At 65.1% G+C, this 57,671-nt stretch carries 41 protein-coding genes (1 of these 41 cut by a window edge); 16 read left to right on the top strand and 25 right to left on the bottom strand.

From position 1 onward, the window contains the following. Window positions 1–235: 235 nt before the first annotated feature. The 11 genes from mdoH to hutC all read right to left on the bottom strand — a co-directional run bounded on the left by mdoH (window position 236) and on the right by hutC (window position 14,759). Window positions 236–2,809: a glucans biosynthesis glucosyltransferase MdoH gene (gene mdoH / locus ACDI39_RS19740; protein ID WP_486536989.1), complete on the bottom strand. Its 2,574-nt coding sequence runs from the start codon at window positions 2,807–2,809 to the stop codon at window positions 236–238. Continuing rightward, window positions 2,802–4,523, bottom strand: coding sequence for a glucan biosynthesis protein (locus ACDI39_RS19735; protein WP_317246589.1), 1,722 nt, complete (start codon window positions 4,521–4,523; stop codon window positions 2,802–2,804). Before ACDI39_RS19735 ends, mdoH begins: the two co-directional genes overlap by 8 nt. Before the next feature lie 261 nt (window positions 4,524–4,784). Then, window positions 4,785–5,222: a D-aminoacyl-tRNA deacylase gene (gene dtd / locus ACDI39_RS19730; RefSeq protein WP_225790888.1), complete on the bottom strand. Its 438-nt coding sequence runs from the start codon at window positions 5,220–5,222 to the stop codon at window positions 4,785–4,787. Continuing rightward, window positions 5,219–6,190: a prolyl aminopeptidase gene (gene pip, locus ACDI39_RS19725; RefSeq protein WP_253102787.1), complete on the bottom strand. Its 972-nt coding sequence runs from the start codon at window positions 6,188–6,190 to the stop codon at window positions 5,219–5,221. Before pip ends, dtd begins: the two co-directional genes overlap by 4 nt. Before the next feature lie 145 nt (window positions 6,191–6,335). Next, window positions 6,336–7,139: an N-formylglutamate deformylase gene (gene hutG, locus ACDI39_RS19720; RefSeq protein WP_486536988.1), complete on the bottom strand. Its 804-nt coding sequence runs from the start codon at window positions 7,137–7,139 to the stop codon at window positions 6,336–6,338. Window positions 7,140–7,149: 10 nt separating this feature from the next. After that, on the bottom strand, window positions 7,150–8,355 hold the full coding sequence (gene hutI, locus ACDI39_RS19715) for an imidazolonepropionase (RefSeq protein ID WP_253168188.1): 1,206 nt from the start codon (window positions 8,353–8,355) through the stop codon (window positions 7,150–7,152). A 15-nt stretch (window positions 8,356–8,370) separates the two neighbouring features. Beyond that, complete coding sequence (locus tag ACDI39_RS19710) at window positions 8,371–9,771, bottom strand: amino acid permease (protein WP_225790884.1); 1,401 nt, start codon at window positions 9,769–9,771, stop codon at window positions 8,371–8,373. Between the two features lie 150 nt (window positions 9,772–9,921). Next, on the bottom strand, window positions 9,922–11,454 hold the full coding sequence (hutH, locus tag ACDI39_RS19705; protein ID WP_225790883.1) for a histidine ammonia-lyase: 1,533 nt from the start codon (window positions 11,452–11,454) through the stop codon (window positions 9,922–9,924). Window positions 11,455–11,541: 87 nt separating this feature from the next. Next, on the bottom strand, window positions 11,542–13,215 hold the full coding sequence (hutU, locus tag ACDI39_RS19700; RefSeq protein WP_486536987.1) for a urocanate hydratase: 1,674 nt from the start codon (window positions 13,213–13,215) through the stop codon (window positions 11,542–11,544). A 264-nt stretch (window positions 13,216–13,479) separates the two neighbouring features. Further along, entirely contained in the window at window positions 13,480–14,052 is a 573-nt protein-coding gene (locus tag ACDI39_RS19695; protein ID WP_225787471.1) for a HutD/Ves family protein, read from the bottom strand. Further along, complete coding sequence (hutC, locus tag ACDI39_RS19690; RefSeq protein ID WP_225787714.1) at window positions 14,049–14,759, bottom strand: histidine utilization transcriptional repressor HutC; 711 nt, start codon at window positions 14,757–14,759, stop codon at window positions 14,049–14,051. The genes ACDI39_RS19695 and hutC overlap by 4 nt, the downstream gene beginning before the upstream one ends. Before the next feature lie 144 nt (window positions 14,760–14,903). Between hutC and ACDI39_RS19685 the strand changes: the two genes are divergently transcribed. Continuing rightward, window positions 14,904–16,268 carry a formimidoylglutamate deiminase gene (locus tag ACDI39_RS19685; protein ID WP_225787472.1) on the top strand — a complete coding sequence of 455 codons (1,365 nt, stop codon included), beginning with the start codon at window positions 14,904–14,906 and terminating at the stop codon, window positions 16,266–16,268. A 109-nt stretch (window positions 16,269–16,377) separates the two neighbouring features. Here the strand turns inward: ACDI39_RS19685 and ACDI39_RS19680 are convergent, their stop codons facing one another. From ACDI39_RS19680 to ACDI39_RS19660, 5 genes are all read right to left on the bottom strand, one after another. Then, on the bottom strand, window positions 16,378–16,950 hold the full coding sequence (locus ACDI39_RS19680; protein WP_225787473.1) for a lipocalin family protein: 573 nt from the start codon (window positions 16,948–16,950) through the stop codon (window positions 16,378–16,380). Next, on the bottom strand, window positions 16,947–17,201 hold the full coding sequence (gene bamE, locus ACDI39_RS19675) for an outer membrane protein assembly factor BamE domain-containing protein (protein WP_225787474.1): 255 nt from the start codon (window positions 17,199–17,201) through the stop codon (window positions 16,947–16,949). The genes ACDI39_RS19680 and bamE overlap by 4 nt, the downstream gene beginning before the upstream one ends. A 161-nt stretch (window positions 17,202–17,362) precedes the next feature. Then, window positions 17,363–17,959, bottom strand: coding sequence for a DUF924 family protein (locus ACDI39_RS19670; RefSeq protein ID WP_225787475.1), 597 nt, complete (start codon window positions 17,957–17,959; stop codon window positions 17,363–17,365). A 3-nt stretch (window positions 17,960–17,962) separates the two neighbouring features. Beyond that, window positions 17,963–18,973 (bottom strand): class 1 fructose-bisphosphatase, encoded by a 1,011-nt coding sequence (locus tag ACDI39_RS19665; RefSeq protein WP_225787476.1) that lies wholly within the window; start codon window positions 18,971–18,973, stop codon window positions 17,963–17,965. A 250-nt stretch (window positions 18,974–19,223) separates the two neighbouring features. After that, window positions 19,224–21,674 (bottom strand): glycogen/starch/alpha-glucan phosphorylase, encoded by a 2,451-nt coding sequence (locus ACDI39_RS19660; protein WP_225787477.1) that lies wholly within the window; start codon window positions 21,672–21,674, stop codon window positions 19,224–19,226. A gap of 185 nt (window positions 21,675–21,859) precedes the next feature. Here ACDI39_RS19660 and ACDI39_RS19655 point away from each other — a divergent pair, with 185 nt between their 5' ends. Next, a complete protein-coding gene (locus ACDI39_RS19655) occupies window positions 21,860–22,264 on the top strand; it encodes a YkgJ family cysteine cluster protein (protein ID WP_225787478.1) in 405 nt (134 codons plus the stop codon). A gap of 403 nt (window positions 22,265–22,667) precedes the next feature. Here ACDI39_RS19655 and typA read toward each other — a convergent pair whose 3' ends face one another. Together typA and thiI are read right to left on the bottom strand one after the other, a co-directional pair. Further along, on the bottom strand, window positions 22,668–24,476 hold the full coding sequence (typA, locus tag ACDI39_RS19650; RefSeq protein ID WP_225787479.1) for a translational GTPase TypA: 1,809 nt from the start codon (window positions 24,474–24,476) through the stop codon (window positions 22,668–22,670). A 117-nt stretch (window positions 24,477–24,593) separates the two neighbouring features. Next, a complete protein-coding gene (gene thiI, locus ACDI39_RS19645; protein WP_225787480.1) occupies window positions 24,594–26,048 on the bottom strand; it encodes a tRNA uracil 4-sulfurtransferase ThiI in 1,455 nt (484 codons plus the stop codon). 495 nt (window positions 26,049–26,543) lie between these two features. On the opposite strand from thiI, the gene glnA reads away from it, so the two are divergent. The 3 genes from glnA (at window position 26,544) to ntrC (ending at window position 30,829) form a co-directional block, all read left to right on the top strand. Beyond that, window positions 26,544–27,950 carry a glutamate--ammonia ligase gene (gene glnA / locus ACDI39_RS19640; RefSeq protein WP_225787481.1) on the top strand — a complete coding sequence of 469 codons (1,407 nt, stop codon included), beginning with the start codon at window positions 26,544–26,546 and terminating at the stop codon, window positions 27,948–27,950. 360 nt (window positions 27,951–28,310) lie between these two features. Beyond that, window positions 28,311–29,396, top strand: a complete 1,086-nt coding sequence (glnL, locus tag ACDI39_RS19635; RefSeq protein ID WP_225787482.1) for a nitrogen regulation protein NR(II) — start codon at window positions 28,311–28,313, stop codon at window positions 29,394–29,396. Beyond that, window positions 29,393–30,829 carry a nitrogen regulation protein NR(I) gene (gene ntrC, locus ACDI39_RS19630; protein WP_225787483.1) on the top strand — a complete coding sequence of 479 codons (1,437 nt, stop codon included), beginning with the start codon at window positions 29,393–29,395 and terminating at the stop codon, window positions 30,827–30,829. The genes glnL and ntrC overlap by 4 nt, the downstream gene beginning before the upstream one ends. A gap of 314 nt (window positions 30,830–31,143) precedes the next feature. Here ntrC and ACDI39_RS19625 read toward each other — a convergent pair whose 3' ends face one another. Then, complete coding sequence (locus ACDI39_RS19625) at window positions 31,144–31,581, bottom strand: hypothetical protein (RefSeq protein WP_225787484.1); 438 nt, start codon at window positions 31,579–31,581, stop codon at window positions 31,144–31,146. Between ACDI39_RS19625 and trmL the strand changes: the two genes are divergently transcribed. Next, complete coding sequence (trmL, locus tag ACDI39_RS19620; protein ID WP_225787485.1) at window positions 31,580–32,035, top strand: tRNA (uridine(34)/cytosine(34)/5-carboxymethylaminomethyluridine(34)-2'-O)-methyltransferase TrmL; 456 nt, start codon at window positions 31,580–31,582, stop codon at window positions 32,033–32,035. The genes ACDI39_RS19625 and trmL overlap by 2 nt on opposite strands. A gap of 256 nt (window positions 32,036–32,291) precedes the next feature. On the opposite strand, the gene secB is transcribed toward trmL, so the two are convergent. The 3 genes from secB to ACDI39_RS19605 are packed head-to-tail and all read right to left on the bottom strand — an operon-like array spanning window position 32,292 to window position 33,486. Beyond that, window positions 32,292–32,777 carry a protein-export chaperone SecB gene (gene secB / locus ACDI39_RS19615; protein WP_225787486.1) on the bottom strand — a complete coding sequence of 162 codons (486 nt, stop codon included), beginning with the start codon at window positions 32,775–32,777 and terminating at the stop codon, window positions 32,292–32,294. A 38-nt stretch (window positions 32,778–32,815) separates the two neighbouring features. Then, window positions 32,816–33,070, bottom strand: a complete 255-nt coding sequence (grxC, locus tag ACDI39_RS19610) for a glutaredoxin 3 (protein ID WP_225787487.1) — start codon at window positions 33,068–33,070, stop codon at window positions 32,816–32,818. Between the two features lie 2 nt (window positions 33,071–33,072). Further along, complete coding sequence (locus ACDI39_RS19605; RefSeq protein ID WP_225787488.1) at window positions 33,073–33,486, bottom strand: rhodanese-like domain-containing protein; 414 nt, start codon at window positions 33,484–33,486, stop codon at window positions 33,073–33,075. Between the two features lie 206 nt (window positions 33,487–33,692). On the opposite strand from ACDI39_RS19605, the gene gpmI reads away from it, so the two are divergent. The 4 genes from gpmI to ACDI39_RS19585 all read left to right on the top strand — a co-directional run bounded on the left by gpmI (window position 33,693) and on the right by ACDI39_RS19585 (window position 38,984). Continuing rightward, window positions 33,693–35,228, top strand: coding sequence for a 2,3-bisphosphoglycerate-independent phosphoglycerate mutase (gene gpmI, locus ACDI39_RS19600; protein ID WP_225787489.1), 1,536 nt, complete (start codon window positions 33,693–33,695; stop codon window positions 35,226–35,228). A 247-nt stretch (window positions 35,229–35,475) separates the two neighbouring features. Further along, a complete protein-coding gene (locus tag ACDI39_RS19595) occupies window positions 35,476–36,756 on the top strand; it encodes a murein hydrolase activator EnvC family protein (RefSeq protein WP_225787490.1) in 1,281 nt (426 codons plus the stop codon). 138 nt (window positions 36,757–36,894) lie between these two features. Then, complete coding sequence (locus ACDI39_RS19590) at window positions 36,895–38,211, top strand: S41 family peptidase (RefSeq protein ID WP_225787491.1); 1,317 nt, start codon at window positions 36,895–36,897, stop codon at window positions 38,209–38,211. An 8-nt stretch (window positions 38,212–38,219) separates the two neighbouring features. Continuing rightward, window positions 38,220–38,984 (top strand): divergent polysaccharide deacetylase family protein, encoded by a 765-nt coding sequence (locus ACDI39_RS19585; RefSeq protein ID WP_225787492.1) that lies wholly within the window; start codon window positions 38,220–38,222, stop codon window positions 38,982–38,984. 5 nt (window positions 38,985–38,989) lie between these two features. Here ACDI39_RS19585 and ACDI39_RS19580 read toward each other — a convergent pair whose 3' ends face one another. Both ACDI39_RS19580 and betT read right to left on the bottom strand, forming a co-directional pair. After that, a complete protein-coding gene (locus ACDI39_RS19580; protein ID WP_225787493.1) occupies window positions 38,990–43,666 on the bottom strand; it encodes a dermonecrotic toxin domain-containing protein in 4,677 nt (1,558 codons plus the stop codon). A gap of 147 nt (window positions 43,667–43,813) precedes the next feature. Beyond that, on the bottom strand, window positions 43,814–45,817 hold the full coding sequence (betT, locus tag ACDI39_RS19575; RefSeq protein ID WP_225787494.1) for a choline BCCT transporter BetT: 2,004 nt from the start codon (window positions 45,815–45,817) through the stop codon (window positions 43,814–43,816). A gap of 99 nt (window positions 45,818–45,916) precedes the next feature. On the opposite strand from betT, the gene ACDI39_RS19570 reads away from it, so the two are divergent. From ACDI39_RS19570 to betA, 4 genes are all read left to right on the top strand, one after another. Beyond that, window positions 45,917–46,156, top strand: a complete 240-nt coding sequence (locus tag ACDI39_RS19570) for a hypothetical protein (RefSeq protein ID WP_225787495.1) — start codon at window positions 45,917–45,919, stop codon at window positions 46,154–46,156. 81 nt (window positions 46,157–46,237) lie between these two features. Then, entirely contained in the window at window positions 46,238–46,903 is a 666-nt protein-coding gene (betI, locus tag ACDI39_RS19565; protein ID WP_225787496.1) for a transcriptional regulator BetI, read from the top strand. A 30-nt stretch (window positions 46,904–46,933) separates the two neighbouring features. Continuing rightward, a complete protein-coding gene (gene betB / locus ACDI39_RS19560; protein WP_253079870.1) occupies window positions 46,934–48,406 on the top strand; it encodes a betaine-aldehyde dehydrogenase in 1,473 nt (490 codons plus the stop codon). Between the two features lie 146 nt (window positions 48,407–48,552). Next, entirely contained in the window at window positions 48,553–50,244 is a 1,692-nt protein-coding gene (betA, locus tag ACDI39_RS19555; RefSeq protein WP_225787498.1) for a choline dehydrogenase, read from the top strand. A gap of 195 nt (window positions 50,245–50,439) precedes the next feature. Here the strand turns inward: betA and ACDI39_RS19550 are convergent, their stop codons facing one another. Further along, on the bottom strand, window positions 50,440–52,587 hold the full coding sequence (locus ACDI39_RS19550) for a dermonecrotic toxin domain-containing protein (protein WP_486536986.1): 2,148 nt from the start codon (window positions 52,585–52,587) through the stop codon (window positions 50,440–50,442). A 169-nt stretch (window positions 52,588–52,756) separates the two neighbouring features. Here ACDI39_RS19550 and ACDI39_RS19545 point away from each other — a divergent pair, with 169 nt between their 5' ends. Both ACDI39_RS19545 and mscK read left to right on the top strand, forming a co-directional pair. Then, on the top strand, window positions 52,757–54,499 hold the full coding sequence (locus ACDI39_RS19545; protein ID WP_225787500.1) for a potassium/proton antiporter: 1,743 nt from the start codon (window positions 52,757–52,759) through the stop codon (window positions 54,497–54,499). Window positions 54,500–54,534: 35 nt separating this feature from the next. Continuing rightward, window positions 54,535–57,671: the 5' portion of a mechanosensitive channel MscK gene (mscK, locus tag ACDI39_RS19540; protein ID WP_225787501.1), read on the top strand. Its footprint extends 172 nt past the window's final position; only the first 3,137 of its 3,309 coding nucleotides appear in the window; it begins with the start codon at window positions 54,535–54,537; its stop codon lies off the right edge, out of view.

The following is a 57,671-nucleotide window of genomic DNA, read 5'->3' as shown; positions in this document are numbered from 1 at the left end:
GCCGAGGGGGACTTTGTTGGCCAAAATCCATACAGGCACGCATATTGGGGAGCCCTAATTGCCGGCAAGCCGGCCTCCACCGGTACTCCACCAGGCCCAAGGGCAGTGGTGAACCTGTGGAGGATCACCCAGCCCGTTGGACGGCGCTGTCGCGCAGAACAGCGGCCGAAAGAGCAACGAGGACTGTGGGAGCCGGCTTGCCGGCGATTGGGCCGCAAAGCGGCCCCGGCGGCTATCAGGCCCCCACCAGCGAAGGCCTCACCTCGTTCTCAGGATGCAACGGCAGCAATGGCGAGTGCGGATCGTTGGCGATGGAGCTGCGCCAGACATCGATCCACGCCGCGTTGTGCTCGGCCCAGACCCGCTCGTGCAGGCGCGAGAGGGCCACCGGGTCGCTCAGCAATGCCAGGCGGGTGTTGCCGTCCAGCCCGTCGGGGCCGGCCTCCAGCGCCTTGGCGATGCGCTCGGCACGCAGCGCCTCGATCGGTGCGGCCTGGCCGTGGCGGGCGGTGCCCATGGCGCAGGCCAGGGCGTTCTGCCGTGGGTCGACCACGGCCCGGACGAAACCGTCGTGCAGGGCGTGCCAGCGGTTCTCGTGGGTGTACTGGTCGGTGGCCAGCAGCTCCTGCGGCGTGGCGTACTCCTCGGGGATGAGGAACAGCTTCTCGTCCTTGGCGCTAAGGCCCAAGCGCACGCGGCTGGAAATCACCGAGACCGGGATCGACAGCACCAGGGAGCCGACGATCGGCGCCAGCCACCACAGGAAGCTCGGGTTGAGCCAGGCCACCAGCGCCGCCCAGGCGATGCCCAGCAACGTCTGCGGGCCGTGGCGGCGTACCGCCTCGCTCCAAGGGGTGGAGTCGTCGTCACGCTGCGGCGAGTTCCAGGTCGCCGCCCAACCGAGGAACGCCGCCAGGACGAAACGGGTGTGGAAGATCATCCGTACCGGCGCCAGCAACATGGAGAACAGCATCTCGGCCAGCATCGACAAGGTGACCTTGATGCGCCCGCCGAACTCGGTGGCGCCCTTGGCCCAGATCAGGATGACGCTGAGCAGCTTGGGCAGGAACAGCAACACGATGGTGGTGGAGAACAGGGCGATAGCCTTCTTCGGGTGCCACTGCGGCCACAGCGGGTAGAGCTGGAACGGCTCGATGAAGTATTGCGGCTCCATCAGCGTGTTGGTCGCCAGCAGTGCGGTCGACAGCACCAGGAAGAAGAACCACAGCGGTGCCGACAGGTACGACATCACCCCGGTGAGGAACACCGCGCGGTGCACCGGGTGCATGCCCTTGACCAGGAACAGGCGGAAGTTCATCAGGTTGCCATGGCACCAGCGGCGGTCGCGCTTGAGTTCGTCGAGCAGGTTCGGCGGCAGCTCCTCGTAGCTGCCCGGCAGGTCGTAGGCGATCCATACGCCCCAGCCGGCACGGCGCATCAGCGCGGCCTCGACGAAGTCGTGGGACAGGATCGCCCCGGCGAAGGCACCCTTGCCCGGCAGGGGTGCCAGGGCACAGTGCTCGATGAACGGCTTCATGCGGATGATCGCGTTGTGGCCCCAGTAGTGCGACTCGCCCAACTGCCAGAAATGCAGGCCAGCGGTGAACAGCGGGCCGTAGACGCGGGTGGCGAACTGCTGGATGCGCGCATAGAGGGTGTCCATGCCCGAGGCCTTGGGCGCGGTCTGGATGATGCCCGCATCCGGGTTGGCCTCCATCAGGCGCACCAGGCTGGTCAGGCACTCGCCGCTCATCACGCTGTCGGCGTCGAGCACGACCATGTACTTATACTCGCCGCCCCAGCGCCGGCAGAAGTCGTCCAGGTTGCCGCTCTTGCGCTTGACCCGGCGACGGCGGCGGCGATAGAAGATGCGACCGAAGCCCTTGGCCTCGCGGCACACCTCCAGCCAGGCCTGCTGCTCGGCGACGGCGATGTCGGTGTCGTTGGTGTCGCTGAGCACGAAGAAGTCGAAGCGATCCAGGTCACCGGTGGCGGCCACCGACTCGAAGGTCGCGCGCAGGCCGGCGAAGACCCGTGGCACGTCTTCGTTGCAGATGGGCATGACGATGGCCGTACGCGCATCCGCCGCGATCGGCTCGCTGCCGGCACCGCTGCCGGAGATACGGTATTTGTCGCGGCCGGTGAGCAGCTCGAGAAAGCCCATCAGCGCGGTCCAGAAGCCCGCCGACACCCAGCAGAACAGGATGCCGAAGAGGATCAGGATGGAGGTCTGCAAGGCATAGGGCCAGACCTGCACCACGGTGTCCCACAGCGACTGGGCGAGGATCTCGTCGAGGTCGACGAACGACCAGCCCTGGTACGGCAGGATACCCTTCATGTACCAGCCGGCGACCAGGGTCTGGCCGATCATCAGCAGCAACAGGATGTAGCGGCGCAGCGAGCCGACCCGGCGCCAGCGCGCAGGCGGCAGTTCGCGCTTGGGCGGCTGCGGGGCGTTGCTGCGGCCGGTCAGGCGACGCCACAGGCGCACCAGGATATTGGTGCGCCAGGGCTCGGGAAGCACCCGGGTACGCTTGATCGGCGGTGCGATCTTCAGGCACAGCCGGCCGTTGCCATCGACGCCGAGCATCTCGGCGTCCTCCAGCTCGGCGGCGCTGCCCACGGTCAGGCGTGGGCCGATCGAGGCCTGCACGGCCTCGTCGGGGCTGGCGGCCGGATGGGCCGCCAGGCGTTGGTGCAACTCGCTGAACGAGGCGCAGCTGGCGAGTTCCGCGCGCTGCTCGTCGCTCAGGGGGAGATGGGCCAGGTATTCGCCAAGCGATTCTGGCCTTGCGCTTGAGTTACTCATCGGCAGGCAACTGATAGCTCCAGGTCTCGGTCAGCACCTTCTCGGTGGTGGCCGGGGCCCCGTTGGTGGGCGCCGCATCGGCGGCAGGTTGTTCAGCCTCGCGGGCCTTCTCGGCCTTGACGGGCTTGGCGACGGCCTTGTCCGGCTTGCTGGCCTTGGCTGGCTTGGGCGCCTCGACCGGCACGTCGCGCACCAGCGCGGCACGCATTTCGGTGGACTTGCCCGGGTCCTTGACCTTCAGCCGCAGGGTCAGGCGCCAGCCCTTGGTCTCGGGGTTGTAGCGCAGGTTGTTCTCCACCACCTCGGCGTTGTCGCCGACGCTGACCTGGCTGCGCAGCGCGGTGTCCTCCGCCAGGGCCGCCAGCGCCGGGCCCTGGAAGTCGACCAGGAAGGCCACGCTGCCATCGGGTTGGCGGATCAGGTTGGACTGCTTGACGTCGCCGGTAGAGCGCATGGTCTGCTTGACCGACCCCAGGTCCGGTGCCTGGAAGCGGGCCTCGTCGATGGTCCAGTGCAGGCGGTAGTCGTACTCGAACGGCTTGCCCGGCTCAGGCAGCTTCTCCGGGCTCCAGAAGGCGACGATGTTGTCGTTGGTCTCGTCGGCGGTGGGGATCTCGACCAGGTCGACGGTGCCCTTGCCCCAGTCGCCACGCGGCTCGATCCAGGCGCTCGGGCGCTTCTGGTAGTTGTCGTCGAGGTCTTCGTAGTGGCTGAAGTCACGCTGGCGCTGCATCAGGCCGAACCCACGCGGGTTCTCCACGGTGAAGCTGCTCACGGCCAGGTGCTTGGGGTTGTTCAGCGGGCGCCACAGCCATTCGCCGTTGCCGGCATGGATCGACAGGCCTTCGGAGTCGTGCAGGGCCGGGCGGTAGTTCATGACTTTCGACGGCTGGTTGGGGCCGAACAGGAACATGCTGGTCAGCGGGGCGACGCCCAGGCGGCTGACAGGCTCACGCAGGAACACGCGCGACTTGACGTCGACGATGGTGTCGCTGCCCGGGCGCAGGATCAGCTTGTACGCGCCGGTGGAACGCGGCGAATCGAGCAGCGCGTAGATCACCAGGTGCTTGTCGTTGGGCTTGGGCTTCTCGACCCAGAACTCGGTGAAGCGCGGGAACTCCTCGCCCGACGGCAATGCGGTGTCGATGGCCAGGCCACGGGCCGACAGGCCATAGACGTGGCCCTTGCCGACCACGCGGAAATAGCTGGCGCCGAGCAGGGTCATGATCTCGTCCTGCTTGTCCGCCTTGTTGATCGGGTAGAGCACGCGGAAACCGGCATAGCCCAGGTGCTTGGTGGTTTCCGGGTCATGCGGGACGTCGCCGAACTCGAAGCGGCTCGGGTCGTACTTGATCTCCTGGACCGTGGTGGCGGTGACTTCGTTGATCTTCACCGGCGTGTCGAAATGCATGCCCTGGTGATAGAAGGACAGCTTGAACGGCGTCTTGTCCTTGGCCCACTCGGCCTTTTCCTGGATGAAGCGGATCTTCTGGTAGTCCGCGAACTTCATGTCGCGGAAGACCTCCGGCAGGTTGCTCTTCGGTGCTTCGTACTTCTGGCCGGCCAGATCCTTTGCCTTGGCTGCAACATCGTCAAGATTGAATGCCCAGAGTTGGCCAGCGCTCATCAGGCCGACCAGCGCCACGCCAGCCGCCAGGGCCTTGCGCAGCCGATTGCCGGGAATTCTTGGTGCATTACAGGGACTTACAATCACGAGCAACCCTCGCCGAAAACAGATCATGAAACCAACGGCCAGCGACAAATGCCGGGTTGGCGAGCACTGTTCGGACCCCGTACGGGCGCAATGATTCCCCAAACGGATCCAGACAATGCTCGAGTCAAGGTGAAACGAGCCCACGAACGGGGCTCTCGCAGCGCGCGATTATCCAGCAGGCCGCGTTACAACGCATCAGGCTGAACACACTATTTATCGTATGAACCCCCTGGATTCATGTAGCCACAGGGTTCTTTAAGCTCACATTTGCAACATTAATGTTACAGGGCCATCATTGACCAGATGCACCTGCATGTCAGCGCCGAAACGACCGCTGGCGACATCGCCATGGGCCGCCTTGGCCTGCGCCAGCAGGTAGTCGAACAGCTCGGCGCCGAGGGCCGGTGGCGCGGCGGTGGAAAAGCTCGGGCGCATGCCGTTGCGGGTGTCGGCGGCCAGGGTGAACTGGGACACCAGCAGCAGGCCGCCGCCGATATCCTTGAGCGACAGGTTCATCTTGCCCTGGGCATCGCTGAATACTCGGTAGTTGAGCAGTTTGTGCAGCAGTTTGTCGGCGTGCTCGCGGGTGTCCTCGGGCTCGACCGCCACCAGCACCAGCAGGCCCTGGTCGATGGCACCGACCACCTCCCCCGCCACTTCGACCCGCGCACCGCGGACGCGTTGCAGCAGCCCTTTCATGCTTCTTCCAGGGGCAGGTCGAGCAGGCGCCGGGCCATCTGGTCGGCGGCACGTACCAGGGCGTCGGTGATGCCCGGCTCGGACGCGGCATGACCGGCATCGCGGATCACCTTCAGCTCGCTGTTCGGCCAGGCCTGGTGCAGCTCCCAGGCGTTGTCCAGCGGACAGATCACGTCGTAGCGGCCATGCACGATCACCGCCGGCAGGTGGGCGATCTTCGGCATGTCGCGGATCAGCTGGTCTGGCTCCAGGAACGCGTTGTTCATGAAGTAGTGGCACTCGATACGGGCGATCGACAGCGCCCGCTGCGGCTCGGAGAAACGATCGACCACCAGCGGGTTGGGGCGCAAGGTCGCAGTGCGCCCTTCCCAGGTCGACCAGGCCTTGGCCGCGTGCATCTGGGCGATCTGGTCGTTGCCGGTGAGGCGCTTGTGGAAGGCCTTGACCAGGTCGTCGCGCTCGTGCGCCGGGATCGGTGCGATGTAGTCCTGCCAGTAGTCGGGGAACAGGCGGCTGGCGCCTTCCTGGTAGAACCACTGGATCTCCTGGGGACGGCACAGGAAGATGCCGCGCAGGATCAGGCCATGGACCCGCTCGGGGTGGGTCTGGGCGTAGGCCAGGGCGAGGGTGGAGCCCCAGGAGCCGCCGAATAGCACCCATTTGTCGATCCCCAGGTGCTTGCGGATACGCTCCAGGTCCTCGACCAGGTGCCAGGTGGTGTTGTTCTCCAGGCTGGCGTGGGGGGTGGAGCGTCCGCAGCCGCGCTGGTCGAAGGTGATGATGCGGTACAGGTTGGGATCGAAGTAGCAGCGGCTCTGGGCATCGCAGCCGGCGCCCGGGCCACCGTGGATGAACACCACCGGCAGACCCTCCGGCGAACCGCTTTCGTCGACATACAGCACATGCGGCGCTTCCACGGCCAGATCGTGCCGGGCGTAGGGTTTGATCTGCGGGTACAAGGTCTGCATTGCGCACTCCGTGTGAGGATTTAGTCTGCCGTTGGGCATCATAAACCTGAATTGCGCTTTGAGCATGTGTCGTGGTGAATCAGCAGGGTTTTGCGCCGGTCTCACCGTCCCCTTCGCGGGCAAGCCCGCGAAAAGGACCGACAGATCAGCGCCCGTAGCGCTCCCTGCCCCAGGCCAGCACCGTCTCCAGCAACCGCCGTAGCACCACCTGGGTCGGCTGGGCCAGGTCATGGCGGTAGGTGAACGGCTCGACCTCTTCCATGTAGGTGCTCTGCGCCAGTTCCAACTGCACGGCGTGGATGTCGTTGGCCGGGTCGCCGTAGTGACGGGTGATGTGTCCGCCCTTGAAACGCCCGTTGAGCACATGGCTGTAGCCCGGCGCTTCGGCGCAGACCGCTTGCAGGCGCTCGGCCAGGGCCGGGTCGCAACTGGCGCCGTTGAAGGTGCCGAGGTTGAAGTCCGGCAGCTTGCCGTCGAACAGGTGGGGAACGTGCGAACGAATCGAGTGGGCGTCCCACAGCAGCGCATAGCCGTGGATCTCGCGCAGGCGTGCCAACTCGCGGCGGAGGGTGTCATGGTAGGGGCGCCAGACCTGTTCCAGGTAGGCCTTGCGCTCGTCGGCGGACGGCTCGAGACCTACCTTGAACAGCGGCTCGCCATCGAACAGCGTCGCCGGGTACAGGCCCGTGGTGGCACCGGCGTACAGCGGCTTGTCGTCGTCCGGGCGGTTGAGGTCGATGACGAAACGCGAATAGTGCGCCGCCACCACGCTGGCCCCCAGTTCCTGGGCGAAATCGTACAACTGCGGGATGTGCCAGTCGGTGTCGGGCAGGCTGCGCGCCTGCTCGACCAGGCCGTCGCGCACCGCAGGGGTCAGGTCGAGCCCGGCATGCGGCATGCTGACCAGCAGCGGCAGTTGGCCCTGGTGAAAACTCAGTACCTTGTCCATGTCGCCTCGCTCAATTGGATATCTCATGGCCCAGGCGCACCACGCGCTTGGGCAGGTCACCGCCGAGCCAGTAGGCCAGGTCGGCGGGGCGCTCTATCTGCCAGGCGACGAAGTCCGCCACCTTGCCCACCTCCAGCGAACCATGGCTGTCGCCCAGGCCCAGTGCCATGGCGGCATGCAGGGTGACGCCGGCCAGGGCTTGCTCCGGGGTCATGCGGAACAAGGTGCAGCCCATGTTCAGCATCAGCCGTAGCGACAAGGCCGGCGAGGTGCCGGGGTTGAGGTCGCTGGCCAGGGCGATCTTCACGCCGTGGCGACGCAGGGCATCCATCGGCGGCAACTGGGTCTCGCGCAGGAAATAGAAGGCGCCGGGCAGCAGCACGGCGACGGTGCCGGCCGCAGCCATGGCGATGGCATCCTCCTCGGTCATGAACTCCAGGTGGTCGGCCGACAGCGCCTGGTAGCGCGCCGCGAGGCTCGAGCCATGCAGCGACGACAACTGCTCGGCGTGCAGCTTGACCGGCAGGCCCAGCTCCCGCGCCTTGATGAACACTCGCTCGACCTGCTCCGGCGAGAACGCCAGGTGCTCGCAGAAGGCGTCCACCGCGTCCACCAGGCCTTCCCCGGCCAGGGCCGGGAGCATCTCGTCGCAGATATGCGCGATGTAGTCGTCGGCCCGCCCGGCATACTCCGGCGGCAGGGCATGGGCGGCCAGACAGGTGCTGCGCACCGTCAGCGGCAGCTCCTCGCCCAGGCGCCGGGCGACCTTCAGCATCTTGCGCTCGTTGGCCAGGTCCAGGCCGTAGCCGGACTTGACCTCGATCGTCGTGACGCCATCGCGCATCAACGCCTGGACCCGCTGGCGGGCACTGGCCAGCAGCTCGTCCTCGCTGGCCGCGCGGGTGGCCCGCACGGTGCTGGCGATGCCGCCGCCCTGGGCGGCGATCTCGGCGTAGCTGACACCCTGCAGGCGCTGCTCGAACTCACCGCTGCGGTTGCCGCCGAACACCGCGTGGGTGTGGCAGTCGATCAGCCCCGGGGTGACCCAGGCACCGCCCAAGTCCACCGTGCGGTCGGCCTCGACCACAGGGCGATCGTCGCGCGGGCCGATCCACTCGACCAGGCCAGCGCTGGTGATGATCGCCGCGTCCTCGATGATCGAGTAGCGGCCCTGGGCCAGGGTCGCCACATGACAATGCTGCCAGAGGGTTCTCATAAAAGGTCTCCGTGTCTAGCGGTGCAGCTCGGCCGGCTCGCGCACCGGTTCGCCCTGCCCGGCCCGCGGCTTGCACCAGAGCAGGTAGGAGGCGACCAGGAACACCACCCAGAGCACGCCGACGATCAGCGCCGCCTGGGTGTCCGGGAAGTAGCCGAGCACGCCAAAGATGAACAACATGAAAACGATGGCCATGGCCGGCCCGTACGGCCAGAACGGTACCGGGAACTTCAACTGCGCCACCTGCTCGCGGCTCATGCTGCGGCGCATGGCCACTTGGGTCACCAGGATCATGAGCCATACCCATACGGTCGCGAAGGTGGCGATCGAGGCGATCAGCAGGAACACGTTCTCCGGGATCAGGTAGTTGAGCACCACGCCCAGCAGCAGCGCCGCGCCCATGACCAACACGGTCAGCCACGGCACGCCATGCCGGGAGACCTGGGCGAAACCGCGTGGCGCATGGCCTTGCTGGGCCAGGCCGTACATCATGCGGCCAGCGCCGAAGATGTCGCTGTTGATGGCCGACACCGCCGCCGAGATCACCACGACGTTCAGCAAGGCCGCCGCCGAGCCGATCCCCAGGTGGCTGAAGATCTGCACGAACGGGCTGCCCTGGCTGCCGATCTGCGGCCAGGGGTACAGGCACATCAGCACGAACAGGGTGAGGATGTAGAACAGCAGGATACGCAGCGGCACGGCATTGATGGCCTTGGGGATGACCCGCTGCGGGTCCTTGGCCTCACCGGCGGTGATGCCGATGATCTCGATGCCGCCGAAGGCGAACATGACCACGGCGAAGGAAGCGACCAGGCCGGCGATGCCATTGGGCATGAAGCCGCCATGGGCCACCAGGTTACTCAGGCCGATGGCGTTGTCGGCACCCACTTGGCCGAGGCCGAAGGCCATGATGCCCAACCCGGCGAGGATCATCGCGACGATGGCGCCGACCTTGAGCAGCGACAGCCAGAACTCCATCTCGCCGAACACCTTGACGTTGCACAGGTTCAGCCCGCCGATCAGGAAGACGATGCCCAGCACCCAGATCCAGCGGGGCACCTCGGGAAACCAGAAGCCCATGTAGATGCCGAAGGCGGTGACGTCGGCGATGCAGACGATGATCATCTCGAAAGCGTAGGTCCAGCCCAGGACGAACCCGGCCATGGGCCCCAGGTAGGTGCTGGCGTACTGACCGAAGGAGCCGGAGACCGGGTTGTGCACGGCCATCTCACCGAGGGCGCGCATGACCATGAACACGGCCGCGCCACCGATCAGGTAGGCCAGCAGCACGGCGGGGCCGGCCATCTGGATGGCCGAGGCGGAGCCGTAGAACAGCCCGGTGCCGATGGCCGACCCCAGGGCCATGAAGCGGATGTGGCGGGCATTGAGCCCGCGCTTGAGACCTTCTTGTTGCATATCGCGTCCTTATTCTTGTTCTGGTCCTGAAGCGAAGGGGCCGCTTCGCGCCCCATCGCCGGCAAGCCGGCGCCCACAGGTATCGCGCCGACCTTGGGAGCGGCGCCAGCCCTGTGGGAGCCGGCTTGCCGGCGATGAGGCACCGCAGAGCTAGAGGCTCGGCAATACGCCCGCGGGCAGCAACCCGGTCAGGCAGCCCTTGGCCAGCAGCGCGGCGGCCGCTTCGATGTCCGGGGCGAAGAAACGGTCGCGGTCGTAGTGCGGCACTTCGCGGCGCAGGGCCTGGCGCGCCTGCTCCAGCTTGGTCGAGGTCTTCAGGCCTTCGCGCAGGTCCAGGCCCTGGCAGGCACCCAGCCATTCGATGGCAAGCACCCCACGGGTGTTCTCGGCCATCTCCCAGAGGCGCTTGCCGGCGGCTGGGGCCATGGACACGTGGTCTTCCTGGTTGGCCGAGGTCGGCAGGCTGTCGACGCTGTGCGGGTGCGACAGAGCCTTGTTCTCGCTGGCCAGGGCGGCAGCGGTGACCTGGGCGATCATGAAGCCGGAGTTGACCCCGCCGTTCTCCACCAGGAACGGCGGCAGCTGGGACATGTGCTTGTCCATCATCAGCGAAATGCGGCGCTCGCTCAGGGCACCGATCTCGGCGATGGCCAGGGCGATGTTGTCGGCAGCCATGGCCACCGGTTCGGCGTGGAAGTTGCCACCGGAGATCACGTCGCCTTCGGCGGCGAATACCAGCGGGTTGTCCGACACCGCGTTGGACTCGATCGCCAGCACTTCGGCAGCCTGGCGCAGCTGGGTCAGGCAGGCGCCCATGACCTGGGGCTGGCAGCGCAGGGAGTACGGGTCCTGCACCTTGCCGCAGTTCTCGTGGGACCGGGACACTTCGCTGCTGTCGCCCAACAGGTCGCGGAAACACGCGGCGGTGTCGATCTGGCCGCGCTGGCCGCGCACTTCATGGACGCGCGCATCGAACGGCGAGCGCGAGCCGAGCGCCGCTTCCACGGTCAGGCCACCGCAGGCAATGGCCGCGGCGAACAGGTCTTCGGCCTGGAACAGGCCGCGCAGGGCGTAGGCGGTGGACGCCTGGGTGCCATTGAGCAGGGCCAGGCCCTCCTTGGCGGCCAGGGTCAGCGGCTCCAGGCCGGCGACCGCCAGGGCCTCACTGGCCGGCAGCCACTGGCCCTTGTAGCGGGCCTTGCCTTCGCCGAGCAGGACCAGCGACATGTGCGCCAGCGGCGCCAGGTCGCCGGAGGCGCCAACCGAGCCCTTGAGCGGGATGTGCGGATAGACCTCGGCGTTGACCAGGGCGATCAGCGCATCGATGACCTTGCGACGGATGCCGGAGAAACCACGGCTGAGGCTGTTGATCTTCAGGACCATGATCAGCCGCACCAGGTCGTCGTCCAGCGGGGCACCGATGCCGGCGGCGTGGGACAGCACCAGGGAACGCTGCAGGTTCTCCAGGTCGTGGCTGGCGATGCGGGTCGAGGCCAGCAGGCCGAAACCGGTGTTGATGCCGTAGGCGGTACGGTCCTCGGCGATGATGCGCTCGACGCAGGCGACGCTGGCGTCGATGGCCTGGCCGGCGCTGGCGTCCAGTTGCAGGCGCACCGGCGCTGCATGGATGGCGCGCAGTTGCGCCAGGGTCAGGGTGCCGGGCTTGAGGGTCAGTTCGGTCACTTCGCTACTCCAATTCGCAGGGGGCCCGCAGGCCCCTTCTTGTTATTCAGTATCAACGTAATTCGGCGACAACCCAAAGAACGTCGATCAGCCCGTGATCATCGGCAGGTCCAGGCCCTGCTCCTTGGCGCAGTCGATAGCGATCTGATAGCCGGCGTCGGCGTGGCGCATCACGCCGGTGCCCGGGTCGTTGGTCAGCACGCGCGCGATACGCGCCGCCGCTTCGTCGGTACCGTCGCAGACGATGACCATGCCCGAATGCTGGGAGAAGCCCATGCCCACGCCACCGCCATGGTGCAGCGAGACCCAGGTGGCGCCGCCTGCGGTGTTGAGCAGGGCGTTGAGCAGCGGCCAGTCGGAGACCGCGTCGGAGCCGTCGCGCATGGCTTCGGTCTCGCGGTTGGGGCTGGACACCGAGCCGGAGTCCAGGTGGTCGCGGCCGATGACGACCGGTGCCGACAGCTCGCCGCTGCGCACCATCTCGTTGAACGCCAGGCCCAGCTTGGCACGCAGGCCCAGGCCGACCCAGCAGATACGCGCCGGCAGGCCCTGGAAGCTGATGCGCTCGCGGGCCATGTCCAGCCAGCGGTGCAGGTGAGCGTCGTCGGGGATCAGCTCCTTGACCTTGGCGTCGGTCTTGTAGATGTCCTGCGGGTCGCCCGACAGGGCCGCCCAACGGAACGGGCCGATGCCACGGCAGAACAGCGGGCGGATGTAGGCCGGGACGAAGCCGGGGAAGTCGAAGGCGTTGGCCACGCCTTCTTCCTTGGCCATCTGGCGGATGTTGTTGCCGTAGTCGAAGGTCGGCACGCCCTGCTTCTGGAAGTCGAGCATGGCTTGCACGTGCACGGCCATGGACTGCTTGGCCGCCTTGACCACGGCGGCTGGCTCGGTCTGCGCACGGTCGCGGTACTGCTCCCAGGTCCAGCCGGCGGGCAGGTAGCCGTTGAGCGGGTCGTGGGCGCTGGTCTGGTCGGTGACCATGTCCGGGCGCACGCCGCGCTTGACCAGCTCTGGCAGGATTTCGGCGGCGTTGCCATGCAGGGCGATGGAGATGGCCTTGCCTTCGGCGGTGTAGCGGGCGATGCGCGCCAGGGCGTCGTCCAAGTCGCTGGCCTGCTCGTCCACGTAGCGGGTCTGCAGGCGGAAGTCGATGCGGCTCTGCTGGCATTCGATGTTCAGCGAGCAGGCGCCGGCCAGGGTCGCGGCCAGCGGCTGGGCACCGCCCATGCCGCCCAGGCCTGCGGTCAGCACCCACTTGCCCTTGAGGTCACCGCCATAGTGCTGGCGGCCGGCCTCGACGAAGGTTTCGTAGGTGCCCTGGACGATGCCCTGGCTGCCGATGTAGATCCAGCTGCCGGCGGTCATCTGCCCGTACATGGCCAGGCCCTTGGCATCCAGTTCGTTGAAGTGTTCCCAGTTGGCCCAGTGCGGCACCAGGTTGGAGTTGGCGATCAGCACGCGCGGGGCGTTGGCGTGGGTCTTGAACACGCCGACCGGCTTGCCCGACTGCACCAGCAGGGTTTCGTCGTCTTCCAGGCGGGTCAGGGTCTCGACGATCTTGTCGTAGCACTCCCAGTTGCGCGCGGCGCGGCCGATGCCGCCGTACACCACCAGCTCCTTCGGGTTCTCGGCCACCTGCGGGTCGAGGTTGTTCATCAGCATGCGCAGCGGCGCTTCGGTCAGCCAGCTCTTGGCGGTCAGCTTGTTGCCACGCGGGGCGCGGATTTCTACGTCACGGTATTTGTTGTTGTCAGTCACGGGAATGTCCTCTGCGGTCAGGTCGACGGCGGTGTGTCGATGGGGATATACAAACACACCTTTACTTGTATGTACAAGCATGGACAACTAAAAATTTTCGACCGTTCCTCGCCCGGCAGAAAATAAGAAGGGGCCGCTGCGCGGCCCAATCGCGGGCAAGCCCGCTCCCACAGGATTCCGCGTAGCCCTGGCAGGCGGCGCAGTACTTGTGGGGGGCTTGCCCGCGATTGGGCTGCACAGCAGCCCCTTTTCACGGTGAAAATATCAGCGTGGCATCAGTTCGATCAGGCAGAACCGTCCCTGCACATCCAGCTCCAGCAAGCCGTCGTTGCCTTCCAGGTGCAGGCAGTCGTACAAGCCCAACTGCTGTACCCCATGCCCCGGCACGCTCGCCTCGACATGCCCGCTGGCCGCGAACAACAACACCGTCGACGCCGAACTGTACGCCCGCTGGGTGCCGTCGAACCATTGCAGCCGTGCCCGGTAGCGTTGGGGCGCATAGATCAGGTTGAAGTCGCGGATCGGCCCGCCCAGCAGCTTGCAGCTGACCTGGCTTTCGCCACCGAACGCGAAGGCATCGAACGGCAACAATGGCCGACTGGCCTGGCCATCGACCAGCAGGCGCATGCCGTCGCCCTGCAGCACGGTGATGATCCGCTGGTAGCCGGCAAAGGTGGAGAACCCACCGGACTCCTCGATATCGGCGATCGACAACCGCCAACCGAAGCCCTCCAGGCCCTCGCCGGCGTCGCGGGTGATCTCTTCGGTGAAGCCTCCACCGTTCTTCCAGGGCATGCGCGGGTAGTCTTGGGCGCGCAACAGCTGCAACGGGCTCATTTGCTGAATCGTCCTTCCAGGCGATGACGGGAACCGGGGTGGATCAGCCGCGCGGCGGTCACCGGCTGGCGGCCGGACCAGGTGCGGCGGCGGATCAGCAGGCAGGGCTCACCCTGCTCGATCTGCAACAGGCGGCATTCGTCGGGCTCGGCGAGGATGGCTTCGACCACGTGCTCGCCCTCGGTCAGCGGCGCGACCTGAGACAGGTAGGCGTAGGGCGTCTGCCGGGTGAAGTCCTGCTTGAGGTAGTCCGGGGCGACCTGCGCGTTGACGTAGCGGTCCTCGATCTGCACCGGCACGCCGTTCTCGTAGTGCACGATCAGCGAATGGAACACCCGCCCGCCTTCACGCATGTCCAGGGCCAGGGCGCGCTCGGAGCCGGCGGCCTCCTCGGCGAGGGTGATCACCTGGCAGCTATGCTGGTGGCCACGGCCGGCGATCTCGTCGGCGATGTTGTTGACTTCGAACAACGCCGAGCGGGTCTTGGGCTCGGCGACGAAGGTGCCGACGCCCTGCATGCGTACCAGCAGGCCTTCGGCGGTCAGTTCGCGCAGGGCGCGGTTGATGGTCATGCGGCTGAAACCCAGCTGGCTGACCAGTTCGCTTTCCGAGGGCACCCGGTGATGCGGCGGCCAACTGCCGTTCTCGATCTGCTGGACGATCATCTGCTTGACCCGGGCGTAGAGCGGCGCCGGCCCTTCGCCCATCTGGGCAACCAGCGCGGAGACAGGAGGTGTCGGCACGGCTTTGTTTCCTTGTGCGATTGAATGAGCGGTAGCTTGCCGGAGTTTACCTGGCAGGCAAACGTCTGTATATGTATATACAAATAATCAGAACGGGGTTATCCACCGATGTCCGCCTATTTCGCCGAACGCGCCCTGCTGCCTACGGGCTGGGCCCGCAATGTCCGCCTCGAGGTCAGCGACGACGGGCACCTGTCCAAGGTCGACGCCGAGGCCTCGGCCGAGGGCGCCGAGCGGCTGGCCGGCCCGCTGCTGCCGGGCATGCCCAACCTCCACTCCCATGCTTTCCAGCGCGCCATGGCAGGCCTTGCGGAAGTGGCCGGCAACCCCAACGACAGTTTCTGGACCTGGCGCGAACTGATGTACCGCCTGGTTGGCCGGATCACCCCGGAGCAACTGCAGGTCATCGCCCGCCAGCTGTATATCGAGATGCTCAAGGCCGGCTACACCTCGGTGGCCGAATTCCACTATGTGCACCACGACCCTCAAGGCCAGGCCTATGCCGATCCGGCCGAACTGTCCCGGCGCATCAGCACGGCGGCCGCGGCCTCGGGCATCGGCCTGACCCTGCTGCCGGTGCTGTACAGCCACTCGGGGTTCGGCGGCCAGCCTCCCAGCGAGGGGCAGCGTCGCTTCATCAACTCCACCGAGCGTTACCTGGACCTGCAGCAGCAGCTCGCGCCGCTGCTGGCGGCGCAACCGGCACAGCGGCTGGGGCTGTGCTTCCACTCGCTACGCGCAGTCACCCCGGAGCAACTGGCGACGGTACTGGCCGCCGGCGATCCAGCCAGCCCGGTGCACATCCATATCGCCGAACAGCAGAAGGAGGTCGACGACTGCCTGGCCTGGAGCGGGCGTCGTCCGCTGCAATGGTTGTACGAGCATGTGGACGTCGACCAGCGCTGGTGCCTGGTCCATACCACCCATGCCGACCCTGGCGAAATCACCGCCATGGCGCGCAGCGGCGCGGTGGCCGGCCTGTGCCTGACCACCGAGGCCAACCTGGGCGACGGTATCTTCCCGGCGGTGGACTACCTGGCCCAGGGTGGCCGCCTGGGTATCGGCTCGGACAGCCATGTGTCGCTGAGCGTGGTCGAGGAACTGCGCTGGCTGGAGTACGGCCAGCGCCTGCGTGACCAGCGGCGCAACCGCTTGTACCGGGGCGACCAGCCGATGGTCGGGCGCACGCTGTATGACGCGGCGCTGGCGGGCGGTGCCCAGGCGCTGGGCCAGGCGGTGGGCGAGCTGGCGGTCGGCAAGCGCGCCGACTGGCTGGTGCTCGATGGGCAGGACCCTTACCTGGCCACGGCCAGTGGCGATGCCATTGTCAATCGCTGGTTGTTCGCCGGCAGCGATCGCCAGGTGCGCGATGTGATGGTCAACGGGCAATGGGTGGTGCGCCAGGGACGACACGGGCAGGAAGAGGAAAGCGGGCGGGCGTTCGTCGAGGTGCTGCGCCAGTTGCTCGGCTGATGCGGGCAAGCGCCAAGCCCGTCAGTCGAAACTCAGCGTCGCCAGTTGGGGCCGCTTCGCGGCCTCAACTGGCCCATGGAACTACCTTGAAAGGCAGCGGTACAGGCTTTCAATGCCTGCTGACGATCTGCTTGTCCGCTTCCCGCCAGATCAGCCGCGTGGTGTCGTACCCCTGCTGCCGCGCCCTGGACAGCAGGCTCTCGCGCTCCCACGCCGGCAGGTTCGGGTTGCGCGACAGAATCCACAGGTACTTGCGGTCGGGGCTGCCGACGATCGCCGTGCGGTAGCGCTCATCCACGTACAGGATCCAGTACTCGCCCCTGGCCACGCCTGGCACCAGGCGGGTGAACCAGTTGTCGAACTCCACCCACAGCCGGTCAGTGCGCCCCTGCTCCTGGGGCTTGGCCTTGCCTTCGGCGCGCAGCCACTCGTCGCCCAGGGTGCGACAGCGGTTGATCACGGCGACGCTGCCATCGGGCTTGAGGCTGTAATGCGCCTCGGACTGGGCGCACTCACGCTGGTAGGCCATCGGCAGGCGCGCCAGCTCGAACCACTTGCCCTGGTAGCGCTTGAGGTCGACGGTACCGGCGGTCTTGGGCGCCAGCGGGTCGTTGGCGGAGGTGGCGCAACCGCCCAGCAGCATGGCCAGGCAAAGCCCCAGCAGCAGGTACAGGGGCCTCATTTGAGACCCTGCCCGGAATACATCAGCACCTTGTCCGCCGCGTACTGCACGCTGATGAAGCTCGTCTCGTCCCCCCAGGTGCAACTGCTCATGCCCAATGCCCCCGAACATTCAGTGGGCGTGCCAAGCAGTTGCTCGACCTCGGCCTTGCTCATGCCGGCCTTGAGCTTGGAATAGTTTTCCTGGTTGATCTTGCTGCAGGCGGTCAGGACGACGCACAAGGACAACAGGGCGAGGGAACGCAACGACATGAAGGGACACTCCTGGAGATGTAGGCACAAGCGCAACGGCCTGCAGGCAGCTTAGAAGGCAAAAAGCCGCCTCGGTTCCCTGGCCACCCCGCTTTTACCCCCTGCCGTTGGTCGGTTGATGGCAGATGGCAGTGGGGCCGCTTTGCGCGGCCCCAGCAGGATCAGAACCTGGACCCAGGTTCCAGGAGAAAGTCCATCTCTTCGCTGGTACTCGGCCTGCCGAGCACCAGGTTGCGATGCGGGAAGCGCCCGAACCGAGCGATCACCCGCTGGTGCTGCTCGGCATAGTCGAGGAACCCCTCGAACAGCCGGCGGTTGGCCTCCGGCTGCTCGTCCAGCAGCATCTGGTAGCGTTCGACGCACAGGTTCTGCCAGTCCAGCACCTCGGCATGCTCCAGCACCAGCAGCACGAACACCCGCTGGATCGGCAGCAGCTGGTAGTCCCAGCCCTTCTGCAAGCCCTGCATGGCCACCACCTGGGCACGCCGGTCGCCCTCGAAGGCGCGTGGCGTGTCGCGGTGGATCATGCGCGGCAACTGGTCGAGCAGCAACAGCAGGCCAAGCCAGCCCTGGGGACTCTGCTGCCACTCGTCCAGGCCGCCGGCCAGGGCATGCTCCACGAGTTCGCCGAAGTACTCGCGCGCCTCGTCGTCGTGGTGCTTGCCGAACCACAGCGTACTCTTCTCGTCAGCCACGGCCTGGGGGCTGGCCCCCCAACCGAACCACCATTCCAGCAACGGCTGCCAAGGTGCGAGCATGACTTACTCCTTGTGGTAGGCGGTGACGCGCTCCACCTCTTCCTTCGAGCCGAGGATCACCGACACGCGCTGGTGCAGGCTCTCTGGCTGGATGTCGAGGATACGCTCGTAACCGTTGGTGGACGCGCCACCGGCCTGCTCGATGATGAACGACATCGGGTTGGCCTCGTACATCAGGCGCAATTTGCCCGGCTTGCTCGGCTCGCGGGCATCGCGTGGATACATGAACAGGCCGCCACGGGTCAGGATGCGGTGCACGTCGGCGACCATCGAGGCGATCCAGCGCATGTTGTAGTTCTTTTTCAGCGGGCCGGTGTCGCCGGCCAGCAGTTCGCCCACGTAGCGCTGCACCGGGGCTTCCCAGTGACGCTGGTTGGACATGTTGATGGCGAATTCGGCGGTGCTTTCCGGCACGCGGATGTTCTCGTGGGTCAGGACGAAGCTGCCCAGCTCGCGGTCCAAGGTGAAGCCCTTGACGCCATTGCCCAGGGTCAGCACCAGCATGGTCTGCGGGCCATAGATGGCGTAGCCAGCGGCGACCTGCTTGGCGCCTGGCTGGAGGAAGGCCTTCTCGTTCAGCGTTTCGTTCTGGCTCAGGTACTCGTTCGGGCAACGCAGCACCGAGAAGATGGTGCCGACCGAGACGTTGACGTCGATGTTCGACGAGCCGTCCAGCGGGTCGAAGACCAGCAGGTAACCACCCTTGGGGTACTTGCCCGGGATCTGGTAGGCGTTGTCCATTTCCTCGGAAGCCATGCCGGCCAGGTGACCGCCCCACTCGTTGGCCTCGAGCAGGATCTCGTTGGAGATCACGTCGAGTTTCTTCTGCACCTCGCCTTGCACGTTCTCGGTGCCCAGGCTGCCGAGCACGCCGCCCAGGGCGCCCTTGGACACGTTATGGCTGATTTCCTTGCACGCACGCGCCACCACTTCGATCAGGAAGCGCAGATCGGCAGGGGTATCGTTGCTGCGGGTCTGCTCAATCAGATAGCGACTCAGGGTAACGCGGGACATGTATGGCTCCGAAGATGGAAAGGGGTAGAAAAACCCCCGCAGTTTACAGGGAGAGTTGCGGGCTAGCGAGCAGTGAGACTCGCCTGGGCTTTCAGACGGCACATCGGGCAGTGAGTTCAGCCAGTGCCGGGCCGGTTGTCAGGTGAGGCCTCATTGGCGGGCCTCGATGCCGGTCAGTCTAGACTTCCAGCTGTCATCTGGGGCGCGAAGCGGCTTCCAAAAGCACCGCTCGCCCCATGAGTGCCCTTCCTCAATCCAGGGCCTTCCAGATCTCGGTGGCATATTCGCGGATCGTCCGGTCCGACGAGAACCAGCCCATCCGCGCCGTGTTGAGCACCGCCATGCGCCACCAGTCCTGGGGCGCGTGCCAAAGCTCCTCGACCCGCCGCTGGGCATCCCAATAGGCGTCGAAGTCGGCGCACACCAGGAAGCGGTCATGAGCCACCAGCGAATCCAGCAGGCCCGCGTAACGCGCCGGGTCATCCGGCGAGAACACCCCGCTGCGGATCGCCTGGAGCACATCGCCCAGGCGGTTCGAGGCGGCGATCGCCGTGGCCGCGCCGAAGTCGCCCGCACGCCGGCGCGCCTCCACCTGCTGCGCGGTCAGGCCGAAGATGAACATGTTCTCGGCACCGACCCGCTCGCACATCTCGACGTTGGCGCCGTCCAGGGTGCCGATGGTCAGGGCGCCATTGAGGGCGAACTTCATGTTGCTGGTGCCCGAGGCCTCGTAGCCGGCCGTGGAGATCTGCTCGGACAGATCAGCAGCGGGGATGATGCTCTCGGCCAGGCTGACGTTGTAGTTGGGCAGGAACACCACCTTGAGCAGGCCCCGCACGGTCGGGTCGTTGTTGACCACCCGGGCGATGTCGTTGGCCAGCTTGATGATCAACTTGGCCTGGTGGTAGCTGGCGGCAGCCTTGCCGGCGAAGATCTTCACCCGTGGCACCCAGTCGGTGTCCGGCTCGGCGCGCATGGCCTGGTACAGGGCCACGGTGTGCAGCAGGTTGAGCAACTGGCGCTTGTACTCGTGGATGCGCTTGACCTGCACGTCGAACAGCGCCTCGGGGTTGACCGTCACGCCCAGGCGGTCCTGGATGATGCTGGCCAGGGCACGCTTGCTGTGCAGGCGCTGGGCGGCGAACTGGCGGCGGAAGGTGGCCTTGTCGGCGAACGGCGCCAAGGCCTCGAGCTTGCCTTGCGGGTCGTCCAGCACCTCCGCGCCCAAGGCTTCGACCAACATGGCGGTCAACTGTGGATTGGCCTGGAACAGCCAGCGACGGAAGGTGATGCCGTTGGTCTTGTTGTTGATCCGCTGTGGGTAGAGCTTGTGCAGCTCGGCGAACACCGTGCTCTTCATCAGCCGGCTGTGCAGCGCCGAGACGCCGTTGACGCTGTGCGAGCCAAGGAACGCCAGGTTGCCCATGCGCACCCGGCGGCCGTTGTCCTCCTCGATCAGCGACACCGCCCGCAGCACGTCGAAGTCGTGCAGGCCTTTGGCCCGCAGGGCGTCGATATGGTAGGCGTTGATCAGGTAGATGATCTGCATGTGCCGGGGCAGCATGCGCTCCATCAGGGCCACCGGCCAGGTTTCCAGGGCCTCGGGCAGCAGGGTGTGGTTGGTGTAGGCCAGGGTGCCGACGGTCAGGTCCCAGGCGGTGTCCCAGGGGATCTCGTGCTGGTCGACGAGCAAGCGCATCAACTCGGCCACGGCGATCGACGGGTGGGTGTCGTTGAGCTGGATGGCCGCGGCCTCCGGCAGGTTGAGCAGGTTGTCGTGCATGTTCAGGTGGCGGCGCAACAGATCCTGCAGCGAGGCCGAGACGAAGAAGTACTCCTGACGCAGGCGCAGCTCCTGGCCGGCCTCGGTGCTGTCGGCCGGGTAAAGCACCCGCGAGATGCTCTCGGCCCGCGCCACCTCGGCCACCGCCCCCAGGTGGTCACCGGCATTGAAGCGCTCCAGGTGCAGTTCCTCCAGGGCCCGTGCGCGCCACAGGCGCAGGGTGTTGACGCTGGCCCCGCGCCAGCCGACCACCGGCGTGTCGTAGGCCACCGCCCGCACCGTCTCGCCCGGCCACCAGACCTGGCGCTGCTGGCCGTGGGTGTCGTACACCGTCTCGACGCTGCCACCGAAGCTGATCGGGTAGATCACCTCGGCCCGCTCGAACTCCCAGGGGTTGCCGAAATCCAGCCAGTGCTCGGTCTGCTCCTGCTGCCAACCGTCGACCAGCGCCTGCCGGAACAGGCCATGCTCGTAGCGGATGCCATAGCCATGGGCGGCGATCCCGAGGGTGGACATGCTTTCCATGAAGCACGCCGCCAGGCGCCCCAGGCCGCCGTTGCCCAGGGCCGCATCGGGCTCGAGCAGACGGATGCGCTCGAGGTCCACGTCCAGACCTTCCAGTGCCTCGCGGGCGATGTCCAGCAGGCCCAGGTTGCTCAGGCTGTCGTACAGCAAGCGGCCGATGAGGAACTCCAGGGAGAGGTAGTAGACCCGCTTCTGGCTGCGCCGGTAGGCCTGTCGGGTGTGGTCCATCCAGTGATCGACCATGTGATCTCGGGCAGCCAGGGCGATGGCCTCGAACCAGTCGTGGTCGAAGGCGTGCTCCGGGTCCTTGCCGACCGCATAGGTCAGCTTGGCCAGTACAGCGGCGCGAAAAGCAGCCACCTCTGCGTCACGAGCTTTGGGTTCCTGGGACATGCGGCATCCTCGGGCAAGTTGACGAAAGCGGAGGGAGATTGTTCAGCCTAGACGCTTCGACACGGAGCGACAGTGCCGGTTCGCGGTTTTCATGATCCGTTGGGCAATCGGGCGAAAGGTTGTTCACAAATTGAACGGCTCCGGTATGATCGCGCGCCCCAAGACCGTGATCCGCCCCCATAACGATGAAACCGACCCTGATCGCCGCCGCCGAAGTCGACCGCCTGGATACCTGGCAACGCTATGCCAGCCACATGTGCGGGGGCTGCCATTCGACCTGTTGCACCTTACCCGTGGAGGTGAAGATCAAGGATCTGATCCGCATCGGCGTGGTGGATGAGTTCGAGAAGGACGAACCGCCGAAGAACGTGGCCAAGCGCTTGCAGAAGGAAGGCATCATCGAGCGCTTCAGCCAGAAGTCGGGGATCTTCACCCTGGCGCGCATGAGCAACGACGACTGCCTGTACCTGGATCGCAAGAGCCGGATGTGCACCATCTACGACGTACGGCCAGACACCTGCCGAAACCACCCGAAGGTCGGGCCGCGACCGGGGTATTGTGCATACAAACCGAAGCAAAGCGGGCGCTGAGCCTTTTTTTTATCGGCCGGGCAAGCCTCGATCCCTGCCGGTTGAGCGGACCTTGAAATCCTGGGGCCGCTGCGCGCCCCAAAACGACAATACCCTCCTTAACCACCCGCATTGGAACGATGCCCCGCCGTCTCGACAATGCAGGCATAAAAAAACCCGGCCAGCCAGCCTAATGTCAGTCAGTTAAGCGGCGCTTTGTCATTTTTGGGGCTACCTTGCAGCCCATCGCCGGCAAGCCGGCTCCCACAGGGACCGCGGCGACCACACATGATGCGGTTTGCACGGACAGTGTGGGAGCCGGCTTGCCGGCGATGGGGCGCGAAGCGACCCCAAATGACAACTGAACGTCTTAACTGACCGGCATTGGGCCAGCCAGCCGGGTTTTTAATGCCTCAAAGCAGCATCACTTGCTCGCGCGCTTACGCTCGTTCTCGGTCAGCAACTTCTTGCGCAGGCGGATCGACTTCGGCGTCACTTCGACCAGTTCGTCTTCGTCGATGAACTCCAGGGCCTGCTCCAGGGTGAACTTCACCGCCGGGGTCAGCTGGACGGTGTCGTCCTTGCCGGAAGCACGCATGTTGTCGAGCTTCTTGGCCTTGGTCGGGTTGATGACCAGGTCGTTGTCACGGCTGTGGATACCGGCCAGCATGCCTTCGTAGACTTCGTCGCCCGGCGACAGGAACAGCTTGCCGCGGTCCTGCAGGGTTTCCAGGGAGTAGGTCAGCGCGGTACCGCCAGCCATCGAGACCAGCACGCCATTCTGGCGGTGGGTCACGCCACCGGCCTTGATCGGGCCGTACTTCTCGAAGGTGCTGGTCAGGATGCCGGTACCCGAGGTCATGGTCAGGAAAGCGTTACGGAAGCCGATCAGGCCACGGGCCGGGATGATGTACTCCAGGCGGATACGGCCCTTGCCGTCCGGCACCATGTTGGTCAGGTCGCCCTTGCGCAGGCCCATCTGCTCCATCACCGGGCCCTGGTGCTGTTCCTCGATGTCGATGGTGACGTTCTCGTACGGCTCCTGCTTCTCACCGTCCTTCTCGATGATCACCACTTCCGGACGGCCCACGGCCAGCTCGAAGCCTTCACGGCGCATGGTTTCGATCAGGACCGACAGGTGCAGCTCGCCACGGCCGGAAACCTTGAACTTCTCCGGGCTGTCGCCCTGCTCGACACGCAGCGCCACGTTGTGCAGCAGCTCCTTGTCCAGGCGGTCCTTGATGTTACGGCTGGTGACGAACTTGCCTTCCTTGCCGGCGAACGGCGAGTCGTTGACCTGGAAGGTCATGCTCACGGTCGGCTGGTCGACGGTCAGCGGCGGCAGCGCCTCGACGTTCTGTGGGTCGCACAGGGTGTCGGAGATGAACAGCTCGTCCATGCCCGAGACGCAGACGATGTCGCCGGCTTCGGCCTCGGCGACTTCGACGCGCTGCAGGCCCGAGTGGCCCATGATCTTCAGCACGCGACCGTTGCGCTTGGTGCCGTCGTCGCTGATGGCCACGACCGGGGTGTTGGTCTTGATCTTGCCGCGGGTGATGCGACCGATGCCGATCACGCCCAGGAAGCTGTTGTAGTCCAGCTGGGAGATCTGCATCTGGAACGGGCCTTCGGTGTCGACGACCGGGGCCGGCACATGGTCGATGATCGCCTGGAACAGGGCGTCCATGTTGTCGTCCATGTTCTCGTGGTCCATGCCGGCGATGCCGTTCAGGGCGCTGGCGTAGACGATCGGGAAGTCCAGCTGCTCATCGGTGGCGCCCAGGTTGTCGAACAGGTCGAAGATCTGGTCGATGACCCAGTCGGGACGGGCGCCCGGACGGTCGATCTTGTTGACCACGACGATCGGACGCAGGCCGGCCTTGAACGCCTTCTGGGTCACGAAGCGGGTCTGCGGCATCGGGCCGTCCTGGGCGTCGACCACCAGCAGTACCGAGTCGACCATCGACATCACGCGCTCGACCTCGCCACCGAAGTCGGCGTGACCGGGGGTGTCGACGATGTTGATGTTGTAGCCGTTCCACTTGATGGCGGTGTTCTTCGCCAGGATGGTAATGCCGCGTTCCTTTTCCTGGTCGTTGGAGTCCATCACGCGCTCGCTTTCCGCCTCTTTGCGGTCGAGGGTGCCGGAGAGCTTCAGCAGCTTGTCGACGAGGGTGGTCTTGCCATGGTCGACGTGGGCAATGATGGCAATGTTGCGCAGATTCTCAATCACTGTGTGTTTCTCGATCTAGGTATTCGGTGACCGCTGCCCGCAGGCATCGGGTTCAAGGCATTCGGCGCTCAGTACCGGTCGGGAGGACGATGGCGAGAACGGTCGCCATCGTGCTTCCTAGGCGGGGCGATAAACGCGCACATTGGCGTGTCCCTCGCTGAGCAGGTGATGAGCATGCAGACGGCTCATGACACCTTTATCGCAATAGAGCAGGTACTGACGGTTGGCATCCAGGTGCTTGAAGCGGCTGTTGAGCGCATAGAACGGCAGCGCCTGGACTTCGATGCCTTCGAGCACCAGGGGTTCGTCTTCCTGGGCGTCCGGGTGACGGATGTCGAGGATGATCTGGCCCGGCAGGGCCTCGCTCACTTCCTCGACCTCGATGTCCTGGCCCAACTCGTCGATGACGTGGTCGATCGAGATGAAGCGGGCGCGCTCCAGGGCGCGCTCGAGCACCGCCATGTCGAACTGGTTCTCTTCATGGGCGACCCGGTGCGGCTTGGCACAGGTGGTCGGGTTCACCGAGATCACGCCGCAATATTCGGGCATGTGCTTGGCGAACTCGGCGGTGCCGATCTGGTAGGCGGTGTCGATGATGTCCTGCTTGTGGCTGGCCAGCAGCGGGCGCAGCACCAGCTTGTCGGTGGCCTGGTCGATCACCGCCAGGTTCGGCAGGGTCTGGCTCGATACCTGGGAAATCGCCTCGCCGGTGACCAGGGCGTCGATCTCCAGGCGCTCGGCGACCTTGGCCGCGGCGCGCAGCATCATGCGCTTTAGGGTCACGCCCATGTAGCTGTTGTCGACCTTGCCGAGGATCTCGCCGACCACTTCCTCGAACGGCACGCTGATGAACAGCACGCGCTGGCTGCTGCCGAACTTCTTCCACAGGTAGTGGGCGACTTCCATCACCCCCAGCTCGTGGGCGCGGCCACCGAGGTTGAAGAAGCAGAAATGGGTCATCAGGCCGCGGCGCATCATCTGGTAGGCGGCCACGGTGGAGTCGAAGCCGCCGGACATCAGCACCAGGGTCTGCTCCAGGGCGCCCAGCGGGTAGCCGCCGATGCCCGGGTGACGGGTGTGTACCACATAGAGGCGCTGGTCGCGGATCTCCAGGCGCACTTCCACCTCGGGGTGCTTCAGGTCGATACCCGCGGCGCCGCATTGCTGGCGCAGCTGGCTGCCGACATAGCGGTCGACGTCCATCGAGGTGAAGTCGTGGTGGCCGCCGCGCTTGCAGCGCACGGCGAAGCGCTTGCCGGCCAGCAGCGGGCCGAAGTGTTCCTTGCACTTGGCGACGATGTCGTCGAAGTCGCCCAGCGGGTATTCCTCGACCTGCAGGAAGTGGGCGATGCCCGGGGTGCAGGTGAGGCGCTCGACCATCTCGCGCTGGACCTTCTCGTCCTCGACGCGGGTGACCACCTCGAGATTGTCCCAGACACCATCGACCACCAGCTCGGGATCCAGGTCCTTGAGCACCAGGCGGATGTTCTTGCTGAGCTGGCGGATGAAACGCTTGCGCACCGGCCGGCTCTTGATGGTGATTTCAGGGAAGACTTTGACGATGAGTTTCATTGGATAACAGCGCGCGCGGGGCCTGCCGAAAATGAGGGGCGCGAATTATAGCGGAAATTGCTCAAGGTTTGAGCAGAAGGTTTTGGTATTTCGACGATAGGGAATGATTTTCGGGGTGCCTGTACCGCCCCTGTCGCCGGCAAGCCGGCTCCCACAGGGGCCCAAGCCCTGCAAACCGCATCGACTGTTTGACTCGCCCCTCTGCGGGAGCGGGCTTGCCCGCGAATAAGGCCAAGGCAGTCAGCGCAAAATCCAGCAAGCACCATATTGGTGCATCCAGCCAGAAAAACGCCTCTTATAGGTGCAGCCTAAAGCCCCCTAACCCCGCAAAACGCCCGAAACCGCCAGGTTTTATCCCCGCCTCGCCATTTTTGGGCACTGGCATGCAATTTGCTCTCTTGTGAGGCAGGTAAGCTTGGCCGACTATCCGCGCCCGGCGACACCCTTTTTCCAGGGCAGCGGCCCACCGCGCCCTAGACCCATCCGGAGGACAACATGTCGAAGTCGGTTCAACTCATCAAAGATCATGACGTCAAGTGGATTGATCTGCGTTTCACGGACACCAAAGGCAAACAGCACCACGTCACCATGCCCGCTCGCGATGCGCTGGACGAGGACTTCTTCGAAGCCGGCAAGATGTTCGACGGCTCGTCGATCGAAGGCTGGAAAGGCATCGAAGCCTCCGACATGATCCTGATGCCGGACGACTCCTCCGCCGTGCTCGACCCGTTCACCGAAGAGCCGACCCTGATCCTGGTCTGCGACGTGATCGAGCCTTCCACCATGCAAGGTTACGACCGCGACCCACGCGCCATCGCCAAGCGCGCCGAGGAATTCCTGAAGTCCACCGGCATCGGCGACACCGTGTTCGTCGGCCCGGAGCCTGAGTTCTTCATCTTCGACCAGGTCAAATTCAAGTCCGACATCTCCGGCTCCATGTTCAAGATCTACTCCGAACAAGGCTCCTGGATGACCGACCAGGACGTCGAAGGCGGCAACAAGGGCCACCGTCCGGCCGTCAAGGGTGGCTACTTCCCGGTTCCGCCATGCGACCACGACCACGAGATCCGTACCGCCATGTGCAACGCCATGGAGGAAATGGGCCTGGTCGTCGAAGTTCACCACCACGAAGTGGCCACCGCCGGCCAGAACGAGATCGGTGTGAAGTTCAACACCCTGGTCACCAAGGCTGACGAAGTCCAGACCCTGAAGTACTGCGTGCACAACGTCGCCGACGCCTATGGCAAGACCGCGACCTTCATGCCGAAACCGCTGTACGGCGACAACGGCTCGGGCATGCACGTCCACATGTCGATCTCCAAAGACGGCAAGAACACCTTCTCCGGCGAAGGCTATGCCGGCCTGTCCGACACCGCCCTGTACTTCATCGGCGGCATCATCAAGCACGGCAAGGCCCTGAACGGCTTCACCAACCCGTCCACCAACTCCTACAAGCGCCTGGTGCCAGGCTTCGAAGCGCCGGTCATGCTGGCCTACTCGGCCCGCAACCGCTCGGCCTCGATCCGCATCCCGTACGTCTCGAGCCCGAAAGCCCGCCGTATCGAAGCGCGCTTCCCGGACCCGGCCGCCAACCCGTACCTGTGCTTCGCCGCGCTGCTGATGGCCGGCCTGGACGGCATCCAGAACAAGATCCACCCAGGCGATGCCGCCGACAAGAACCTGTACGACCTGCCGCCTGAAGAGGCCAAGGAAATCCCGCAGGTCTGCGGCAGCCTGAAGGAAGCCCTGGAAGAGCTGGACAAGGGCCGTGCGTTCCTGACCAAGGGCGGCGTGTTCTCCGACGACTTCATCGATGCCTACATCGAGCTGAAGTCGGAAGAAGAGATCAAGGTCCGCACCTTCGTCCACCCGCTGGAATACGACCTGTACTACAGCGTCTGATGTAGGCGACGCCTCGCGTCGACGCCCTCATCGAAACGGCCTCCCTCGGGAGGCCGTTTTCGTTTTCGCGTCCCGCTCCGATGGAAAGCGGCAGGCAGCCCTCTCGCACCCTATGCTCTATATTGGTGCACAGAAAACCGCTACGCCCCGCCATGCATCCCAATTTGGGTCAGCAGCCACGGAAAACCAGGGCTTTCTGGCCCGAATTCGCGCAGATCCAGGGCTTTATCCGCAAATGCCGCTTCTTTTCGGAGCTTTGGTTTGTTTCTTGCATTTTCCTGGCAACGAGCGGACACCTGCGCGCCCGCCCCTGTTTACCGCCAGGGCACTCCATGTGCCAAAAGAGGTCAACGACGCCTTATGACCATCAGCGATGCACAGCACCGTCTGCTCCTGGACAACCTGACCACCGCCACGCTCCTGCTCAATGCCGAGCTGCGCCTGGAGTACATGAACCCGGCCGCGGAGATGCTCCTGGCCGTCAGCGGCCAGCGCAGCCACGGGCAGTTCATCAGCGAGCTGTTCACCGAGTCCACCGAAGCGCTCAACTCCCTGCGCCAAGCCGTGGAACAGGCGCACCCGTTCACCAAGCGCGAGGCCCAGCTGACCTCGCTGACCGGCCAGACCATCACCGTCGACTATGCCGTGACGCCGATCCTGCACCAAGGGCAGACCCTGCTGTTGCTGGAGGTCCACCCCCGCGACCGGCTGCTGCGCATCACCAAGGAAGAGGCCCAGCTGAGCAAGCAGGAAACCACCAAGATGCTGGTGCGCGGCCTCGCCCACGAGATCAAGAACCCGCTCGGCGGCATTCGCGGCGCGGCGCAGTTGCTGTCGCGCGAGCTGCCCGACGAGGGGCTGCGCGACTACACCAACGTGATCATCGAGGAGGCCGACCGCCTGCGTAACCTGGTCGACCGCATGCTCGGTTCGAACAAGCTGCCGTCGCTGGCCATGACCAACATCCACGAAGTGCTGGAGCGGGTCGGCAGCTTGGTGGAGGCGGAAAGCCAAGGCAGCATCACGTTGGTGCGCGACTACGACCCGAGCCTGCCGGACGTGCTGATCGACCGCGAGCAGATGATCCAGGCCGTGCTCAACATCGTGCGCAACGCGATGCAGGCGATCGGCGGGCAGAACGAGCTGCGCCTGGGCCGCATCACCCTGCGCAGCCGCGCGGTGCGCCAGTTCACCATCGGGCACATCCGCCACCGGCTGGTGGCGCGGGTCGAGATCACCGACAACGGCCCGGGCATCCCCGCCGAACTGCAGGACACCCTCTTCTATCCCATGGTCAGTGGCCGCCCGGACGGTACCGGGCTCGGCCTGGCCATCACCCAGAACATCATCAGCCAGCACCAGGGCCTGATCGAATGTGACAGCCACCCCGGCCACACCACATTCTCGATCTTCCTGCCTCTGGAACAAGGAGCCACCGCCTCATGAGCCGAAGTGAAACCGTCTGGATCGTCGACGATGATCGCTCCATCCGCTGGGTCCTGGAAAAAGCCCTGCAACAGGAAGGCATGACCACCCAGAGCTTCGACAGCGCCGATGGCGTCATGGGCCGCCTGGCCCGCCAGCAGCCGGACGTGATCATCTCCGACATCCGCATGCCTGGCACCAGCGGCCTTGACCTGCTGGCCCAGATCCGCGAGCAGCACCCGCGTCTGCCGGTCATCATCATGACCGCCCATTCCGACCTGGACAGCGCCGTGGCCTCCTACCAGGGCGGCGCCTTCGAGTACCTGCCCAAGCCGTTCGACGTGGACGAAGCGGTGTCGTTGGTCAAGCGCGCCAACCAGCATGCCCAGGAGCAGCAGGCCCTCGACGTGCCGCCAACCCTGGCCCGCACCCCGGAGATCATCGGCGAGGCGCCGGCGATGCAGGAAGTGTTCCGCGCCATCGGCCGGCTCAGCCATTCCAACATCACCGTGCTGATCAACGGCGAGTCGGGCACCGGCAAGGAACTGGTGGCCCACGCCCTGCACCGCCACAGCCCGCGGGCAGCATCGCCGTTCATCGCCCTGAACATGGCGGCCATCCCGAAGGACCTGATGGAGTCCGAGCTGTTCGGCCATGAGAAAGGCGCCTTCACCGGCGCGGCCAACCTGCGGCGCGGCCGCTTCGAGCAGGCCGACGGCGGCACCCTGTTCCTCGACGAGATCGGCGACATGCCCGCCGACACCCAGACCCGCCTGCTGCGGGTGCTGGCCGATGGCGAATTCTACCGGGTCGGCGGCCATGTGCCGGTCAAGGTGGACGTGCGCATCATCGCCGCCACCCACCAGAACCTCGAGTCGCTGGTGCAGGCCGGCAAGTTCCGCGAAGACCTGTTCCACCGCCTGAACGTGATCCGCATCCACATTCCACGCCTGGCCGACCGCCGCGAGGACATTCCCGCCCTTGCCCGCCACTTCCTTGGCCGCGCGGCGCAGGAGCTGGCGGTCGAGCCCAAGCTGCTCAAGCCGGAAACCGAGGAATTCATGCGCAACCTGCCCTGGCCGGGCAACGTGCGGCAATTGGAGAACACCTGCCGCTGGATCACCGTGATGGCTTCCAGCCGCGAAGTGCTGATCGGCGACCTGCCGCCGGAATTGCTCAACCTGCCCCAGGACGCCGCTCCGGTGACCAACTGGGAGCAGGCCTTGCGCCAGTGGGCCGACCTGGCCCTGGCCCGGGGCCAGTCGAACCTGCTCGACAGCGCCGTGCCCAGCTTCGAACGCATCATGATCGAGACCGCCCTCAAGCACACCGCCGGCCGCCGCCGCGATGCCGCCGTGCTGCTGGGCTGGGGACGCAACACCCTGACCCGCAAGATCAAGGAGCTGGGGATGAATGTCGATGGCGGGGATGACGACGACGGCGAGGAACACTGAGGTTTCGCGTTACCCCACAGGCGCTTTCGCGGGCAGGCCCGCTCCCACAGGGTCCGGCGCCGCACTCAAGCGCAACGGCACACCTGTGGGGCTGCTTTGCAGCCCCGCCTTCGCCAGGATCGCCATCAATCCCCCCGCGCACCGATTCTGTGCCCGCTGCACCGCCCAGATGCATGCTGGCCCGAAAATCCCCCAGAAAAACCGCTCCAACCCCACTATTTCCGGGCTTTGCAAAACTGGCACGGCATCTGCAATAAGCCAGGTATCTCCAGTTTTGGGGACCTCGGTACAGGCAGGCCGGGATATCCCCTCTTTTATTCGTGCAGCCTCACCTGCACCCGCCAGCGCCCCGCCTCCTTCGCACCGGCCCATTCGCCGTGCAGGGGGCGCGCGGCGACCACGGTCAGCAACAACCCTTCCTCGCTTTTGCGCACACGCCAACCCACCGGCTTCCCCTGCAAGCGCAACTGGCCCTGCTGGGCCTTGCCTTCGGCCTGGAACAGCAAGGCCAGGGTCCCGTCCACGTTCTCCCCATGCAACCTGGGCTCGTCGTCGAACCACAGGTCCAGGCCGTCCTGCACCACCTCCACCCGCTCCAGCACGTGCTCCTCGGGCGCGGTCAGGCGGCCGATCATCAGCCCGACCATCAGGCCGACGATGGCCAGGGAAAACAGCACGCGCGGCCAGGCCTTCGAACGCGGGTCGGGTTCGAGGGTAGAATGCTCGCCATCTTCACGCCTGGAGCCGTGCATGTTTCATGTCATCCTCTTTCAACCAGAGATTCCGCCGAATACCGGCAACATCATCCGGCTCTGCGCCAACAGCGGTTGCGACCTGCACCTGATCGAACCGCTGGGCTTCGAGCTGGACGACAAGCGCCTGCGCCGGGCAGGGCTGGACTACCACGAGTATGCCACGCTCAAACGCCACCAGAGCCTGGCTGGATGCCTGGAAAGCCTTGGCCATCCGCGCTTGTTCGCCTTCACCACCAAGGGCTCGCATCCGTTTCATGAAGTCGACTATCAGCCGGGCGACGCCTTCCTGTTCGGCCCCGAGAGCCGTGGCCTGCCGGCCGAGGTGCTGGACAGCCTGCCGGCCGAGCAGCGCCTGCGCCTGCCGATGCGGCCAGGGTGCCGCAGCCTGAACCTGTCCAATACGGTGGCGGTGACAGTGTACGAGGCGTGGCGCCAGCAAGGGTTTGCTTGAGGTGCCGCCAGCTCCGCCGACACACCCCATGAAAAAAGCGCCCCGCAGGGTAATGCTGCTCACTTAAGCAATTGGGGCCGCCTTGCGGCCCTTCGCGGGCAAGCCCGCTCCCACAAGTACGCTGCAAGCCTCAAGGAATGCACGATCCTGTGGGAGCCGGCTTGCCGGCGATGGGCTGCAAGGCAGCCCCAATCGATGTCGCATCAGACTTAAGTGAACAGCATTACCCCGCAGGGTTTTCGTCTCTCGCGGCAGATCACTGCAGCGAAGGCGCCTCGCCGGCTTCCTGCATGCGCTGCATTTCTTGAGCGTACAGGGCGTCGAAGTTGACCGGCGACAGCATCAGGGCCGGGAACGAACCACGGGTCACCAGGCTGTCCAGGGTCTCGCGGGCGTACGGGAACAGGATGTTCGGGCAGAACGCGCCGAGGGTGTGGCTCATGGAGGCCGCGTCGAGGTTCTTGATCAGGAAGATGCCCGCCTGCTGCACCTCGGCGATGAAGGCGACTTCCTCACCGTTCTTGACGGTCACCGACAGGGTCAGCACCACTTCGTGGAAGTCGCCTTCCAGGGCCTTCTGCTTGGTGTTCAGGTCCAGCGAGACGCTCGGCTCCCACTGCTGGCGGAAGATCTGCGGGCTCTTCGGTGCCTCGAAGGACAGGTCGCGCACGTAGATGCGCTGCATGGAGAATTGCGGGGCGTTGTCGTCGGCGGCTGCGCCGTTGTTCTGTTGGTCGGTCATGGCAGATCTTTTCCTAATGGTCTTGAAAAAGGTGTGAGTCAGGCCTCGAGCAGGGCATCGAGCTTGCCCGCCCGCTCCAGGGCATAGAGGTCATCGCATCCACCGACATGGGTACTGCCGATCCAGATCTGCGGCACCGAGGTGCGGCCGGCCTTCTGGCTCATCTCGGCACGCACCTGCGGCTTGCCATCGACCTTGATTTCCTCGAACGCCACGCCCTTGCTCTCGAGCAGGTACTTGGCGCGCATGCAATAGGGGCAGTAGTCGCTGGAATAGACGATGACAGGCTTCATGTTCACTTCACCAGGGGCAGGTTATCGGCTTTCCAGCTGGAAACGCCACCGCTGAGCTTGGCGGCGGTGTAGCCCGCCTTGAGCAGCTCGCGGCAGATGGAGCCGGATTGCTGGCCCATGCTGTCTACCACGATCAGGGTCTTGCCCTTGTGCTTTTCCAGCTCGGCCATACGGTTGACCAGCTTGTCCTGCGGGATGTTCAGCGCGCCGACGATGTGGCCGGACGAGTACTCCTTGCTCGGACGAATGTCGATCACCACGCCTTTCTCGGCGTTGATCAGTGCGGTCAGCTGGCCACTGCTCAGGCTCTGGCCGCCACGGCGGATTTCGTTGACCAGCAGCAGGATCAGCAGAACAAAGAAGATCGCCACCAGGATGTAGTGGTTTGTCGCAAATTGAATCAGGTTAGCAACCATCAGGGGTGTTCCACGCGATTGAAAATGCCGGCCAGTATACACAGCCCCCCAAGCCGGCCAAAGCCCGACGGACCGGCCGCGAAACAGCTTTCATGTCCGGTCTGTGGCGGCGCTGGTCGGGCGCCAGGAGGAATATTCGCCGCACATGGCGTATTTGCCCTAAAATGCGTGTCTTTATCATCTTTGAACAACCGTGAGTGGGATTGATGACGAGCACGCCTAAACCCCTGGTCCTGATCATCCTGGATGGTTTCGGTCACAGCGAAAGCCCCGAGTACAACGCCATCTTCGCAGCCAACACCCCCGTCTACGATCGCCTGCGCGCCAGCCAGCCGCACGGCCTGATCTCCGGCTCGGGCATGGATGTCGGCCTGCCCGACGGGCAGATGGGCAACTCCGAGGTCGGTCACATGAACCTCGGTGCCGGGCGCGTGGTGTACCAGGACTTCACCCGCGTGACCAAGGCCATCCGCGACGGCGAGTTCTTCCACAATCCGGTCCTCACCAATGCGGTGGACAAGGCGGCCTCCGCCGGCAAGGCCGTGCACATCCTCGGCCTGCTCTCCGATGGCGGCGTGCACAGCCACCAGGACCACATCATCGCCATGGCCGAACTCGCCGCCCAGCGGGGCGCCGAGAAGATCTACCTGCACGCCTTCCTCGATGGCCGCGACACGCCACCGCGCAGCGCGCAATCGTCCCTCGAGCTGCTCGACGCCACCTTCGCCCGCCTGGGCAAGGGCCGTATCGCCAGCATCATCGGCCGCTACTACGCCATGGACCGCGACAATCGCTGGGACCGCGTCAGCGCCGCCTACGAGCTGATCGTCGACAGCGTCGCCCAATACAGCGCCGATAATGCCGTGGCCGGCCTGCAGGCAGCCTATGCCCGCGACGAGAGCGACGAGTTCGTCAAGGCCACCCGCATCGGCGAGGCGGTCAAGGTCGAGGATGGCGACGCCGTCGTCTTCATGAACTTCCGCGCCGACCGCGCACGCGAGCTGTCCCGCGTGTTCGTCGAGGCCGATTTCAACGAGTTCCCGCGCACGCGCCTGCCCAAGCTCGCCGCCTACATCGGCCTGACCCAGTACTCGGCCAAGATCCCCGCCCCGGCGGCCTTCGCCCCGGCCAGCCTGGACAACGTGCTCGGCGAATACCTGGCCAAGCACGGCAAGACCCAGCTGCGCATCGCCGAGACCGAGAAGTACGCCCACGTCACCTTCTTCTTCTCGGGCGGGCGCGAAGAGCCGTTCGAGGGCGAGGAGCGCATCCTCATCCCGTCGCCGAAGGTCGCCACCTACGACCTGCAGCCAGAGATGAGCGCGCCGGAGGTCACCGACCGTATTGTCGAGGCCATCGAGCAGCAGCGCTATGACGTGATCGTGGTCAACTACGCCAACGGCGACATGGTCGGCCATACCGGCGTGTTCGACGCCGCGGTCAAGGCGGTCGAGGCCCTGGACAACTGCGTCGGGCGCATCGTCGAGGCCCTGGAGCAGGTAGGCGGCGAAGCACTGATCACCGCCGACCACGGCAACGTCGAGCAGATGGAGGACGAGTGCACCGGCCAGGCGCACACCGCCCACACCACCGAGCCCGTGCCGTTCATCTATGTTGGCAAGCGCAACCTCAAGGTCCGCGAAGGCGGCGTGCTGGCCGACGTGGCGCCGACCATGCTCAAGCTGCTGGGCCTGGAAAAACCGGCGCAAATGACCGGGACCTCCATTCTGGTCGACGGCTGAGCGCCCCCCACAGGTTCTGCGCCAACCTCAAGGGCGGCGCGGTCCCTGTGGGAGCCGGCTTGCCGGCGATGGGCTGCAAAGCAGCCCCAGGATCACAAGGCCCCGCCTGACTGCCAGCACAGGCCGCCAGTTGAGCTTTTTCTTGCCGCTTGCAGCTCGAAGCTTGCCGCTGATACCGCGAAACGTTTTTTTTGCAGCCCCGGGCGGGCATACTAGGCCAGTCTCCATCCCTGGTACGCCCGACTCCATGCTCCGCGCCCTGATCCTACTCGCCCTGTCCTGCCTGCTCAGCCCGGCCTTCGCCGACGAGCGCGCGCAGACCCAGCAACAACTGGACGCCACCCGCCAGGACATCGCCGAGCTGAAGAAGATGCTGGGCAAGCTGCAGGCGGAGAAGTCCGGCGTGCAGAAAGACCTCAAGGCCACCGAGACCGACATCGGCAATCTCGAAAAGCAGGTGGAGGCTCTGCAACAGGAACTAAAAAAGACCGAGGGCGAGCTGGAGCGCCTTGATACCGAGAAAAAAAAACTCCAGAGCGCCCGCGTTGAACAACAACGACTGATCGCCATCCAGGCCCGCTCCGCCTACCAGAACGGCCGCGAGGAATACCTCAAGTTGCTGCTCAACCAGCAGAACCCCGAGAAATTCGCCCGCACCCTGACCTACTACGACTACCTGAGCAAGGCGCGCCTGGAGCAATTGCGCGCCTTCAACGAAACCCTGCGCCAACTGGCCGGCGTCGAACAGGACATCAGCCGCCAGCAGGCCCAGTTGCTGGTCCAGCGCGGCAACCTCGACAGCCGTCGCCAGGCGCTCGAGGCCGTGCGCAGTGAGCGCCGGCAGGTCCTGGCCAAGCTCGACAGCGACCTGAAGGCGCGCGACAAGAAGCTCCAGGCCCGCCAGCAGGACCAGGCCGAGCTGACCAAGGTACTCAAGACCATCGAGGAAACCCTGGCGCGCCAGGCCCGCGAAGCCGAGGAGGCACGCAAGAAGGCGCTCCTGGCCCAGCAGGAAGCCGAGCGACGCCGCCAGCAGCAAGCCTCGGCCAACCGCGAGGAAGAGGCACCGAAAAAGGCCCGCACCACCCTCGGCCCGATGGTGTCCAGTACTGGCGCCAGCTACGGCGGCGCATTTTCTGCCGCGCGAGGCAAACTTCCATGGCCGGTCAATGGTCGATTGCTGGCACGCTTCGGAGATGCGCGAGGCGGCGATGCCCGGGCCAAGTGGGACGGCGTGATGATCGGTGCCGCGCCCGGCACCCAGGTACGTGCCGTGCACGGCGGGCGCGTGGTGTTCGCCGACTGGTTGCGCGGCGCCGGACTTCTGGTCATTCTCGATCATGGCAATGGTTACCTGAGCCTGTACGGCCACAACCAGAGCCTGCTCAAGAGCGCCGGCGACATCGTCAAGGCCGGCGAGGCCATCTCCACCGTCGGCGACAGCGGTGGGCAGGACAGCGCAGGCCTGTACTTCGCCATTCGCCAGCAGGGCCGACCGACCGACCCTGCGCAATGGTGCCGTGGCTAGTGGCCCGGGCGGTTGATTCGAGTGCACGAATCGAGCACGCAGGCCACTAGGCACATTCACTCTCTTACGGCGTAGCGCAGGCCCTGGCTGCGCCGATGCTCCTCGCGGAGCGCCAACAGGATCAGGAGTTCGTTCGACATGCTGCACTCGCCTCGCCTCACCCAGTTGGCCCTGACCATCGCCCTGGTGGTCGGCGCGCCCCTGGCCATCGCCGCCGAACCGGCCAGGCCTGCCGCGGTGCCCGCCACCGAGGTGACGGCCAAGGCACCCCTGCCGCTGGACGAACTGCGCACCTTCGCCGAGGTCATGGACCGCATCAAGGCCGCCTACGTCGAGCCGGTGGACGACAAGACCCTGCTGGAGAACGCCATCAAGGGCATGCTCAGCAACCTCGACCCGCACTCGGCCTACCTCGGCCCGGAAGACTTCCAGGAGCTGCAGGAAAGCACCAGCGGCGAATTCGGCGGCCTGGGCATCGAGGTCGGCATGGAGGACGGCTTCGTCAAGGTGGTGTCGCCAATCGACGACACCCCCGCCTCGCGCGCGGGCATCGAGGCAGGCGACCTGATCGTCAAGATCAACGGCGCCCCGACCCGCGGCCAGAGCATGACCGAAGCGGTCGACAAGATGCGCGGCAAGGTCGGCGAGAAGATCACCCTGACCCTGGTGCGCGATGGCGGCACGCCATTCGACGTGACCCTCGCCCGCGCGGTGATCCAGGTCAAGAGCGTCAAGAGCCAGTTGCTGGAGAACGACTACGGCTACATCCGCATCACCCAGTTCCAGGTCAAGACCGGCGACGAGGTGGGCAAGGCCCTGGCCAAGCTGCGCAAGGACAACGGCAAGAAATTGCGCGGCCTGGTCCTGGACCTGCGCAACAACCCCGGCGGCGTGCTGCAGTCGGCGGTGGAAGTGGCCGACCATTTCCTCACCAAGGGCCTGATCGTCTATACCAAGGGCCGCATCGCCAATTCCGAGCTGCGCTTCTCCGCCAACCCTGCCGACGCCAGCGAGCGCGTCCCGCTGGTGGTGCTGATCAACGGCGGCAGCGCCTCGGCCTCGGAAATCGTCGCCGGCGCCCTGCAGGACCAGAAACGCGCGGTGCTCATGGGCACCGACAGTTTCGGCAAGGGCTCGGTGCAGACCGTGCTGCCGCTGGCCAACGACCGCGCGCTCAAGCTCACCACCGCGCTGTACTTCACCCCCAACGGCCGCTCGATCCAGGCCCAGGGCATCGTCCCGGACATCGAGGTGCGCCCGGCCAAGCTCACCGCCGAGGCCGACACCGACAACTTCAAGGAAGCCGACCTGCAGGGCCACCTGGGCAATGGCAACGGCGGCGCCGACCGACCATCCGGCAGCAGCAAGCGCAAGGAGCGCCCGCAGGACGATGACTTCCAGCTCAGCCAGGCCCTGAGCCTGCTCAAGGGCCTGAACATCACCAAGGGCGACTGACCCAGCCCATGCGCTTGCTGTTGCTGGCCCTGTCCTGCCTGCTGGCCGGCGTCGTTCACGCGGCGCCGGCCAAGGCCTACATGAGCATCATCATCGACGACCTGGGGCAGAGCATCGAACGCGACAGCCGCACCCTCGCCCTGCCTGGCCCGGTCACGCTGGCCATCATGCCCGACACGCCCCATGCCACCGACTTCGCTCGCCAGGCTCACAAGGCTGGCAGGACGGTCATCCTGCACATGCCCATGGACCCGGCCACCGGCCCCTACGCCTGGCACCCCGGCGCGCCGACCGAGGAACTGGCCCGGCGCCTGGACGCCGCCTTGGCCAAGGTGCCCTTCGCTGCCGGGGTCAACAACCACATGGGTAGCCGCATGACCGCCCAGCGCGAACCCATGACCTGGCTGATGAGCGAGCTGCAGCGGCGCCACCTGTTCTTCGTCGACAGCCGCACCAGCGCGGCCACGGTGGCGGCGGCCGAGGCGCAGGCGCAGGGGCTTGCGCACGTCTCGCGGGATGTGTTCCTGGATGATGTACGCACCCCCGAAGCCATCGCCGGGCAACTGCGCCAAGGCATCGAGCTGGCGCGCAAACAGGGCTCGGCGGTGCTGATCGGTCACCCCTACCCCCAGACCCTCGAGGTGCTGGAAAAGGAAATGCCCCGGCTAAAGAGCCAGGGCATCGAATTGATCGGCCTCGAGCAGATGATCGCCGAACGCGGCAACCAGGCCATGCCTGCCCATGGCAGGCAAGGCCGTTACACGAACCGCTAGGCCGCTCACGTCAGGGGAATGATGCCCGCCACATCGGCACGCGTCAGGCGCCCCCGATGCACCCGCTCACCACTGACGGTTTCGTAGCGCCGCCCCAGGTGACGATGGGACCAGAGCTTGAGGTGCCCATGGGTGAAGTCTTCGAGCGACGCATCTTGCGAAAGCAGATGAAAATGCGCAGCCCAGATGACCCGGCCCTTGTCGACACCAGGAGCATTCAAGCGGGTGATCTTGAACTCGTCGAACGGGCTGGTCATGGCCGACGTATCGCGCCTGACATAGTCCACCTTGATCAATCGCTGGTCGTGGAGGAAACGCAAGGCATCGGCGGTCGGGTACTTGGTGCGCGTGTACAGTTCGGTCAACAGGCTGATCCTGAGCGACTCCAGGTCTTGTACCGCAGTATGCAGGCGAGCCGTCACGCCCGCGCTAGCCCCTTGCTCGGCCAGCTCCGCAGCCGTGCGTTGCAACCGCTCCACCTGGCGTTGCAGCAAGGCGTCCAGTGTCGCGCCGTTGGCGCCTTCGTCAACATACGCCCTGGCAATGGAGATAACGTCCTGGTTGTCGTTGAGCAACGCCTGCACCTGCTCATCACCGCCTCCTTCGCCCAACGGGCTCGCCTCGGGCGACTCGCCAGGGCGCTCCACCCAGGCACCGTCCTTGAGGTCGAAGACCTGCAGGATGTCCCCGCTAAATGGCGCGCGCACTTCATAGACCGTGCGCTCGTCTTCCTGCACTTCGGTGGCGATGACGATCTGGCCGGCGTTGTTATGCAGTACGCGCTGGGGCTTGCTGGAAATCCTGTAGGGCGAGTACTTCGGGGGTGGGAGCGGCGTGCCATCCTGCTCGGCGATGGCGGCTACCAATCGACGCCCAGCATCGTCCTTGAGCAGCTGCATGTGCTCCCGGTAGCGCTCGAGCATCGCGACATCGACCAGCGCCCCACCCGTGCGCTCGATGTGCAGGGTGCGGATGATCGCCGCGGCGTACTCGTCCCATGCCTCCTGCAGGATGCTGATCCTGTCGGCCACGTCCAGGTTGGCCATGAGCGACTCGCCATGGGCGTTGGCTGCACTCTGGAGGCGAGTACCGGCAAGCCCCTCCCTGACCCGCGTCACTCGTCGTCCTCCCGTGGCGAGCTCCAAGTGCACGGTCAGCTCCGCCAGCACCAGGACCTGCTGGAAGCGAAGGTCGACGGTCGAGTATTTTCGCTCATCGATGAGGTCGGCCACCGTCCTGTGGGTATCGGCCACGCTGATTTCCAGGTCGCGGGGAGCCTCGGTCAGCAACTCATCCAGTCCGCCCATGGCAACGAGCATACGCTCCTGAAATCCGGTCAAGGCTTGTAGATAACTGCGAAGCTCCAGATAGTCTTCGCGAACTTCCGTAATGAGACGCCCCTCGTGTCGCTTCATCATCTCGTTGATACGCGGATAATCCGCCAGGCTCTTGAGCTCGCTCAGAATGAAGTCACTGTTGCGGATCAGGCTGGTCATGACCTCGACCTTCTTCTCCCCTATGCTCTCCTCGAGCCCGTCCTTGAGGTAGGAGCGATACTTGGCTTCGAGCATGCTTTCCAGAATCCCGCGTTGCTCGCGGTCGAACCGCACTGCGGACTCCAGGTGCTCGACCGCCCGCAGCCGCTTGGACCTCAGCTCGGCAGCGAACTCAGCGGAACGCGTATCGTAGGACGCCATCATCCGGTCGGAAGCGGCCCAGTCAAAGGAGGCGTTGTCTTCCCCAGCCGCGTTTCGCCTGGCAGTTTCGGCTTGCCTCAACTTCTCTAGGCCATCGACCTTGCCTTGCAACTGGACGATTTCCTTGCCCAGGCGAGTGAAAACATCCGTAGCCGCATTGGCCTTGAGGGTCAGGTCGTTGGAAGACGCATACAGCTTGCCGAAGTGCTCCTTGACACGTCCTCCAGGCGCTCCCCCACTCAAGCGCAACCGCGCGTCGATGCGCCAGGCCCCTAGTTCGAACGACAGCCAAGGCCCCAGGTTGCCCGTGGCATCGACGACCCGGACGCCCTCCTCCAGCACACTCACGGCAAAGGTTTCACCCAGCATCGTCACATAGCGCTGCTCGCCGAGCTGATAGAGCCCATCCGCCGAAGACTGCAAACCATCGAGACCGACCTTCGAACGCATGGCCATCAATGCCTTGCGCTGTTCCGGCGCCAGCCAGTTGAAGCCCCGATTGCCACGCCAGGAGAAATCGAGCTGCAGGCCCGCCTCGCTCGGCGCCAACGCAAACGCCAACGGCCCGGCCATGCCGACCTTGCCCTGGGTTGGCCTGACACGCATTGCCTGGTAGCCGCCATCTTGCGCGGGCGGCCCATCGAAAGCGGCAGCGCCGGGCAGCGGCTGCGAGCTTGCCGGGGCCTCGCTTGGCAGGCGCGCATGCAACAACGCCATGCCAAGGTTCACGATCAGGTCGACGGTGGCAGCGCTGCGGTCGAATTCGCTGCCTTGCTCGAAAGCCCCGGTATCGCGCTCGAGGCTGGAGATGGCCTGCACGAGCCAGGCTGCCGAAGCGACGGGCCCGCGCAACAGCAGCGTGGCCAGGTCGAACAGCAGCCAGGCGCCCTGGCTGAGGATCGCCCAGCGGCTTTGCGCAGTGGAGGTTGCCTGCCGGTTGGCGAGTTCCAGCAACAGCTCGTAGTTCGCCGTGTACAGCTTTTCATCCACGTCGGTCAGCCACAGGCGTGCACCCAGTGCAGCGGGCTCGGGCTTTTCAGGCAGGTCGTAAGGGTCCATGCCGATGCTGGTGACATGGGGTTCGGTGAACCCGCCGTGGTCATAGATATGCCGCACATGGGGTTCCATCCAGTTCACCATGCTGGCCTGGAGCGACTCGGACTCACGGATACCCGCCATCATCGCCTCGATGCTGGCGAACTGCCGTAGCGGATCATGGCCATACAGGGGGCGATACAGCAGCACCACGGCAGGCTCGGCCGAAAAAAGCACATACATGCCGCGAACCAGGTCATGCTTCGCGGAATAGGGCTGACGCTTGAAGGCGAGCGGGATCAGCGCGATGTTCGGCAACACGCTATCGACATGGCCCCTGCAGAAGTCGACGATGCATTGCAGCCCCAGCTCCGTGATCTTGCGATCGAGCTTCGCCTGCAGGGCGCTGAACACCAAGGACTGGCGCCATTCCCGGGCAAACCGCCTGGTACGCTCGGAACGCGTCTGCGGGTCGTTCAGGGCATCGGCCACGTAGCGGGGATAGTTGCCCCCGATATCGACGGCCTGCACCAGCGACTTGAGGTAGTCGGCATTCATCCAAGGCATGATCAGTTGATCGTCCCGATGCCTGATCCCTTTGATAACGGCGCCTGCGAGCGAACTGAGGTTGCCGATGGCGAACTCGGTGAGGGTCTTTTCGCCTGCCGGCTCCAGCGGCTCGCCGCCTCCGCTGCCTGTGGCGGCGCCACCCGGCATGCCACGGGCGATTTCAAGCTCCAGGATCAGGTCGTCAGGGAAGTAGTTGGCCTCCACCGGGTAGTCCGCCAGCATCCGCTCCCGCAGGCGCTGGCGGGTGTAGCTTTGCAGGTCCAGGACACCATCCAGCGCCGCCAGCCCGTCGGCATCGGCGTGATCCAGCGCCAGGTCCAACAGCGCCTCTTGGTAGGCGAAGCTGTCGTTGGCCGACGCCCAGTAGATACCAGGTGGAGGCATGACCGTGGTGCTTTCCTCGATGTAATAACCCTCGACGAACCACTGCGCGGGGTCGCTGAGGTCGGCGAAAAGGCGCTCCATCTGCGCCACGGTGAGGCCCTGGTAGCGTACTCGCCCGATGTTATCGAGCATACGGGCAAGCAGCAGCGTGCATTGCTGGGCGAACACATTGCCTTCGAGTGCCTGGCGATCCCAGCGCAGGGCGTCGAAATGGTAGCGAAGGGCGAGTTCGTCGCGCAGCGCCAGGGCAAAATCATCCAGGGTATCGAATGCCCTGACCTGGCTCGATGGCGAACACCACAGGACAGCCTGTCGCTCATCCCATTCAGCGATGACCAGCAGGCCAGGCTGCATCTCGTTGAAATGCTGCTCGCCCACTGTCAGACGAGCCTGCACGGCAAAGACCGGGGGTTGCTGCGCACCGCCCTTGACCAAGCCACGAATGACAGCTTGCTGCTGCTCGTCCAACCCTTGCAGGGGCAGGTTACGCAGCAGCGCCATCTTCAACAGCAACTGCAACCACTGATCACGGCTCTTGCCGGAGGCCCCCTGACCACGCCAGTAGTCCACTTGCGCCTGGCAGAAATGCTCCGTCAACTGGAGCAGGCGTTCGTTGAACGCTTCGCTCGTTCCCACCAGGCGCCGTGTATCGAACGCGCTGTGGGAACCGGGGAAACGATGGGTGTCCGCCAGCCCAAGGTTATGGGAACGCGCGCCAATGGGCTCCAGGTCCAGCGGTTTGCCCTCCAGCATCGCCTGCAGCACCACGTCCACCAAGGGTTCGGTGGTCCAGTACTCGGTATCGGGATCGGGGCTGTCGAGCATGAGCGGATCGGCGTCCACCAGCTTGGGTTCGACATAGGCCAGCCAGGGAAGCTGCTCGAGCAACAGGTCCAGGACCTGCCTGCTCACCACCTGGCGCAGGGTCGGGCGGCTGGCGAACTGCCTGGCGGCAGCGGCTTTGAAATCGAATATCGGGGTCGATGGGTGCGTCATGGGATTGGCCTGCTGGTTGATGAGGCGCCAACGATGCGTCGCATCCCCTCGCCACAGGCACTACATATTGCAACTGACGACTTACCGCTCCCGAAACGACAGGGGCCCGACGCTCGCACGCCGGGCCCCTGCCCACTTCGGCCTCGATCAGCTGTACACGCGCCCCAGCAACTGGCGGTGGCTCTCGAACTGATCCAGCACGTCACGCACGATCTGGTCAGGGGTGAAGCCCATCAGGTCGTACTCCTGGCTGCCATCGTGCAGGTACACCTCGGCGCGGTAGAAGCGCTGACGTACTTGCGGTTCGCCTTCGACCGGCGCCTCGCTCGGCGCGGCCAGGTAGCCATCCAGGCTCACCTCATAGACGAAGGGGTTGCCCTCCTCCATCATCACCCGCAGGCCCATCAGGGCACGGGACTGGCCGACACGGGTCTCGACCTCGAAGCCCAGGGTGCGCAACTGCGCCGCAGCGTCCTTCAGCGCCGGGCTGACCTGCTTGTCCATGAAGCGCTGGACCACGGCCTGGGTCGGCTGCAGCTCGAGCTGGGTCAGACGCTCGCTGAAGCCACGACGACCACGGGCAGCCAGCTCGGCACGCTCCTGTTCGACCTGGGCATCCTGTTTCATGGCCTTGTACAGGCCGAACATGAACAGCACCAGGACCACCGAGAACGGCAGGCCGGCCAGCACCACCATGGTCTGCATCGCCTCGAAGTTGCCGGCGAACAGCAGGCCGATGGTCACCAGGGTGATCACCGCCGACCAGAAGATGCGCAGCCACTTGGGCGCGTCTTCATCCACCTGGCCGCCCTTGCACGACAGGTTGGCCATCATCACCGCACCGGAGTCGGCCGGCGTGAGGAACAGCACGAAGCCGACGAACACCGCCACACCGACGACGATCTTGGCCGCCGGGAAGTATTCCAGCAGCTGGTAGATCGACATCGACGGCTGCTCCAAGGCAGTCTTGCCCAGCTCCACCGCGCCCTGGTTGATCACCAGGTCCAGCGCGGTGTTGCCGAAGATCGACAGCCAGGCCAGGGTGAAGCCCAGCGGGATCAGCAACACGCCGGCGACCAGTTCGCGCACGGTGCGGCCCTTGGAGATACGGGCGATGAACATGCCGACGAACGGACCCCAGGAGATCCACCAGGCCCAGTAGAACACGGTCCACAGGCCCAGCCAGCGCTCGGACTTGCCACCTTCGCCCTCGTACACGTAGAGGTCGAAGGTCTTGAGCACGATGCCATTGAGGTAGTCGCCAACGTTCTGCACGAAGCCGTTGAGCAGGTGCAGGGTGTTGCCACCCAGCAGGACGAACACCAGCAAGCCGCTGAACAGCAGGATGTTCAGGTTGGACAGGCGGCGGATGCCATTCTCCACGCCCGACACCGCGGCGATGGTGGCCACGCTGCTCATGGTCAGGATCACCGCCAGCAGGTTGGTCTTGCTATGGTCCATGCCGAACAGGTATTCCAGGCCCGATGCCACCTGCATCGAACCGATCCCCAGGTTGGTCACCAGGCCCAACAGGGTGACGAACATGCCGAAGATGTCCACGGCATGGCCGGCGCCACCCTTGACCCAACGCTCGCCGACCAGTGGGTACAGGGCCGAGCGCAGGGCCAGCGGCTGGTTGTGACGATAGGCGAAGTAACCCACGGCCAGGCCCACCAGGGCGTAGATCGCCCAGCCGTGCAGCCCCCAGTGCAGGAAGGTCAGTTGCAGGCCCTGGCGTGCAGCCTCGAGACTGGCGGGCGTGCCTTCCGGCGGGTTGAAGTAGTGGTCCAGCGGCTCGGAGGCGCCGAAGTACAGCAGCGAGATACCGATACCGGAGGAAAACAGCATGCCGGCCCAGGCGCCATAGCTGAAGTCCGGCTTGTCATCCTTGCCGCCAAGCTTGAGCTTGCCGAAGTCGGAGAAGGCAAGAACGATCACGAACAGCAGGTAGCCGCAGATCACCAGCATGTAGTACCAGCCGAACGTGCGCGTCAGCCACGACTGGGCGACGCCGAGCACACGGCCGGCAGTGTCAGGGACAGCGATAAGCAAGGCAGTCAACACGAGGATCAGCAGCGCCGAGGTGTAGAACACCACGCTGTTGACCCGGACCCTCTCGGCGGGGGGTTTGGTTAGGGAGGCAGAACTCATTGCACGAATGCTCCGGGCAGTGCGGGAGTGGAGGCTAATCAGTCTTTTCCCGAGCAAATGGTGCAATAGCCCCACTGCGTCAGGTGTTATAAAAGCACCTTGGAAACCGTGATCCCGAATCGAATCGATGCGAAAAAACAGACCGAAGCCCCGCTCCGAGGGCTTGCCGCACAGCCAACGACCGTTCGGCAGAATCTGCCACATGCATCGCTCATGCCCGTCAACGCCTTGTATTCCGGGGGTTACGCGATTTCCTGGGGTGTCAATCCGTGCCTGCTCGACCGCCTGAAAAACTGTCAATGGCACAAATTGTCGCAGAGCTTATTCTTTATTGATTGAACGTTCAATCAAAACAAAATAGACTGGCCTTCGCCGAGTCAGCCGCTCGTCGTCTGCTCGCAGGCCTGAGGAGATAGCAAGATGCCCAAGGTCGGTATGCAACCCATCCGCCGCCAGCAGTTGATCGAAGCCACCTTGCAGGCGGTCGATCAGGTCGGACTGGGAGATGCCAGCATTGCGCTGATCGCCCGCTTGGCCGGGGTGTCGAACGGCATCATCAGCCACTACTTTCGGGACAAGAACGGCCTGATCGCAGCGACCATGCGCTACATCATGAGCATGCTCAACGAAGGCGTGGCAGCACGGCGCCAGGCACTGACGGACGACAGCCCGCGCGCCCACCTGAAGGTGATCATCGAGGGCAACTTCGATGCGAGCCAGGTGAACGGCCCGGCGATGAAAACCTGGTTGGCCTTCTGGGCCTCCAGCATGCACCAGCCGTCCTTGCACAGGTTGCAGCGGATCAACGACCACCGCTTGTATTCCAACCTGTGCTGCCAGTTCCGCCGCGCCATGCCGCTGGATCAAGCGCGCACGGCAGCCCGCGGGCTGGCGGCCCTGATCGACGGCCTGTGGCTGCGTGGAGCCCTGTCGGGAGACGCATTCGACACCGACCAGGCGATACGGATTGCTTACGAATACATGGAACTACAACTGGCTAAGCAGCAGCGCCCGGACACGATCGACCAGGCCTCTGAACACCCGCGCGAAGCGATTGCCCAAACGGCAGGAGCACGACGCGGATAGCCCACCACACACTGCACTTGCGAGGACACTATGGCCCGTTTCGGAACGCAAAAACTCTACATCGATGGTGGTTATGTCGACGCTGGCAGCGATGCCACCTTCGAAGCCATCAACCCGGCCAACGGCGAAGTCCTCGCCCATGTGCAGCGCGCGACCGAAGCTGACGTCGAGCGCGCGGTCGAGAGCGCCGAACGTGGCCAGAAGGTCTGGGCCGCGATGACCGCCATGCAGCGTTCGCGCATCCTGCGCCGCGCCGTGGAGATCCTGCGCGAGCGCAACGACGAGCTGGCCATGCTGGAAACCCTGGACACCGGCAAGTCTTACTCCGAGACCCGCTACGTCGACATCGTCACCGGCGCCGACGTGCTGGAGTACTACGCGGGCCTGGTCCCGGCCATCGAGGGCGAGCAGATCCCGCTGCGCGAAAGCTCCTTCGTCTACACCCGCCGCGAGCCACTGGGCGTGACCGTCGGCATCGGCGCCTGGAACTACCCGATCCAGATCGCCCTGTGGAAATCCGCCCCGGCCCTGGCCGCCGGCAACGCGATGATCTTCAAGCCTTCGGAAGTCACCTCGCTGACCACCCTGAAGCTGGCCGAGATCTACACCGAAGCCGGCCTGCCGGACGGCGTGTTCAACGTCCTGACCGGCAGCGGCCGTGAAGTCGGCACCTGGCTGACCGAACACCCGCGCATCGAGAAAGTCTCCTTCACCGGCGGCACCACCACCGGCAAGAAAGTCATGGCCAGCGCCTCGAGCTCCTCGCTCAAGGAAGTCACCATGGAACTGGGCGGCAAGTCGCCGCTGATCATCTGCGACGACGCCGACCTGGACAAGGCCGCCGACATCGCCATGATGGCCAACTTCTACAGCTCCGGCCAGGTCTGCACCAACGGCACCCGCGTGTTCGTCCCGGCTGCGCTGAAAGAGGCCTTCGAAGCCAAGATCGTCGAGCGCGTGGCCCGCATCCGCGCCGGCAACCCGCAAGACGAGAACACCAACTTCGGCCCGCTGGTCAGCTTCCCGCACATGGAAAGCGTGCTCGGCTACATCGCCAAGGGCAAGGAAGAAGGCGCCCGGGTGCTGTGCGGCGGCGAGCGCATGACCGAGGGTGACTTCGCCAAGGGCGCCTTCGTCGCGCCGACCGTGTTCACCGATTGCCGCGACGACATGACCATCGTCAAGGAAGAGATCTTCGGCCCGGTCATGAGCATCCTGACCTACGAAACCGAAGACGAAGTCATCCGCCGCGCCAACGACACCGAGTACGGCCTGGCCGCCGGCGTGTGCACCAACGACATCAGCCGCGCGCACCGCATCATCCACAAGCTCGAGGCCGGTATCTGCTGGATCAACGCCTGGGGCGAGTCGCCGGCGGAAATGCCGGTCGGCGGCTACAAGCAGTCGGGTGTCGGCCGTGAGAACGGCGTGAGCTCGCTGGCCCAGTACACCCGTATCAAGTCGGTCCAGGTCGAGCTGGGTGACTACACGTCGGTATTCTGACCGACCGCCAAGCGCCACGCCTCAAGCTGCAAGAAAGAGCCGGTCGGCGTTGCGCCACCGGCCCTTGCAGGCCTCAACCATTCGCACGCTTCGCACGACTACCCTTACTTGTCGCTTGAAGCCTGCCGCTCAAATGGGAGAACCCCATGGAATACGATTACATCATCGTCGGCGCCGGCTCTGCCGGTAACGTGCTGGCCACCCGCCTGACCGAAGACGCCAACGTCAGCGTCCTGCTGCTCGAAGCCGGCGGCCCGGACTACCGCCTCGACTTCCGCACCCAGATGCCGGCCGCCCTGGCCTTCCCGCTGCAGGGACGCCGCTACAACTGGGCCTACGAGACCGACCCGGAGCCACACATGAACAACCGCCGCATGGAGTGCGGCCGCGGCAAAGGCCTGGGTGGCTCGTCGCTGATCAACGGCATGTGCTACATCCGCGGCAACGCCCTGGACTTCGACGGCTGGGCCAAGCTGCCAGGCCTGGAAGACTGGAGCTACCTGGACTGCCTGCCGTACTTCCGCAAGGCCGAAACCCGTGACATCGGCCCCAACGATTACCATGGCGGCGACGGCCCGGTCAGCGTGACCACGCCCAAGGCCGGCAACAACCCGCTGTTCCACGCCATGGTCGAGGCCGGCGTACAGGCGGGCTACCCACGTACCGAAGACCTCAACGGCTACCAGCAGGAAGGTTTCGGTCCGATGGACCGCACCGTGACCCCGAAAGGCCGCCGCGCCAGCACCGCCCGTGGCTACCTGGACCAGGCCAGGAAGCGCCCCAACCTGACCATCGTCACCCACGCCCTGAGCGACCGCGTGCTGTTCGACGGCAAGCGTGCCATCGGCGTGACCTACCTGGTCGGCGACAGCGAGGAGCGCGTGCAAGCCCGTGCACGCAAGGAAGTCATCGTCAGTTCCGGGGCCATCGCGTCGCCGCAGCTGCTGCAGCGCTCCGGCGTCGGCCCGCGCGCCCTGCTGGAAAGCCTGGACATCCCGGTGGTGCATGACCTGCCGGGCGTCGGCGAGAACCTGCAAGACCACCTGGAGCTGTACATGCAGTGGGCCTGCACCCAGCCGGTCTCGCTGTACCCGTCGCTGCTGTGGTGGAACCAGCCGGCCATCGGTGCCGAGTGGCTGTTCAACGGCACCGGTATCGGCGCCAGCAACCAGTTCGAGGCCGGCGGGTTCATCCGCACCCGTCCCGAGTTCGAATGGCCGAACATCCAGTACCACTTCCTGCCGGTGGCCATCAACTACAACGGCTCCAACGGCGTGAAGGAGCACGGTTTCCAGGCGCACATGGGCTCGATGCGCTCGCCGAGCCGTGGCCGCGTCCAGGTCAAGTCGAAGGATCCGCGCCAGCACCCCAGCATCCTGTTCAACTACATGGCCACCGAGCAGGACTGGCAGGAGTTCCGCGACGGCATCCGCCTGACCCGCGAGATCATGAACCAGCCGGCGCTGGACCCGTACCGCGGCCGCGAGATCAGCCCGGGCGAGCACGTGCAGACCGACGAGCAACTGGACGAGTTCATCCGCACCCACGCCGAAACCGCCTTCCACCCGTCCTGCTCGTGCAAGATGGGCGACGACGACATGGCGGTGGTCGATGGCCAGGGCCGCGTGCATGGCATGCAGGGCCTGCGGGTGGTCGATGCGTCGATCATGCCGATCATCATCACCGGCAACCTCAACGCCACCACGATCATGATCGCCGAGAAGATCGCCGACCGGATCCGTGGCCGCCAGCCACTGCCACGCAGCACCGCCAAGTACTATGTGGCGGGTGATGCGCCGGTCAAGGGCAAGCCGATGCGTGAAGTGAAGCAGGGCTGACCCCGCGGGGCCGCTGCGCGGCCCATCGCCGGCAAGCCGACCCCACAGGGTTCGCCGCCGTTCCTGAACGTTGCGGTGAACCTGGGGGCGACTCAATGGCTTTTGAAAAGTTCTAAGCAACCCAAGAGTCGAGCTGGCTTGCCAGCGATGGGCGGCATGGCAGCCCTGATTCGCAAGCCCTGCGGATCGTCAGACTCACGAAGCCAGCGCAAAGAACCGGCGCATCAAAGAGTCGTCGCCACCCCCAAGGCGCTGCGCCAATACCTCCCGGTCGAATAGCTCACCGTTGTACAGGTCATGCACAGCAGCGCCAGGTGCCGGCTTGTCCAAGGCCCTGAGGCGTACCTGCATGAAACGGTAGTTTTCCCCCTCCACCGCCTTCACCTCCTCGACCCTCAGATACCTCCCCGGCATCACCAGCGATTCGGCCTCGTGCTGCAAATCGGAAAAAGGCGCCACGGGTACCGCATGTGCCAATTCCCCCGGTTCCAGCACATACACGACAGCGGTTTCGTCGAATACCCCCCTGCCACTCACCTGCGCCGCCGGATCGTTGAATGTCTCCCAGAGGACATAAGGGTTTTCGGTGAACGAGGTGAAGTCTGTCGCGACCAGCACATCGCCCACCCCCAACCGCCCTTCATGCCAGGCCGCCATGCCGGTCCCTCGACAGGCCGATACGGCTCGATACAGCCGTACCTGGCCATTGGCACCGATGTACTCCAAGGCTTCAGCAAGGTCATGGCTACGCCTGATATTCGCAGCAAGATCATCCTCCAGAGGCAGGCCACGCCACAGGTTGTTGTAGCGGTTCGGCGCGTGGGTGTATTCACGAATGGCCCGTGAGCCAAAGCCAAGCCCATCCTGGTACACCGCATAGGGCTCGCCAAAGCTATCCAGGTACCGCCCCACCGCGTCGACCGACTGCCCATCGCACCACGGCACCTGCCCCAGCAGCCCGCGTTGACGTACCAGCGCCTGATCCGAGAGTTGCAGGAGTTCATCCGCCGCCGGACGCATATAGCGGCCCCACCACGAATCCGTGGGCGTGGTTATTTCTGGCGCTACCTGTCGCGGCAGCGGCGCCTCACTGAACAACGCGCCTGAGCGGATCATCAGGGAATCCAGGATGATGTACAGCACATCCAGCAACACAGCCCACCAGGCGGCTGCGCGCCACGCCGTCTTGCCAGCGATCGCTTGGTCCAGATGCAAAGCCAGGCTGCCCATGCCGACGCCAAGCGCTGTCAGCGCAACAGGCCACCCCAGCGGGGCCATGGGCGCGATGACGAGGGTCGCGGTGTGCAACCCTGACAACCAATTGGCCTTGCGCAACTGGGCATTGGTGGTCAGGCGCTCGTGGGCGTTGCTCGCCAGTTCATCCATGGCCTGGTCGCGCAGGCGCACGAATACATCGCCGGGCACTTGCTGGTTTTCAATACGGACCGTGGAGGGCGAGGCGTGTAACCGCTCACAGATTTTCTCCAACTGCGGACGCATCGACCGGGCGTGCGCATCCTCGCCGAGAAAATACGCCATGAAGCGCTCGCGACCTTGCATCGTACCGACGAGTCCCCGCATCCAGTCTTCAAGACCCCGAAGCCCCTTGAACATCATCAGCGCGCCCTGGTCGTCCGCCGCATACAGGCAGTGCCTGCCCGTATCCAGCACAAGGTGCAGCAGGGTACGCGCCGGGATCCCATCGACCATCAACATACCGAAACCCCGAGCTGCCCCCTGCTCGCGAGGCGCCCGCAGGGCCTCGAGCGTGAGGGGGGTTTGCGCTTTGCCCAAGGCAGCGGCAAGCACTTGCTTGCGCTCCTGCGCTTGGAGCGATGCCCGAGCGACCGCGGCTAGAAAGCGCGCCCGCGCCAATACGCAGAAGTCTTCGCCACGCTGCGTCTGGAAACGCACCAGCCGACGCGCGTACACCTGGGCGAAATCCATTGCCCAGAACATCTCGAGCACCGCCTGCGGTGCCAGGCGCAGCTCATTGCGCTCGTCATAGCACGCATGGCTGCCGTCCACGCGATAAAAGCCACCGTAGGTCGCCAGCAGATCGGCATTGTCCTGCTGCTGTGGACTAAAACGCTGTATCACCAGCTCCGTAAGGGTCAAGGACCTGCTCGGCCGCCCAAGGTGCTGCCAACCGGTATAACTGCGCCGGCTGCCGATTGCAGTATCGAAGCCATGCCAATAGATCTTGTCGGGATCGAGCCAATAGCCCAATTGTCGCCTCAGTACATGGCCGGCGGCCTGGCGGGCCAGCCCTTGCAGATCAGGAAACTGCCCCAGGTAGCGCTTGGCAATCATCTCCAGTGTCGGTTCATCGTGGGTACTCATGGCGCTCGACCTTCGCTTCGTTATTAAAGAGCCCCACTGAACCCTAAGTCTCGGATAGCCGTGCGGTAACGCTTTACAGCCCGCTGCGGCATCAGGTTAGAATCGCTTGGCACACAGCCTGTGCGCGCGCAAGTCGCCCCTCCCTTCGCTTTTCCCCGGAGTACTGCCTTTGGATGCGAGCACCATCAATAGCCTGTTTCTGATCGGCGCATTGCTGGTGGGCGCAAGTATCCTGGTCAGCTCGCTCTCGTCCCGCCTGGGCATTCCTATCCTGGTCATCATCCTCGCCGTCGGCATGGTCGCGGGCGTCGATGGTGGCGGCATCATCTTCAACAACTACCCGACCGCCTACCTGGTGGGTAACCTGGCCCTGGCCGTGATCCTCCTCGACGGCGGCCTGCGCACGCGAGTGGCCAGTTTTCGCGTGGCCCTGTGGCCGGCGTTGTCGCTGGCCACCGTGGGCGTGCTGATCACCACCGGGCTGACCGGCATGGTCGCGGCCTGGCTGTTCGACCTCAACCTGATCCAGGGCTTGCTGATTGGCGCCATCGTCGGCTCCACCGACGCTGCGGCGGTGTTCTCCCTGCTCGGTGGCAAGGGTCTGAACGAACGGGTCATGGCCACGCTGGAGATCGAGTCGGGCAGCAACGACCCGATGGCGGTGTTCCTCACCGTCACCCTGATCGACATGATCGCCAGCGGCCAGACAGGCCTGGACTGGGGCCTGCTCGGCCATCTGGTCCGCGAATTCGGCATCGGCGGCCTGCTCGGCCTGGGCGGTGGCTGGCTGGTGCTGCAACTGGTCAACCGCATCAACCTGGCCAGCGGCCTGTACCCGATCCTGGTAGTCGCTGGCGGTCTGGTGGTGTTCTCCCTGACCAACGCCCTGCACGGCAGCGGCTTCCTCGCCGTGTACTTGTGCGGCCTGGTGCTGGGCAACCGGCCGATCCGCAGCCGTCATGGCATCCTGCACATGCTCGACGGCATGGCCTGGCTCGCGCAGATCGGCATGTTCCTGGTGCTCGGCCTGCTGGTCACGCCCCACGACCTGCTGCCCATCGCCGTGCCGGCCCTGGGCCTGGCGCTGTGGATGATCCTCTTCGCCCGGCCGCTGTCGGTGGTCGCCAGCCTGTTGCCGTTCAAGGCGTTCCACGGCCGCGAGAAGGCGTTCATCTCCTGGGTCGGCCTGCGCGGCGCGGTGCCGATCATCCTGGCCGTGTTCCCGCTGATGGCCGGCCTGCCGGATGCCCAGCTGTTCTTCAACCTGGCCTTCTTCATCGTCCTGGTATCGCTGCTGGTGCAGGGCACCAGCCTGCCGTGGATGGCCAAGCTGCTGAAGGTCACGGTACCGCCCAACCCCGCGCCGATCTCCCGTTCCGCACTGGAAGTGCACATCACCAGCGAGTGGGAGCTGTTCGTCTATCGCCTGGGCGCCGAGAAGTGGTGCATCGGCGCCGCCCTGCGCGAACTGAAGATGCCCGAAGGCACCCGTATCGCCGCGCTGTTTCGCGGCGAGCAACTGCTGCACCCTTCGGGCAGCACGGTACTGGAAGCCAACGACATGCTCTGCGTGATCGGCCATGAGCACGACCTGCCAGCCCTGGGCAAACTGTTCAGCCAGCCGCCGCAGCGTGGCCTGGACCTGCGCTTCTTCGGCGACTTCGTCCTCGAAGGGGATGCCGAGCTGGGCGCGGTGGCGGCACTTTATGGCCTGAAACTGGACGGCCTGGACGCGAAAATGTCGTTGGCGCAGTTCATCCGACAAAAGGTCGGAGGCGCTCCAGTAGTAGGCGATCAGATCGAATGGCACAGCACGTTGTGGACCGTCGCGCTGATGGAAGGGAACAAGATCCTCAAGGTGGGCGTCAAATTCCCGGAAGGTACTCGACCCGGCCCCGGGTTGTTCCTCTAAACTCCGATCTGCCCCGTTTCGCAAGAATTCTGCCTATGTCCCTGCGCGTGTACATTCGCGCAGCCCTGCTCGGGCTGTGCCTGTCCCTCTCGTTCGCCGCCACGGCGGCCGAGGCCCCGACCACCGCCAACATCCAGAACAGCCTCGACAAGATCGCCGAGCGCAAGCTGCCCGAAGCCGAGCAGAAGGCTCTGCAACAAGTGCTCGAGCAGACCCTGGCCCTGCTCGTCAGCAAGGAAGACAGCGAAAAGAAACTCGCCGCGCTCAAGCAGCAGTTGGCCGATGCCCCGGAACAGACCCGTGAAAGCCAGCGCGAGCTGGCCAAGCTCAAGGACAGCAAGAGCGTGCCGGTGGCCCAGCGCTACGCCAACCTCACCGTGCCGCAGCTGGAGCAGATGCTCAACGAGCGCAGCACCCAGCAGGGTGAGCTGCAGAAGGCGCTGTCCGAGGCCAACAGCCTGATCATCAACTCCCAGACCCGTCCCGAGCGGGCCCAGGCCGAGATCAGCAACAACCAGACCCGTGCCCAGCAGATCAACAACAGCCTCAAGTCCGGCAAGGACAACGGCAAGCCGCTGTCCACCGATCAGCGCAACCAGCTCAATGCCGAGCTGGCCTCGATCACCGCCCTGACCCAGCTGCGCCGCCAGGAACTGGCCGGCAACAGCTTGCTGCAGGACCTGGGCAATGCCCGCCACGACCTGCTGATCGAGCGTGCCACGCGCCTGGAGCAGGAGATCCAGGAGCTGCAGACGCTGATCAACGACAAGCGCCTGGCCCAATCCCAGCAAACCGTCACCCAGCAGTCGATCGAGGCGCAGAAAGCGGGTGGCAGCACCCTGCTGGCCAACGAGAGCTCAGCCAACCTCAAGCTCTCCGATTACCTGCTCAAGAGCACCGACCGCCTCAACGAACTGACCCAGCAGAACCTGCGGACCAAGCAGCAGCTCGACACCCTGACCCAGGCCGACCAGGCCCTGGACGAGCAGATCAACGTGCTCAAGGGCAGCCTGCTGCTGTCGAAGATCCTCTACAAGCAGAAACAAGCCCTGCCACACCTGACGGTCGACCGCGACCTGGCCGACCAGATCGCCGACATTCGCCTGTACCAGTTCGAGGTCAACCAGCAGCGCGAACAGATGAGCAGCCCGTCCACCTACGTCGACCGGCTGCTGGCCAACCAGCCCCAGGAAAACGTCACGCCCCAGCTGCGCAAGGCCCTGCTGGAAGTGGCGCTCACTCGCAGCGACCTGCTCGAGCGCCTGAACCGCGAGCTCTCGGCACTGCTCAACGAGTCCATCACCCTGCAACTGAACCAGAAGCAGTTGCTCAGCACCGCCCAGAACCTGCGCACCACCCTGGAAGAGCAGATGTTCTGGATCCCCAGCAACAAGCCGCTGGACTGGGAGTGGCTGCGCTACGTGCCGCAACGGCTCGCCGAGCAGGTGATCAGCCTGCCTTGGGGCTCAGGCATCAAGGAACTGACCGATGGCCTGGTCCAGCAACCACTGCTGTTCCTGCCCCTGCTGCTGGTGATCGGCGCCCTGCTGTGGCGTCGCAAGTACCTGTACCAGCGCCTGAGCAAGGTTCACCAGGACATCGGCCACTTCAAGCGCGACAGCCAGTGGCACACGCCCCAGGCGATCCTGATCAACGTCCTCCTGGCCCTGCCGGTCAGCCTGGCCCTCACCCTGGGCAGCTACGCCTTGCAGATCGATGCCCGCGGGCAGAACGCCAACCTCGGCGCCGCACTCTGGCAGATCGCCCAGGCCTGGTTGGTGTTCTACACCGCCTACCGCATCCTCGCCCCCGGTGGCGTGGCCGAGATCCACTTCCGCTGGCACAAGCCGCAGGTCGAGTTCCTCCGTGGCTGGGTGCGCCGCCTGGGCACCGTGGTGCTGGCGCTGGTCGGCGTGGTGGCAGTGGCCGAACACCAGCCCTCGGCCCTGGCCGACGATGTCCTCGGCATCGGCGTGGTGCTCACCTGCTATGCGCTGATGGCCTGGCTGCTCAGCCGCCTGCTGCTGAGCAGCCCGGCACACCGTGACACCTCGCTGTTCCGCAAGGCAGTTGGGGTGGCCTTCACCGCCCTGCCGATCGCCCTGTTCGTGGCGGTGTGCTTCGGCTACTACTACACCGCCCTCAAGCTCACGGACCGGCTGATCTACACCCTCTACCTGCTGCTGTTCTGGCTGGTGATCGAGGCCGCCTTCGTCCGTGGCCTTTCCGTGGCGGCGCGACGCCTGGCCTACCAGCGCGCCCTGAGCAAGCGCCAGGCGGCCAAGGAAGGCCTGGATGGCGAAGTGATCACCGAGGAACCGGCCCTGGACATCGAGCAGGTCAACCAGCAGTCCCTGCGCCTGATCCGCCTGGCCCTGCTCGGCGGCTTCATCGGCGGCCTGTACTGGGTCTGGTCGGACCTGATCACGGTCTTCTCGTACCTCAACAACGTCACCCTGTACGAGTACAGCAGCGGCACCGGCGCCGCCGCCAGCATGGTGCCGATCAGCCTCGGCGACCTGCTCGGCGCACTGTTGATCGTCGGCATCACCTTCGCCCTGGCCGGCAACCTGCCTGGACTGCTGGAAGTGCTGGTGCTGTCGCGCCTGAACCTGGCCCAGGGCAGCGCCTATGCCACCACCACGCTGCTGTCCTACGTGATCGCCGGGGTCGGCTTCGTCAGCACCCTGTCGACCCTCGGGGTCAGTTGGGACAAGCTGCAATGGCTGGTGGCCGCGCTATCGGTGGGCCTGGGCTTCGGCATGCAGGAGATTTTCGCCAACTTCATCTCCGGCATCATGATCCTGTTCGAGCGCCCGGTGCGCATCGGCGACACCATCACCATCGGCAACCTGTCCGGCACGGTGAGCAAGATCCGCATCCGCGCCACCACCATCACCGACTTCGACCGCAAGGACATCATCGTCCCCAACAAGACCTTCATCACCGGCCAACTGATCAACTGGTCGCTGACCGACACGGTCACCCGGGTGACGTTGAAGCTGGGCATCGACTACGGCTCGGACCTGGAGCTGGTGCGCGAGCTGCTGCTCAAGGGCGCCCACGAGAACCCGCGGGTGCTCAAGGACCCGGAGCCGATCGTGTACTTCCTCAACTTCGGCGAAAGCTCGCTGGACCACGAGCTGCGCATGCATGTGCGCGACCTGGGCGA

The organism is Pseudomonas sp. Tun-23181, assembly GCF_057415455.1.
This window is presented reverse-complemented; position numbering and strand designations above follow the sequence as displayed.

Coding starts and splice junctions, on each gene's coding strand:
- mdoH (WP_486536989.1), bottom strand. CDS start 2,809: ATGAGTAACTCAAGCGCAAGGCCAGAATCGCTTGGCGAATACCTGGCC.
- dtd (WP_225790888.1), bottom strand. CDS start 5,222: ATGAAAGGGCTGCTGCAACGCGTCCGCGGTGCGCGGGTCGAAGTGGCG.
- pip (WP_253102787.1), bottom strand. CDS start 6,190: ATGCAGACCTTGTACCCGCAGATCAAACCCTACGCCCGGCACGATCTG.
- hutG (WP_486536988.1), bottom strand. CDS start 7,139: ATGGACAAGGTACTGAGTTTTCACCAGGGCCAACTGCCGCTGCTGGTC.
- hutI (WP_253168188.1), bottom strand. CDS start 8,355: ATGAGAACCCTCTGGCAGCATTGTCATGTGGCGACCCTGGCCCAGGGC.
- ACDI39_RS19710 (WP_225790884.1), bottom strand. CDS start 9,771: ATGCAACAAGAAGGTCTCAAGCGCGGGCTCAATGCCCGCCACATCCGC.
- ACDI39_RS19695 (WP_225787471.1), bottom strand. CDS start 14,052: ATGAGCCCGTTGCAGCTGTTGCGCGCCCAAGACTACCCGCGCATGCCC.
- hutC (WP_225787714.1), bottom strand. CDS start 14,759: ATGGGCGAAGGGCCGGCGCCGCTCTACGCCCGGGTCAAGCAGATGATC.
- ACDI39_RS19685 (WP_225787472.1), top strand. CDS start 14,904: ATGTCCGCCTATTTCGCCGAACGCGCCCTGCTGCCTACGGGCTGGGCC.
- ACDI39_RS19680 (WP_225787473.1), bottom strand. CDS start 16,950: ATGAGGCCCCTGTACCTGCTGCTGGGGCTTTGCCTGGCCATGCTGCTG.
- bamE (WP_225787474.1), bottom strand. CDS start 17,201: ATGTCGTTGCGTTCCCTCGCCCTGTTGTCCTTGTGCGTCGTCCTGACC.
- ACDI39_RS19670 (WP_225787475.1), bottom strand. CDS start 17,959: ATGCTCGCACCTTGGCAGCCGTTGCTGGAATGGTGGTTCGGTTGGGGG.
- ACDI39_RS19665 (WP_225787476.1), bottom strand. CDS start 18,973: ATGTCCCGCGTTACCCTGAGTCGCTATCTGATTGAGCAGACCCGCAGC.
- ACDI39_RS19660 (WP_225787477.1), bottom strand. CDS start 21,674: ATGTCCCAGGAACCCAAAGCTCGTGACGCAGAGGTGGCTGCTTTTCGC.
- ACDI39_RS19655 (WP_225787478.1), top strand. CDS start 21,860: ATGAAACCGACCCTGATCGCCGCCGCCGAAGTCGACCGCCTGGATACC.
- thiI (WP_225787480.1), bottom strand. CDS start 26,048: ATGAAACTCATCGTCAAAGTCTTCCCTGAAATCACCATCAAGAGCCGG.
- glnA (WP_225787481.1), top strand. CDS start 26,544: ATGTCGAAGTCGGTTCAACTCATCAAAGATCATGACGTCAAGTGGATT.
- glnL (WP_225787482.1), top strand. CDS start 28,311: ATGACCATCAGCGATGCACAGCACCGTCTGCTCCTGGACAACCTGACC.
- ntrC (WP_225787483.1), top strand. CDS start 29,393: ATGAGCCGAAGTGAAACCGTCTGGATCGTCGACGATGATCGCTCCATC.
- trmL (WP_225787485.1), top strand. CDS start 31,580: ATGTTTCATGTCATCCTCTTTCAACCAGAGATTCCGCCGAATACCGGC.
- ACDI39_RS19625 (WP_225787484.1), bottom strand. CDS start 31,581: ATGCACGGCTCCAGGCGTGAAGATGGCGAGCATTCTACCCTCGAACCC.
- secB (WP_225787486.1), bottom strand. CDS start 32,777: ATGACCGACCAACAGAACAACGGCGCAGCCGCCGACGACAACGCCCCG.
- grxC (WP_225787487.1), bottom strand. CDS start 33,070: ATGAAGCCTGTCATCGTCTATTCCAGCGACTACTGCCCCTATTGCATG.
- ACDI39_RS19605 (WP_225787488.1), bottom strand. CDS start 33,486: ATGGTTGCTAACCTGATTCAATTTGCGACAAACCACTACATCCTGGTG.
- gpmI (WP_225787489.1), top strand. CDS start 33,693: ATGACGAGCACGCCTAAACCCCTGGTCCTGATCATCCTGGATGGTTTC.
- ACDI39_RS19595 (WP_225787490.1), top strand. CDS start 35,476: ATGCTCCGCGCCCTGATCCTACTCGCCCTGTCCTGCCTGCTCAGCCCG.
- ACDI39_RS19590 (WP_225787491.1), top strand. CDS start 36,895: ATGCTGCACTCGCCTCGCCTCACCCAGTTGGCCCTGACCATCGCCCTG.
- ACDI39_RS19585 (WP_225787492.1), top strand. CDS start 38,220: ATGCGCTTGCTGTTGCTGGCCCTGTCCTGCCTGCTGGCCGGCGTCGTT.
- ACDI39_RS19580 (WP_225787493.1), bottom strand. CDS start 43,666: ATGACGCACCCATCGACCCCGATATTCGATTTCAAAGCCGCTGCCGCC.
- betT (WP_225787494.1), bottom strand. CDS start 45,817: ATGAGTTCTGCCTCCCTAACCAAACCCCCCGCCGAGAGGGTCCGGGTC.
- betI (WP_225787496.1), top strand. CDS start 46,238: ATGCCCAAGGTCGGTATGCAACCCATCCGCCGCCAGCAGTTGATCGAA.
- betB (WP_253079870.1), top strand. CDS start 46,934: ATGGCCCGTTTCGGAACGCAAAAACTCTACATCGATGGTGGTTATGTC.
- betA (WP_225787498.1), top strand. CDS start 48,553: ATGGAATACGATTACATCATCGTCGGCGCCGGCTCTGCCGGTAACGTG.
- ACDI39_RS19550 (WP_486536986.1), bottom strand. CDS start 52,587: ATGAGTACCCACGATGAACCGACACTGGAGATGATTGCCAAGCGCTAC.